This is a genomic window from Myxococcus sp. AM010, assembly GCF_013372585.1.
GTDB lineage: Bacteria > Myxococcota > Myxococcia > Myxococcales > Myxococcaceae > Myxococcus > Myxococcus vastator.
Window position 1 is genome coordinate 1 of record NZ_JABXEO010000072.1, and the last position, 46,491, is coordinate 46,491.

Annotated in this window: 36 protein-coding genes and 1 pseudogene; 29 read left to right on the plus strand and 8 right to left on the minus strand. The window is 68.1% G+C overall.

The window, feature by feature from the left end:
* Positions 1-167: 167 nt before the first annotated feature.
* The 3 genes and pseudogenes from HV826_RS27180 to HV826_RS27190 all read right to left on the minus strand — a co-directional run bounded on the left by HV826_RS27180 (position 168) and on the right by HV826_RS27190 (position 2,416).
* On the minus strand, positions 168-587 hold the full coding sequence (locus tag HV826_RS27180) for a hypothetical protein (protein WP_163786696.1): 420 nt from the start codon (positions 585-587) through the stop codon (positions 168-170).
* Between the two features lie 56 nt (positions 588-643).
* Positions 644-1,688, minus strand: a pseudogene (locus HV826_RS27185) (diguanylate cyclase).
* Between the two features lie 107 nt (positions 1,689-1,795).
* Entirely contained in the window at positions 1,796-2,416 is a 621-nt protein-coding gene (locus HV826_RS27190; RefSeq protein ID WP_176419887.1) for a tRNA (guanosine(46)-N(7))-methyltransferase TrmB, read from the minus strand.
* 75 nt (positions 2,417-2,491) lie between these two features.
* On the opposite strand from HV826_RS27190, the gene HV826_RS27195 reads away from it, so the two are divergent.
* The 29 genes from HV826_RS27195 to HV826_RS27335 all read left to right on the plus strand — a co-directional run bounded on the left by HV826_RS27195 (position 2,492) and on the right by HV826_RS27335 (position 41,230).
* On the plus strand, positions 2,492-3,418 hold the full coding sequence (locus HV826_RS27195; RefSeq protein WP_176419888.1) for a bifunctional riboflavin kinase/FAD synthetase: 927 nt from the start codon (positions 2,492-2,494) through the stop codon (positions 3,416-3,418).
* 204 nt (positions 3,419-3,622) lie between these two features.
* The gene (gene pilB, locus HV826_RS27200) at positions 3,623-5,323 is read left to right on the plus strand and encodes a type IV-A pilus assembly ATPase PilB (protein WP_176419889.1); all 1,701 of its coding nucleotides are present in this window, start codon (positions 3,623-3,625) and stop codon (positions 5,321-5,323) included.
* 42 nt (positions 5,324-5,365) lie between these two features.
* Entirely contained in the window at positions 5,366-6,481 is a 1,116-nt protein-coding gene (locus HV826_RS27205; protein WP_163784639.1) for a type IV pilus twitching motility protein PilT, read from the plus strand.
* Positions 6,482-6,538: 57 nt separating this feature from the next.
* On the plus strand, positions 6,539-7,792 hold the full coding sequence (locus HV826_RS27210) for a type II secretion system F family protein (protein ID WP_176410983.1): 1,254 nt from the start codon (positions 6,539-6,541) through the stop codon (positions 7,790-7,792).
* 64 nt (positions 7,793-7,856) lie between these two features.
* Entirely contained in the window at positions 7,857-9,386 is a 1,530-nt protein-coding gene (locus HV826_RS27215) for a nitrogen regulation protein NR(II) (RefSeq protein ID WP_368671000.1), read from the plus strand.
* Positions 9,383-10,819 (plus strand): sigma-54 dependent transcriptional regulator, encoded by a 1,437-nt coding sequence (locus tag HV826_RS27220; RefSeq protein WP_176410985.1) that lies wholly within the window; start codon positions 9,383-9,385, stop codon positions 10,817-10,819. The genes HV826_RS27215 and HV826_RS27220 overlap by 4 nt, the downstream gene beginning before the upstream one ends.
* A 186-nt stretch (positions 10,820-11,005) precedes the next feature.
* Positions 11,006-11,647 (plus strand): type IV pilin protein PilA, encoded by a 642-nt coding sequence (gene pilA / locus HV826_RS27225; RefSeq protein WP_176410986.1) that lies wholly within the window; start codon positions 11,006-11,008, stop codon positions 11,645-11,647.
* A gap of 93 nt (positions 11,648-11,740) precedes the next feature.
* The gene (locus tag HV826_RS27230; protein WP_255217441.1) at positions 11,741-12,661 is read left to right on the plus strand and encodes an ABC transporter; all 921 of its coding nucleotides are present in this window, start codon (positions 11,741-11,743) and stop codon (positions 12,659-12,661) included.
* The gene (locus HV826_RS27235; RefSeq protein WP_176410987.1) at positions 12,658-13,632 is read left to right on the plus strand and encodes an ABC transporter ATP-binding protein; all 975 of its coding nucleotides are present in this window, start codon (positions 12,658-12,660) and stop codon (positions 13,630-13,632) included. Before HV826_RS27230 ends, HV826_RS27235 begins: the two co-directional genes overlap by 4 nt.
* A complete protein-coding gene (locus tag HV826_RS27240; protein WP_176410988.1) occupies positions 13,632-14,399 on the plus strand; it encodes an ABC transporter permease in 768 nt (255 codons plus the stop codon). The genes HV826_RS27235 and HV826_RS27240 overlap by 1 nt, the downstream gene beginning before the upstream one ends.
* Positions 14,400-14,422: 23 nt before the next feature.
* Positions 14,423-15,430, plus strand: coding sequence for an A24 family peptidase (locus HV826_RS27245; RefSeq protein WP_176410989.1), 1,008 nt, complete (start codon positions 14,423-14,425; stop codon positions 15,428-15,430).
* A gap of 16 nt (positions 15,431-15,446) precedes the next feature.
* Complete coding sequence (locus HV826_RS27250; protein WP_176419890.1) at positions 15,447-16,568, plus strand: sensor histidine kinase; 1,122 nt, start codon at positions 15,447-15,449, stop codon at positions 16,566-16,568.
* A gap of 73 nt (positions 16,569-16,641) precedes the next feature.
* Positions 16,642-18,066 (plus strand): sigma-54 dependent transcriptional regulator, encoded by a 1,425-nt coding sequence (locus HV826_RS27255; RefSeq protein WP_176419891.1) that lies wholly within the window; start codon positions 16,642-16,644, stop codon positions 18,064-18,066.
* Positions 18,067-18,280: 214 nt separating this feature from the next.
* Positions 18,281-19,363: a type IV pilus assembly protein PilM gene (gene pilM / locus HV826_RS27260; protein WP_176410992.1), complete on the plus strand. Its 1,083-nt coding sequence runs from the start codon at positions 18,281-18,283 to the stop codon at positions 19,361-19,363.
* A gap of 26 nt (positions 19,364-19,389) precedes the next feature.
* Positions 19,390-20,067 (plus strand): PilN domain-containing protein, encoded by a 678-nt coding sequence (locus HV826_RS27265; protein ID WP_176410993.1) that lies wholly within the window; start codon positions 19,390-19,392, stop codon positions 20,065-20,067.
* A 15-nt stretch (positions 20,068-20,082) separates the two neighbouring features.
* On the plus strand, positions 20,083-20,709 hold the full coding sequence (locus tag HV826_RS27270; protein WP_176410994.1) for a type 4a pilus biogenesis protein PilO: 627 nt from the start codon (positions 20,083-20,085) through the stop codon (positions 20,707-20,709).
* A 44-nt stretch (positions 20,710-20,753) separates the two neighbouring features.
* A complete protein-coding gene (locus HV826_RS27275; protein WP_176410995.1) occupies positions 20,754-21,317 on the plus strand; it encodes a pilus assembly protein PilP in 564 nt (187 codons plus the stop codon).
* Positions 21,318-21,374: 57 nt separating this feature from the next.
* Complete coding sequence (gene pilQ, locus HV826_RS27280; protein ID WP_176410996.1) at positions 21,375-24,095, plus strand: type IV pilus secretin PilQ; 2,721 nt, start codon at positions 21,375-21,377, stop codon at positions 24,093-24,095.
* Positions 24,096-24,134: 39 nt separating this feature from the next.
* Positions 24,135-24,797 (plus strand): hypothetical protein, encoded by a 663-nt coding sequence (locus HV826_RS27285; protein ID WP_176410997.1) that lies wholly within the window; start codon positions 24,135-24,137, stop codon positions 24,795-24,797.
* Between the two features lie 64 nt (positions 24,798-24,861).
* Positions 24,862-25,224, plus strand: coding sequence for a hypothetical protein (locus HV826_RS27290; RefSeq protein WP_140794779.1), 363 nt, complete (start codon positions 24,862-24,864; stop codon positions 25,222-25,224).
* Between the two features lie 136 nt (positions 25,225-25,360).
* Entirely contained in the window at positions 25,361-25,939 is a 579-nt protein-coding gene (gene efp / locus HV826_RS27295; RefSeq protein WP_176410998.1) for an elongation factor P, read from the plus strand.
* A gap of 43 nt (positions 25,940-25,982) precedes the next feature.
* A complete protein-coding gene (accB, locus tag HV826_RS27300) occupies positions 25,983-26,576 on the plus strand; it encodes an acetyl-CoA carboxylase biotin carboxyl carrier protein (RefSeq protein WP_176419892.1) in 594 nt (197 codons plus the stop codon).
* A 73-nt stretch (positions 26,577-26,649) separates the two neighbouring features.
* Positions 26,650-28,035 (plus strand): acetyl-CoA carboxylase biotin carboxylase subunit, encoded by a 1,386-nt coding sequence (gene accC / locus HV826_RS27305; protein WP_176419893.1) that lies wholly within the window; start codon positions 26,650-26,652, stop codon positions 28,033-28,035.
* Between the two features lie 189 nt (positions 28,036-28,224).
* Positions 28,225-31,350 (plus strand): tetratricopeptide repeat protein, encoded by a 3,126-nt coding sequence (locus HV826_RS27310; protein ID WP_176419894.1) that lies wholly within the window; start codon positions 28,225-28,227, stop codon positions 31,348-31,350.
* Between the two features lie 27 nt (positions 31,351-31,377).
* A complete protein-coding gene (locus HV826_RS27315) occupies positions 31,378-32,322 on the plus strand; it encodes an ExeA family protein (protein WP_163783643.1) in 945 nt (314 codons plus the stop codon).
* A gap of 5 nt (positions 32,323-32,327) precedes the next feature.
* Complete coding sequence (locus HV826_RS27320) at positions 32,328-36,260, plus strand: translocation/assembly module TamB domain-containing protein (protein WP_176419895.1); 3,933 nt, start codon at positions 32,328-32,330, stop codon at positions 36,258-36,260.
* 41 nt (positions 36,261-36,301) lie between these two features.
* Positions 36,302-39,358 (plus strand): POTRA domain-containing protein, encoded by a 3,057-nt coding sequence (locus tag HV826_RS27325; RefSeq protein WP_217918800.1) that lies wholly within the window; start codon positions 36,302-36,304, stop codon positions 39,356-39,358.
* Between the two features lie 17 nt (positions 39,359-39,375).
* A complete protein-coding gene (locus HV826_RS27330; RefSeq protein ID WP_176419897.1) occupies positions 39,376-39,888 on the plus strand; it encodes a hypothetical protein in 513 nt (170 codons plus the stop codon).
* Between the two features lie 22 nt (positions 39,889-39,910).
* Positions 39,911-41,230 carry a lysophospholipid acyltransferase family protein gene (locus HV826_RS27335; protein WP_176419898.1) on the plus strand — a complete coding sequence of 440 codons (1,320 nt, stop codon included), beginning with the start codon at positions 39,911-39,913 and terminating at the stop codon, positions 41,228-41,230.
* Here HV826_RS27335 and HV826_RS27340 read toward each other — a convergent pair.
* The 5 genes from HV826_RS27340 to HV826_RS27360 all read right to left on the minus strand — a co-directional run.
* Positions 41,221-42,489 (minus strand): MFS transporter, encoded by a 1,269-nt coding sequence (locus tag HV826_RS27340; protein WP_176419899.1) that lies wholly within the window; start codon positions 42,487-42,489, stop codon positions 41,221-41,223. The genes HV826_RS27335 and HV826_RS27340 overlap by 10 nt on opposite strands.
* Complete coding sequence (locus HV826_RS27345; protein ID WP_176419900.1) at positions 42,486-43,421, minus strand: Ppx/GppA phosphatase family protein; 936 nt, start codon at positions 43,419-43,421, stop codon at positions 42,486-42,488. Before HV826_RS27345 ends, HV826_RS27340 begins: the two co-directional genes overlap by 4 nt.
* Before the next feature lie 14 nt (positions 43,422-43,435).
* The gene (locus HV826_RS27350; RefSeq protein WP_176419901.1) at positions 43,436-44,620 is read right to left on the minus strand and encodes an aminotransferase class V-fold PLP-dependent enzyme; all 1,185 of its coding nucleotides are present in this window, start codon (positions 44,618-44,620) and stop codon (positions 43,436-43,438) included.
* 97 nt (positions 44,621-44,717) lie between these two features.
* Entirely contained in the window at positions 44,718-46,010 is a 1,293-nt protein-coding gene (gene tolB / locus HV826_RS27355) for a Tol-Pal system beta propeller repeat protein TolB (protein WP_176419902.1), read from the minus strand.
* Positions 46,007-46,491: energy transducer TonB (locus HV826_RS27360; RefSeq protein WP_176419903.1), on the minus strand; the 485-nt coding region annotated here is incomplete at its 5' end. The genes HV826_RS27360 and tolB, both read right to left, overlap by 4 nt.

Consider the following 46,491-nt stretch of genomic DNA (forward strand, 5'->3'; position numbering starts at 1 on the left):
GGGTGGGCGTGGGGCGCGGCGTGGGCGCCGGAGTCGGGGTCGGAGCGGCAGTGCCGGGCGTCGATGCCGGGCGCCGGATGACTTCGACCGCGGGAATCACCCGCCGTGTCTTCCTGTCGTTCACAGTCGTACGTTACCTGGTGCGAGTTTTCCGGGCATGCCCGGCTTCACGGCTGGAGGGATGCTGAAAGGTCGACCTTCCATCCGGACGGTTCACGGACCATCCGGACCTCGTGAGAGTTGCCTCCCGCGCGCACGAGCACTGTCGCCACGTCTCCCTCCTCCCGGACCAGCGAGACCTCCGTAACATCCGGAGGCGGAGGGACATTCGCGAAGAAGAGGGCCAGGGGCTCCGGCTTTTCTTCACCACCGGAGGCTGCGCCTACCACCTGCGCCCGCTGCGCCAGCGCGTCCTGGGTGGGCTTGGACAGCGCGCCCCACGCCTGCTGCAGCTCCCCTCGCTTCACCAGCCGGTGGAAGGACGTGTAGGCGTCCTGCGGGGTGCCGAAGCGCGGCCGGTTGCAGCCACCCAGGCCCAGCACCAGGACCAGCGCTACCAGCCAGGGCATCGTCGCGGAGAGACGCATGGGGACAGGGGTTTAGGTCAAAGCGTCGCCGGGGGAAAGCCCGAGGTTCGGACATGTCACGCGGCGTGCTGATGGACGCGATTGCGGCCTGCTCCCTTGGCCGCATAGAGGCAGGCGTCCGCAGCCCGCAGCAGCGCCTCCACGCTCGGGAGGTCGCCCGAGGGCACCGTCGCCACGCCCAATGACGCGGTCAGCCGCACGCACTGCGGCTTGCCACTCCCCCCCCACATGCTCCAGCTCCAGGGCGGCGATGGCGTCGCGCATCCGCTCGCAGACCCGGAGCGCGTCCGCGGGGCCCGTCTCCGGGAGCAGGGCGATGAACTCCTCGCCGCCGTAGCGCGCCAGCAGGTCCACCTCCCGCAGCCGCGCCCGCGCCGTCTGGGCCACGGCCTTCAGTACGTGGTCCCCGAAGGGGTGCCCGAAGCTGTCGTTGATGCGCTTGAAGTGGTCGATGTCCAGCATCACCAGGGACAGGGGCGCCCCATAACGCCGAGAGCGGGCGAACTCGTCATTCAGCCGCTCCTCCAAGGCGCGCCGGTTCGACAGGCCGGTGAGGGCATCCGTGCGGGTGAGCGTCAGCAGCTCTTCGCGCCGCGCCGCCAACTCCTTGTTGGCGCGGTCCAGCTCCCGGTTCTTCTCCACCAGCGCGTCCTGCAGCGCCTTCAGCCGCAGCATGGACTTCACGCGGGCCGACAGCTCGAGCATGTCGAAGGGCTTCACGAGGTAGTCGTCCGCCCCCAGCTCCAGCCCCTCCACCTTCCCCGCGGCCTGCCGGGCCGTCATGAGAATCACGGGGATGAAGCCAAAGCCGTCCTCACCCGCGTTCGCCTTGACGATGCGGCACACCTCCACGCCGCCCAGCCCCGGCATCTCCACGTCCATGAGGATGAGGTCGGGGCGGGACTCCCGGATGGCGGACAGCGCCTGGGCACCGTCATGCGCCTCGGTGAAGACGTACCCGTGAGGGGCCAGGCCGTCGCGCACGTGCCGGACATGCACCGGGTCATCGTCCGCGATGAGCACCGTGCGGCCACTGAGTTCCCCTCCGAGCGGGGCACGGCGGGCGACCTCCAGCGTCCTCTTCCGTTCGCCATCCGCCATGAATGTCTCGCCCCCGGTGCGGTCATCCCGCGGTGCGGGGTTGCCCGCCATTCTCACGGCCCGTGCCTGGGATGCAAGCGGCTCGGCGAGCGCCCGTGGCGCCGACGTCAGGCAGGCTTCAATAGCCGCGCCCGGTACACAGGCTCGCCGCTGGCCAGGTAGCGGCGCTCACGCGTGGAGGGCACCTCCTCCGGGTCATAAGGATGGAAAACGCCTGAACCCAGGGGGTTCTTGAAACCAGCGGATTCCAGGATGGTGAGCATCGTCACGCCGCGGTCCTGGACATCGGTGCGCATGTCGAAGAGTCCGCCCGGTGCGAGCTTGCCGTACAGCAGCTCGGCGAACGCGGGCTGAATCACGGCGCGCTTGGCGTGGGAGCGCTTCCACCAGGGGTCGGGGAACTGGAGGTGGATGGCGGCGAGCGAGTCGGGCGCGAAGATGCGGGGCACGATGGAGCGGGCATCGGCTTCGATGACGCGCAGGTTGCGCAGGCCCGCCTTGTCGCCGCGGTCCTGGGTGTCGCGCGCGTACTTCTTGCGCCACTCGAAGGCGACGAAGCGCACCTCGGGGTGGCGGCGGCAGTACTCCAAGGCGTGGCCGCCGACGCCGGAGCCGATCTCCAGCTCGAGCGGTCCGCTGAAGCCGAACTCGGCGTCCCAGTCCGGCGGGGTCTCCAGCGTGACGAACTTGAGGCCGACGGGCTCGGGGAGCAGGCGAGGACGGGTCATGGGCGGGCGCCACCAACCATGGCGACGACGGGTTTGGCCAGGGAAAAACGCGAGGCCTGGAGTATACGGGAGCCCATGAAGGTCTTCCCTGCGGTGGCGGACGCGGGCCGAGCGCTGGCCGGACAGGCGCTCGCGCTGGGCAACTTCGACGGTGTGCACGTGGGCCATCAGGCCCTCTTCGCGGAGGCGCGTCGCCACGGGCGGGCCGCCGCCTTCACCTTCAATCCCCACCCGGGCAAGGTGCTCCAGCCGGAGCTGGCGCCGAAGCTCATCACCCTGCTGCCGCGCAAGCTGGAGCTGTTCGAGGCGTGCGGACTGGACGCGGCGGTGGTGCAGCCCTTCTCGCGCGAATACGCGCGCACGCCGCCCGCGGACTTCGAGGCCGCGCTCTTCGACGCGCTCGGCGTCGCGCACGTCGTGGTGGGCAGCGACTTCACCTACGGCGCGGCCCGGCGCGGCACCGTGGAGACGCTGCGCGAGGCGGCGGCTCGGCGCGGGGCGACGGTGCACGTGGTTCCGCCCGTCACGGTGGATGGCGTGGTGGCGTCGTCGTCACGCGTGCGCGAGTACATCCTGGAGGGGCGCGTGTCCGCGGCGCGGCGGCTGCTGGGGCGTCCCTTCGACCTGGACGGCACGGTGGTGACGGGCGCGGGGCGGGGACGGGGCATCGGCTTCCCCACGGCGAACGTGGACACGCAGAATGAGCTGCGCCCCGCACCGGGAGTCTACGCCATCCGCGTCCAACTGCCGGGCGAGTCAAAAGGCACCTGGCATGGCGGCGCGGCGAACATCGGTGTGAAGCCCACCTTTGGCGGCACGGAGGTGACGATCGAGGCGCACCTGCTCGACTTCACCGGCGACCTGTACGGCAAGGAGCTGCGCGTGCAGTTCCTTGAGCGCCTGCGCCCCGAGCAGCGGTTCGGCTCGGTGGTGGAGTTGACGGGGCAGATCAAGCGTGACGTGGAGGCCGCGCGCGCCGTGATTGCTCGCGCGGAGGGCTGAGCAATTTTCCCGTGTCCGTTCAATGGGTTGTGAGAGCAGGGGAGCAGGCGAGGGCGCCTTGACGCGCGCGCGCGGCTCCCCTCTAATTCGCAATCAGGAACCGTGCCATGGGGTGTGAGTCACCCGGGCACCGCTCCCGCGTCTTTGAGCTCGGAGGCGGGCCCCCGCCCGTTTCTTTCTTCTTCAAGGAAGAGGCATCAACGAATGTCCGGTCGACTCGGTGAACTGCTGGTTCGCGAGAACCTCATCTCCGTGCAGCAGCTGCGCAAGGCCCAGGAAGAGCAGCAGAAGAACGGCACGCGCATCGGCACCGCGCTCGTCAAGACGGGCGCCATCGAGGAGTCGAAGCTGACCGACTTCCTCTCCAAGCAGTACGGCGTGCCGGCCATCAACCTGAAGGACTTCGACGTCGAGCCGGACATCATCAAGCTGGTGCCGAAGGAGGTGGCGGAGAAGCACCTGGTGGTGCCCGTCAATCGCGCGGGGCCGTCGCTCATCGTGGCCATGTGCGACCCGTCCAACATCTTCGCGGTGGACGACCTGAAGTTCCTCACCGGCTACAACATCGAGACGGTGGTCGCCTCGGAGGTCTCCATCCGCGAGGCCATCGAGCGCTACTACGCGGAGAAGGGCCCGTCGCTGGAGGACATCGTCGGCGACGTCGATGACGACATCGAGGTCACCAAGGAGGAGACGGAGAACATCGATGAGATGGCCAAGGCCGCGGACGACGCGCCCGTGGTCAAGCTGGTGAACCTCATCCTCATGGACGCCATCAAGAAGCGCGCGTCCGACATCCACGTCGAGCCGTACGAGAAGGACTTCCGCGTCCGCTTCCGCATCGACGGTGTGATGTACGAGGTGATGCGCCCGCCGATGAAGCTGCGCAACGCGATTACGTCGCGTTTGAAGATCATGGCCTCGCTGGACATCTCCGAGCGGCGCCTGCCGCAGGACGGCCGCATCAAGATCAAGATGGGCGGCGGCAAGGAGATGGACTTCCGCGTGAGCGTGTGTCCCACGCTCTTCGGCGAGAAGGTCGTGATGCGTCTGCTCGACAAGAGCAACCTCCAGTTGGACATGACGAAGCTGGGCTTCGACGCGCAGCCGCTGGCCTGGTTCAAGGAGGCCATCGACCGGCCCTACGGCATGGTGCTGGTGACGGGCCCGACGGGCTCGGGCAAGACGACGACGCTGTACTCGGCGCTCGCAAGCCTCAACGGCCTGGACACCAACATCTGCACCGCGGAGGACCCGGTCGAGTTCAACTTCGCCGGCATCAACCAGGTGCAGATGCATGACGACATCGGCCTGAACTTCGCCGCGGCGCTGCGCTCCTTCCTCCGCCAGGACCCGGACATCATCATGATTGGTGAGATCCGTGACTTCGAGACGGCGGAGATTGGCGTGAAGGCGGCGCTCACGGGCCACCTGGTGCTCTCCACGCTGCACACCAACGACGCCCCGGGCACGGTGAGCCGCCTGCTGAACATGGGCATCGAGCCGTTCCTCGTGACGGCGTCGCTCAACCTCATCCTCGCCCAGCGTCTGGCGCGTCGGCTGTGCCCGGCGTGCAAGAAGCCGGCGGAGAACGTGGACGAGCAGGCGCTCATCGACGCGGGTGTGCCGCCGGACAAGATTGGCACCTTCACGATGTACGAGAAGGTCGGCTGCCGCGACTGCAACGACCGTGGCTACCGGGGCCGCGTGGCCATCTACGAGGTCATGCCCTTCTGGGACGGCCTCAAGGAGCTGGTCATCAACGGCGCCTCCGCCGCGGAGCTGAAGCAGGAGGCCATCCGCCTGGGCATGAGCAGCCTGCGCATGAGCGGTCTTCGCAAGATGATGGACGGCGCCACCACGTTGGAAGAGGTGGTGGGAAACACCGCCCCGGACCGCTTCTAATCAACCTCCCCCACCGCACTCCCGCTGAAGGACATCCCCCCCGTGGCCAACCTGCACCAGCTCCTCAAGGCGATGGTCGAGAAGGGCGCTTCCGACCTCCACATCACCACCGGCTCTCCGCCGCAGCTTCGCGTCGACGGCGAGCTCGTCCCCTTGAAGACGGCGCCGCTGACTCCGGTGGAGACGAAGCAGCTCTGCTACTCCATCCTCACGGACGCCCAGAAGCACAAGTTCGAAGAGGACAACGAGCTGGACCTGTCCTTCGGCGTGAAGGGCCTGTCACGCTTCCGCGCCAACATCTTCATGCAGCGTGGCGCGGTCGCCGCGGCGTTCCGGACCATTCCCTTCAAGATTCTGACGTTCCAGGAGCTGGGGTTGCCGCCGGTGGTGGCGGAGCTGGTGAAGAAGTCGCGCGGGCTCATCCTGGTGACGGGCCCCACGGGCTCGGGCAAGTCCACCACGCTGGCCTCGATGATCGACAAGATCAACACCGAGCGTCATGAGCACATCATGACCATCGAGGACCCCATCGAGTACCTGCACCCGCACAAGAACTGCCTCGTGAATCAGCGCGAGGTGGGGGCGGACACGCGGAACTTCAAGACGGCCCTCAAGTACATCCTTCGCCAGGACCCGGACGTGGTGCTCGTCGGTGAGCTCCGCGACCTGGAGACGATTGAGGCGGCGCTCACCATCGCGGAGACAGGCCACATCTGCTACGCGACGCTCCACACCAACAGCGCGGTGCAGACCATCAACCGCGTGCTGGACGTGTTCCCGCCGTACCAGCAGCCGCAGGTCCGCGCGCAGATGTCCTTCGTGCTGGAGGGGGTCATGAGCCAGGCGCTGGTGTCAAAGGCGGGCGGCCCTGGCCGCATCCTGGCGCTGGAGGTGATGGTGCCCAACCCCGCGATCCGGAACCTCATCCGCGAGGACAAGGTCCACCAGATTTATTCGTCCATGCAGGTCGGCCAGGCGAAGTTCGGCATGCAGACCTTCAACCAGGCCCTGGCGGCGCTGCTGCTGCGGCGGCTCATCACCCAGGACGAGGCCTTTGGGCGTTCTACGGATCCTGATGAGCTGCGCAACATCCTGGCCACGGGCGGTGGGACGCTGCCCGGGATGCAGCGGCCAGGCGGGGGAGCGGGTGGTCGTTAGTTCCGGGATTCGGAGATCAACGGTTAGAGTGGCGCGGCACCCGCGGAGGTCCAGCTCATGGCAGCCCCAGCAGTGAAGTCGGCATCAGCTCCCAAGAAGGTCACCGCCCAGTTCCTTTGGGAGGCGAAGACCAAGAGCGGGGAGTCCAAAAAGGGTGAGATGGAGGCGATGGACGTCGAGGCCGTCAACGCGCGCCTCAAGTCCCTGGGCCTGAACCCCGTCAAGGTGCGCAGGAAGGGCCTGCTGGATGGGGACATCTCCATCCCTGGCCTGGGCGGCGTCGAAGGCAAGGACATCCTCGTCTTCACCCGTCAGTTCGCCACGATGATCGACGCCGGCCTCCCGCTGGTGCAGTGCCTCGACATCCTCGCGAGCCAGATGGACAACCCTTCCTTCAAGAAGGTGCTGTTCGCCATCAAGGGCAAGGTGGAGCAGGGCAGCACCTTCGCGGACGCGCTGAAGGAGCACCCCAAGGTCTTCGACGAACTCTACGTCCAGCTCTGCGCCGCGGGCGAGGTGGGCGGTATCCTCGACGCCATCCTCAACCGGCTCGCGGCGTACCGGGAGAAGAACGAGAAGCTCAAGTCCAAGGTGAAGAGCGCGATGACCTATCCGGTCATCGTCATCCTGGTGGCCATTGGCGTGACGGGCGTGCTGCTGATGAAGGTGACGCCCGTCTTCGAGAAGATGTTCGCGGACTTCGGCTCGGAGCTGCCAGGCCCCACGCAGATGATCGTGAACTTCTCGCACATCGCGCAGGACTACTTCTTCCATGCGGCTGCGTCGATTACCGCGGTGGTGATGTCCTTCACGTGGAGCTACCGGCAGCCGCGTGGCCGGAAGTTCTGGGACAAGGTGTTCCTCTTCATGCCCGTCTTCGGGCCTGTGCTCCGCAAGGTGGCCGTGGCCCGGTTCACCCGCACGCTGGGGACCATGATCTCCTCCGGCGTGCCCATCCTGGACGCGCTGGACGTCACCGCGAAGACGGCAGGTAACCGGACGGTGGAAGACGCCATCATCTACGTCCGCGGGAAGATCGCCGAGGGCAAGAACATCGCGGGCCCCCTGGCGGAGACGAAGGTGTTCCCGTCCATGGTGGTGCAGATGATCGGCGTGGGTGAGGCGACGGGTGCCATGGACACCATGCTCAACAAGATCGCCGACTTCTACGACGACGAGGTGGACGCGGCCATCAACAGCCTCACGGCGATGATTGAGCCGGTGCTGATGGTGTTCCTCGGCGGCGTGGTCGGTGGCTTCCTCATCGGCATGTACCTGCCCATCTTCTCGCTTGCCGGCGCCATCCAGTAGCGCTGTTGTCGTAGTCGGGCGCCCCCAGGAGGGGGGCGCCTTCAGGTCGCGGCTCGTATGGCTCGTGCTGTTCCGCACGGTGGCCGCGAGCCTGTCGCTCGTCATCACCCTCGCGCGGCTGCTCCTGCAGCCCACTCAGGAGCTGAGCCGGGCTGATACCCTGTCGCTCGCGGTCATCGTCGTCGCGTACGTTTCGACGCTGGTGGTGGGGCTGAGGCTGCGGCGCGGGCGTGGAGGGCTGAGTGATGCCTGGGTCCAGGTCGCTGGCGACGTGGTCATCGCCACCGGGCTGGTCTACCTGAGTGGCGGCGCGGACTCGCCCCTGACTTTCCTCTACAGCCTGTCCGTCATTGGCGCGGCTGTCGTCTTGGACCGGCGCGGGGCGCTTTGGGCTGCCGCGGCGTCCACGCTGTGCTTCGCCGCGCTGGTCGTGGGAGCACGGTTCCTGGGAGATGCTCCTGGAGGACTGATGCCTCCGACCCGGGTGATGTTCGTCCTGGGAAGCAACTCGCTCGCATTGGGGCTCATCGCTGTCCTCGCGGGCTACCTTTCGCGTCAACTCTCCGTGGCTGGTGGCGCATTGTCCGCTCGAGAAGCGGACCTCCACCGATTGGGGCGGCTTCAGCAGCAGATCCTCACCTCCATGCCTTCGGGGCTTGCGACGTGTGATGCGGAGCGCCGCATCACGTACGTCAACCCCGCGGGCTGCACCATCCTTCAAGTGGAGACTGCCAGCGTCGTCGGGACAGAGGTCGAAACGCTCCTGCCTGGAGTATCGGGCCTGGCTCCGCGGTCTCCTCGCAGTGAGCTGGTCGTGGGGCAGGGGGCGAAGCGGCGCATTCTGGGGTTGTCGGTGACGCCGCTGGATGGCGAGCCGGGGGCCTTGTTGATGGTCTTTCAGGACCTCACGCAGCTTCGCCGGATGGAGAATGACCTGAAGCGGGCGGACCGGCTGGCGAGCCTGGGAGCGCTGTCCGCTCAACTGGCGCATGAGTTGCGCAATCCACTGGCCTCCATGCGCGGCTCGGCGCAGTTGCTGGCGCAGGATGCGCAGGACGGTGTCTCACAGAAGCTCACCAACATCCTGATGCGGGAGTCGGACCGGTTGGCGAGGCTCGTCGAGGAATTCCTGCGCTTCGCACGGCCTCCAATGCCCGTGTTGCAGGTGGTTCCCCTCGCGACGCTCGTGACGGAGACCGTGGACATGCTCCGCGTGGACCCGCTGGCACGTGATGTCCGGGTGGAGGTCAGCGCGCCTGATGCGGTGGCGGTCGCGGTTGACCCGGATCAGCTCCGGCAGGTCCTCATCAACCTGGTGCGAAACGGCTTCCAGGCAGCAGGTCCGCGAGGTCACGTAAAGGTCGCGCTGACGCGAGACGAGAATGAGGCGAGAATCCGCATCTGGGACTCGGGGGGAGGGATTTCGGAGGAGATGATGGGGCACTTGTTCGAGCCGTTCTTCACCACACGCGATGGCGGCACGGGGCTGGGGCTGTCCACCGCGCACTCCATCATCCGGGCCCATGGTGGCTCCATCCAGGTTCGCTCGAATCGCGACGAGGGCACTGAGTTCATGGTGGGGTTGCCGCTATGACGTCGGCCCCGGGAGGAGACCTGGGAGCGCGCGGCCACATCCTCGTGGTCGACGACGAGCTGTCCATGCGCGAGTACCTCGAGCTGTTGCTCCAGAGGGAGGGATACTCGGTGACGAGTGTCGCGGGCGTGAAGGGCGCGTGTGACGTGCTGGCCCAGGACGGGGTGGACCTGGTCATCTCCGATTTGAAGTTGGGCACGGGAAGTGGCCTGGATGTGCTGCGCGCCGCCCGGGCCCGTCCCGCATCTCCGGAAGTGGTGCTCATCACTGCCTATGGCACTCCTGCGGCAGCGGTGGAGGCGATGCGCGAAGGCGCCTACGACTACATCTGCAAGCCCTTCGACAACGAGGAGATGCGGCTGCTGGTCCAGAAGGCCCTGGAGAAGCGCTCGCTCCGGCAGGAGAACAGTGGCCTCAGAGCGCGCCTGTTTCCTGGCTTGGATGGGGCCGTGGGGCAGAGCGCCCGGATGCAAGCGGTCTGGGCCCTGGTGGAGAAGGTGGCTTCCGGGCGGAGCACCGTGCTGGTGATGGGCGAGAGCGGCACGGGCAAGGAACTGGTGGGGCGCGCCATCCACATGCGCGGCAGCCGGGCCGCGCGACCGTTCCTGCCCTTCAACTGCGCCGCGCTCAATGAAGGCACGCTGGAGAGCGAACTCTTCGGACATGTGAGGGGGGCCTTCACGGGGGCGACCTCGGACCGCTCGGGGCTCCTCGTGGCGGCGGGTGACGGCACCGTCATGCTGGATGAAGTAGGGGAGATGCCGCTCGCCACACAGGTGAAGCTGCTCCGGGTGCTCCAGGAGCGGAAGGTGAAGCCGGTGGGCAGCGCCGTGGAGATTCCGTTTCAGGCGCGCGTCATCGCGGCGACCAATCGGAGGCTCGAAGCCGAGGTGAAGGCCGGTCGCTTCCGTGAGGACCTCTTCTACCGGCTCAACGTGATTACAGTGGAACTGCCGCCACTGCGTGAGCGTGCTGGCGACATCTCGCTGTTGGCGAAGTACTTCCTGTCGCGAATGGCGGAGGAACTGGGGCGCCCCGCTCTGCGCTTCGCCCCCGAGACACTCGCGTTGCTGGAGCGCTACCCGTTTCCGGGCAACGTCCGGCAGTTGCAGAACATGGTGGAGCGGGCCGCGACCCTGTCCGATTCGGACCTCCTGAGCCCCTCGACGCTTCCCCCAGCCGTGCGGGGCGATTCAGACCCCGCCGTGCGGACCCTGGAAGGAGGCGAACCAGGGCTGGGCGCGGGCTTCAACCTGGAGCGACACCTCGATGAGAGCGAGCGTCGATACCTGATGGCGGCGATGAAGCAGGCCGGAGGGGTGAAGACCCGCGCCGCGGAACTCCTGGGCCTTTCATTCCGTTCCTTCCGCTATCGGCTGGCCAAGCACGGGCTCACCGATGACGTGGAGCCGGGGGGGCCGGCGGATGCGTAGGCTGATCGACAGTTCTCGTCAGCGTCACTGCCGAATTTTGTCAGCCCTGGACCCATCCGCCACGGGGGCTTCCTCCAAGCTTTGAAAATCTGGGGCCTTGGCGGCCTGAGGCCGGTTGGCATGCTCGGTGCTAGTGTTCACGGCGGGCGCAGTGCCCCCCGTTGCAACCTTCCTCGAGGATCCCCCATGCGCGTCTCGCGATTCAACCCCCGCAACCGTGGCTTCACGCTCATCGAGCTCATGATCGTGGTCGCCATCATCGGCATCCTGGCGGCCATCGCCATCCCGAACTTCATCAAGTTCCAGGCCCGCTCGAAGCAGTCCGAGGCGAAGACGAACCTCAAGGCGCTCTTCACCGCGCAGAAGTCGTTCTTCTCTGAGAAGGACCGTTACTCGAACTTCGCCAACGAGATCGGCTTCTCGCCGGAGCGCGGCAACCGCTACGGCTACATCCTCAGCGTGGGCTCTGGTGAGGCGGAGCTGCGCGCGGCTGCGGACATTGCTCCTGCTGCGGACGGCATCTCCTCCATCTCCTATGACGCCTTCCGCTTCGGCGGGACGGCGGCGGCGCCGACCTTCGCGGTCGCGAACTTCGCCGCGGTTGGCTCTGGTGGCTGGGATGGCACCACGTTCGGCGTGCAGCAGGATTGCCCGAACTGTAACTTCCTCGCTGGCGCGTCGGGCAACGCCGACAACGAGGCGGGCCTGGACAACTGGGTGATCGCTGGCTTCGAGGGTGATGGTTCGCTGTCGGCCTGCTCTGAGGATTCCACTGTGTCCTCCGGTACGCCGTACAACGACAATAACGACGTGGCCTGCGACGAGTAGTCTCGCCTGACGTGGAATGAGCAGTGGCCTGTCCACTGTTCTTCGGGCCGCCTTCCTGCGTAGGGAGGCGGCCTTTCGCTATTCTGGAACCCCATGTTACTCACGCGGCTCGTGGTGCTGGTGCTGGCGGTGTGCTCCATCGCCTTGATGGCGGAGAAGCCGGCCAGGCCTTTGCGGACCCAGGATGGTCCCATCCTTCCTCGCAGGGAGTTGCTGGAAGTCCTAGGCGCGGCGCAGAAGCCGCTGCTGGCGGACTTCTACTGGCTCCAGGCCATTCAGCAGGTGGGGCGCGCCAACACCGCCACCGAATACCGGGACGTCTATTTCTATTCGGACCTGGCGACGGACCTCGACGCGAAGTTCCGGTACGTCTACGAGTGGGGCGCCATCACCACCCCTTTCAACCTGGGGCGGGAGCAGTGGGTGAACGTGGACCTGTCGTCCCGGTTGCTCACCAAGGGGCTGGCCGCGTTCCCAGATGACCGCCGGTTCCTGTTCCAGCTTGCCTACAACAAGATGACGTACGACAGGGAGTACAAGGCCGCCGCCGACCTGCTCATGCGTTTGTCGAAGCTCCCTGATACGCCGCCCCATCTGCCCCAACTCGCGACGCGTCTCTACGCCCAGGCGGGTCACTTCGACATGGGCCTGCAGATGGCGCAGATGCTGCTAGACGGCGCGGAGGACGAGGAGTCGCGTGCGTTCTATGTGCACCGTATCAAGGAACTCCTGCGTGAGCGGGTCCTGACCCAGATTGACGCTGCCATCGAGGCGTATCAGAAGGAGCATGGGGAGCGCCCGAAGGCGGTCCCTGTCCTAGTCAGCACGGGGTTTCTGAAGCAGATGCCCATGGACCCTTTGGAGGGGCAGTTCTTTATCGACAGGCGTGGACGCGCACGCTCGACATCAGGGCTCTACAGGTTGGAGATGTATGACCACGCGAAGAAGCAAGAGTTGAGGGAAGACCTCGCGGCAGGGGGAATCCAGCTTGATGAGGCGGAGGATTCACCATGACGGCGGCACCTGCTTCGAGTCTCCCTGTATCTATCCGTGGGCTGTCCAAGACGTACCGGGTGGGCTTCTTCCTCAACAAGCACGTCAAGGCGCTTCAAGGGCTGGACCTGGAGATTGCGCCCGGGCAGGTCTACGGGTTGCTGGGGCCGAACGGCGCGGGGAAGTCCACCACGATCAAGATTCTCATGGGGCTGGTCCGGGCCTCCGAAGGACAGGCACTGCTCTTTGGCGAGCCGCCCGACCGGCCCCATGTCCGGCGACAGGTGGGCTTTCTTCCTGAGAACCCTTCGCTCTACGAGTATCTCACCGGGCGGGAGTTCGTAACGCTTGCCGGCCGCATCTTCGGTCTGAGCGGCCATGAGCTCGACCAGCGCGTGGATCGGGTGCTCGGCGAGGTGGGAATGGGCCGAGCCTCCGACCTGCAGATTCGCCGCTACTCCAAGGGCATGGTGCAGCGCACCGCGCTGGCCCAGGCGCTCATCAGCGGGCCGCGCCTGCTCGTGCTGGATGAGCCCACCTCCGGCTTGGATCCCCTGGGCCGCAGACAGATGCGCGACCTCATCCTGGCCGAGCGGGAGAAGGGGACGACCATCCTCTTCTGTACCCACATCATCTCCGACGTCGAGTCCCTCTGTGACCGCGTGGTGGTGCTGGTCGGCGGGCGGCGCGTTCAGGAAGGGAGCGTGCAGGAGCTGGTGTCCGCGAAGGCGCCCTCCGTGGAGATGGTCGTGCACGGGCTTCCTTTGGAACAGCTCCAGTCGCTGGGGTTCACGTACGAACAGGCGCAGCAGTTGGACAGCCGGGTCCTGCTGCGCGTACCGGACGCCGACTCGCACGGCCTGCTTCAGGCCGTGCTCAACAAGGGAGGGCGCGTGAGCCGGGTGCAGCCCGCGCGCTTCTCGCTGGAGGACCTCTTCCTGGACGCGATGAAGCAGGCCGGTGGGCAGACGGTGGGAGGGGAGATCCAGTGATGGGTGCCTTCGCCGCCATGGCGTGGAACGGGTTCCGCGAGGCGCGCCGCAATCGGGTGACGGTGCTTGTGGCTGCCTTCGCGCTCTTGCTGCTCTTCGCCACCACGCTCATCACCGAGGTCACCGTCAGCACCTTCGACAGGGTGGTGACCGACTTCGGACTCGGGGTGATGAGCCTGCTGCTCGTCTTCCTCTCCATCTACCTGTCGTCCGGCCTCATCAGCCGTGAAATCGAGCGGCGGACCATCTTCTTGATGGTGTCCAAGCCGCTGTCCCGGAGCCGGTTCCTGCTGGCACGGCTCGCGGGCAACATGCTCACCCTGGGGGTGTTGCTGGTGGCCATGACGCTGCTGTTCTGGGTGGAGCTTGTCCTGCACCGCTCGCCCATCACCCAGCCGCAAATGGCCGCCTTGTGGGGGCTCTACCTGGAGCTGTTCGTCCTCACCAGCGCGGGGTTCTTGATGTCCACGTTCTCCAGCCAGCTCGTCTCCGCGCTGGTGACGACGGGGCTCTACTTCGCGGGCCACCTCTGCTCGGACATCTACAACCTCGGCGTGAAGTCCAAGGTCGAGTTCGTCCAGTGGGTCAGCAAGGCCACCTATTACGCGCTGCCCAACCTGGAGCGGTTCAACTTCCGGCCACGTGCCACGTATGCCATCGATGTGACGGCCGTTGAGCTGGGGACCGCCACGCTCTATGCATTGGGCTGGGGGGCGTTCTTCTGCGTGCTGGCTTCAATCGTGTTCGAGCGGCGCGACTTCCGCTGAAGCTCGGGTAGGATGCGTCCTCTGTGACGCACTCCTCCCTCCCGGGATACTTCGGGCCCCTGTTCGCCGTGTTCCTGTTCGTGCTCGGCCTGTGCGTGGGCAGCTTCCTCAACGTCGTCATCGCGCGGGTGCCGCTGGACCAGAGCATCGTGCGTCCGGGCTCGCGGTGCCCCAAGTGCGGGCACGTCCTGGCCTGGTACGAGAACATCCCGCTGTTGTCCTGGCTGGCGCTGCGGGCGCGCTGCCGGGGGTGCCGCACCCCCATCTCCGTGCGGTACCCGTTGGTGGAGTTGCTGACGGGGCTCCTGTACTTCGCGTGCCTGCGACGCTTCGGTTGGACGTACGAGCTGGTGCCCGCGTTGGTGCTCGTGTCCTTCCTCGTCCCACTCGCCTTCATCGACCTGGACCACTGGATTCTGCCGCTGTCCATGACGGTGTCGGGCATGCTGGCGGGGCTCATCCTGGCCATCCCGCTGGGGACGGAGGCCTTCCGTGACGCGCTGATTGGCGCGACGGTGGGATTCCTGACCTTCCGGATGATGGAGTACATCGGCTGGAAGGTGTTCCAGCGCGAGGCGCTGGGGGCGGGGGACAAGTATCTCGTGGCCCTGCTCGGAGCGTTCCTGACCTGGCGCGCGCTCTTGGGCGTGTTGCTGTTCGCATCCATGCAGGGCGCCGTGGTGGGCATCCTGATGTTGCTTCTGACGGGCCGGGCGGGCCCTCGTGCGGAGGACGCGCCCGAGGAGCCCGAGGGCGAGCCGGCTCCGCTCACGATGACCTGGGAGTTCACTCAGCCAGGGCTTCCGCTCTGGAAGCGACTGTTGCTGGTGCCATTGTGCCTGTTGGTCCAGCCCATCCCCGACGCGCCCCTGGATGAAGAGGGACAGGAGGAGGACTGGGTCCCGGAGCGCACCAGCATTCCATTCGGGCCCTGGCTGGCGCTCGCGGGGCTGGAGCTGCTGCTCCTGGGGCCCTGGCTGTCACGGGTGTTGCCCGCGGACATCGCCATGATGCTGGGCGGCCTGCCGTGAGCACGGCGGGGATGCGATGAAGTGGCGGATTGCCAGCGTCGCGTTCCTGCTGGGCTCCGTGTCGACAGGCCTCACCTGGTTGTCCGTCCAGCCGGTGCTCCTCCGACTGCTGGACGCACTCCGCCGGTGGGTGCCCGAAGGAAGCACGGAGCACGAGGCGCTGATTCGCCTCCGGAGCATTCTTCCCTGGGTCCTGGGATTGGACCTCGTCGCGCTGACGGTGCTCGCCTACGTGGTCCTGGACCTGATGGTGGGACGTCCCTTGCGCCGTACCGAGGCGGTGGTCGAGCAGTTCGGTCGATTGGAGTTGGAGCCGCGCCTGGTGCCGACGTCGGGCGGAACATTGGTATCGCGCATCCAGCGCGCCCTGCAGCGCATGGCGGAGGCACTGCGTGAGGAGCAGGCGCTCACACGCGCGCAGATGGCATCCCTGCGTGAATCCAATGCCCAACTGGCGCGCACGCAGACGGAGCTGATTGCCTCGGAGCGGCTCGCCACGGTGGGCAGACTGGCCGCAGGCGTCGCGCACGAGGTGGGTAATCCGTTGGCGGGAATTCTCGGCTACGTGGCGCTGGCGCAGACCCAGGCGGACACGCCCGAGCTGAAGGACTTCCTGGAGCGCATCGACCACGAGGTCCAGCGCATCGACCGCATCATCCGGGGCCTGCTCGACCTGGGACGTCCTGGCACCACCTCGCTCGATCCGGTGGAAGTGGGCGCAGTGGTGGAGACTTGCGTGCGCCTGGTTCGTGCCGCACCCGAGCTGACTGGCGTGACGGTGGCGCTGGAGCTGGAGCCAGGGCTGCTCGCACGCGCGGACCCAGGTCCGCTCTCGCAAATCGTCATCAACCTGTTGCTGAACGCCGCCCAGGCCATGGGCGGGCAGGGGTGCGTGCGAGTCGCCACGCGACAGGTTTCGGACGAGGTTCGCCTGGTCGTCGAGGATGGTGGAACCGGCATCCCCGAGGACGTGATGCCTCGCCTGTTCGAGCCCTTCTTCACGACCAAGGGGCGCGAGGGAACTGGACTGGGACTGGCGGTGTCCCAGCGTCTGGCGCAGGTCATGGGGGGGCGGCTCGAAGCAGAGAATGTTCCGGAGGGCGGCGCCCGCTTCACGGTGCGTCTGCCCGTACCCTGAGGAAAACGCGCGTGACGTCAGGGCGGAAGCTATCGGCGCCCTCGCGGGTGCGCGATGATGTGTCAAGACGGCCATGCCCCTCTTCCGCACCATTCTCGTCGCCGATGATGAGCCCTCCATCCGGCACATCCTCACCTTGGTGCTGACCGGCCATGGCTATGAAGTGCGCGCGGTGGCCGACGGCGAGGACGCGCTGAAGGAGCTCAACGCGCGTGACTACGACGTGCTGCTCTGTGACGTTCGCATGCCGAAGAAGGACGGGCTCTCCGTGCTGCGCGAGGCCCTGGCGGCGCATCCCGCACTGACGGCCGTGGTGATGAGCGCCTACGGCTCGCAGGAGCAGGCACTCCAGGCCGTCGCCGCTGGCGCGTTCGACTACGTCCAGAAGCCCTTCAAGCCGGATGAAATCGTCTTCGTCCTTCGCAAGGCGGAGGAGCGTGAGCGGCTGCTCCGTGAGAACCGGCGCCTGAAGCAGGCGAGCCTGCCATCCACGCCCGAAGGCCACATCCTCGGAGAGAGCCCCGCCTTGCACGCGTTGCTGCGCCAGGTGGCCCGGCTCGCACCCGTCGACACGACCGTGCTCATCAGCGGCGAGAGCGGCACGGGCAAGGAGCTCATCGCGCGGGAGCTGCACGTGCGCAGCCCTCGCGCACCGATGTCCTTCGTGGCGCTCAACTGCGGCGCCATTCCCTCTGGGCTCATCGAGAGCGAGCTGTTCGGCCACGCGAAGGGCGCCTTCACGGACGCGCGCACCGCGAAGCGAGGCCTCTTCGCGGAGGCGGATGGCGGCACGCTCTTCCTGGACGAAGTGGGAGAGCTGCCACTGTCCGCCCAGGTGAAGTTGCTGCGCGTCCTCCAGGAGGGGGAAATCCGCCCGGTAGGGGAGAACCGCGTCGAGAAGGTGAACGTTCGCGTGGTGGCCGCCACTCTGCGGGACCTGTCCCGGCTGGTGGCGAAGGGAGAGTTCCGCGAGGACTTGTACTACCGCCTGAACGTCGTGAACCTCCGAGTCCCGCCGCTGCGGGAGCGGCGGGAAGACGTGCCGCTGTTGGCGCGGACGTTCATTGCTCGCTTCAACCGCGAGCTGAATCGGGAGCCTCCCGTCGCGGGGCTCTCCGCGGAGGCCGAGGCGCTCCTGACGGGCTATGCGTGGCCGGGAAACGTCCGCGAGTTGGAGAACGCCATGGAGCGTGCCGTCCTGCTGGCGGACGAGGCGCTCATCCTGCCGACGAACCTGCCCGAAAGGCTGTGGGCGGCCCCCCCACCCGGACAGCAAGGTGCGACGCCGCAGGGGGGGGCGGTGCTACAGGATGGTGGCGACCTGTCACTCAAGCGCGCCATCCGGGAGATGGAGGAGTCCTACATCCGAGCCGCCCTGAGGAAGACGAAGGGCAACCGCACGCGGGCGGCGGAGCTGCTGGACATCAGTCACCGGGCGCTCCTCTACAAAATCAAGGAGTACGGCATCGATCCGGATGCCGAGGCGGAGCGGGGCTGAGGTGCGGGATCGGTCCAGAAGTCGGACGGAGCGGCCGGCATTTGACGGAACGCGCCGGAGGCCGGAAAATCGGGCCTCCGCGACGGTGTTGAGGGGCCCGGCGCAGTAGGTGGTGCGCGGCTCCCGTCCGTCCGGAGGGCAGGCGGGCTCCAGGCACTTTTTAGGAGGGGTTGACGGCCAGTGCTACGCTGGCCGCCTCTCGACGGAGTCAAGCATGGCGAAGGGCAAACTGGTACTCGGCCTGGATATCGGATCGACGTCCATCAAGATGATTCTGCTCAAGGAGCAGCGCAAGCGCGGCGAGGTCATCTACGCGCTGCAGAGCTTCGGGATGAAGCCGCTGCCCCCAGAGGCCATCGTCGACGGCGCGCTGATGAACTCCACGGCCATCGTCCAGGCCGTGCAGGACCTGATGTCCGAGCTGAAGGTGAAGGGCAAGGACGTGGCCATCGGCGTCTCCGGCCACTCGGTCATCATCAAGAAGATTCAGATGCCTCGCATGTCCCAGGACGAGCTCGAGGAGAGCATCCAGTGGGAGGCGGAGCAGTACATCCCGTTCGATGTGAAGGACGTGAACATCGACACGCAGATCCTCGACGGCGGCGGCAACGACGCCACGGGGCAGATGGACGTGCTGCTGGTGGCGGCCAAGAAGGACATGATCAACGACTACACCACGGTGGTCTCCGAGGCCGGCCTGGCCCCGGTGGTCGTGGACGTGGACGCCTTCGCCGTCCAGAACATGTTCTCCGTCAATTACGACGTGCCGGACCGCGAGACGGTGGTGCTCATCAACGCGGGCGCGTCGGTGGTGAACATCAACATCATCTCCAACGGCGCGACGGTCTTCACCCGCGACGTCACCATCGGTGGCAACCAGTTCACCGAGGAGATTCAGAAGCAGCTGAACGTCTCCTACGAGGAGGCCGAGGCGCTGAAGATTGGTGGCAACGGGGTGGACGCGGACGCCGTCGTGCCGCAGGACGTCGAGCGGGTGCTCTCCAGCGTGGCCGAGCAGGTGGCCGGTGAAATCCAGCGCTCACTGGACTTCTACGCGGGCACCGCCGCCGACTCGAACTTCAGCAAGGTCTACCTGTCGGGTGGCACGGCGAAGATTCCCGCGCTGTTCAAGACCATTGAAGCGCGCACCGGCGTGCCGGTGGAGATCCTCAACCCCTTCCGCAAGATTGAAGTGGACAACCGGAAGTTCGACCCCGCGTTCATCATGGACGTGGCGCCCATGGCCGCGGTGGCCGTGGGACTGGCGCTGCGGCGCCCGGGCGACAAGCTGGCCTGACCGGACCCCCACTGGAGACGACGCACATGATGATTCGCATCAACCTGCTGCCCGTCCGGGCGGTGAAGAAGCGCGAGATGGGCCGGCAGGTGCTGGTCCTCTTCGCCGTGGTCCTGGTTGGCGCTGCCGTGGCCAACTACGCCTGGTACGACAATCGCGACACGGAGCTGGCGTCACACCGCCAGGGCGTCGCGACGGCCAAGGCCAAGATCGCCGAGTTGGAGAAGATCATCGGCGAGGTGAAGAACATCAACACCCGCAAGGCCGAGGTCGAGAAGAAGCTGGCCGTGCTGGACTCGCTGCGCAAGGGGCGCAACGGGCCCGTTCGGATGCTGGACGCGCTCGCCTCGGCCACACCCAAGAAGGTGTGGGTGAAGTCGTTCGTCGAGGCCAAGAACATCGTGTCCATCGATGGCTCCGCGGTGAGCCATGACGAGGTCGCGGAGTTCATGCGAGGGCTCAACAGCGTCGTCTGGACGCCCAAGGGAATGGGCCGGCTGGTGGACGAGCGGCGTGAGACCAAGACGTCCCGGGTGGAGTTGTTGACCGCGGAAGCGACCATCGAAGAGTTCCCCCAGACACAGGTCACTCCGTTCTTCACGGGCATCGACTTGAAGAACGCCACGCAGGGCAAGTCGACCGAGTCCGGTGCACCCGCGCTCGTCGACTTCAAGATCTCCCTGAAGTCCAACTACGCCATCTGAAGAAGGCCGTTCGCCATGGACAAGTACCTGGATCAATTCGTCAAGGCGCCACCGGCCATCAAGTTCGGTGGCCTGGCCGCCGTCGTGGTCGCGCTCACGGTCGCCAACTTCTTCATGTTCATCCAGCCTACGGAGGAAGCCATCAAGGCGCAGGTCGCGCAGCGCCGGAAGCTGGACATGGAACTGGCCGACAAGAGCGAGATCGCCCAGAACCTCAACGAGCGTCGACGTGAGATGGACGTCCTCGAGCAGAAGCTCTCCGAGGCGCTGACGGAGCTGCCCGAGCAGCGCGACATCGAAGAGCTGCTCGCGCAAATCAACGACATCGGCAAGAAGAGCGGCCTGCAAATCTCCAGCGTGACGCCCGACAAGGAGTCCGTGGGCGGGGGCGAGTTCTTCGCGCGCATCCCCATCAAGATGACGGTGAGCGGCAACTACCATGAGATCGCCATCTTCCTTCAGGAGATGGCGAACATGCGGCGCATCGTCAACGTCAACAACATCAAGCTCGATTCGGCCACGCTCAAGAACGAGAAGGTCGTTCTTCAGAGCAGCTTCCTCGCGACGACGTTCCGGTTCGTGGAGCAGAAGAACCTCCCCGCTGCGGACGCGAAGACCAAGAACGCCAAGGCGAAGAAATAAGAAACTTGATCCGCCCGAGAAGTAGGGCGACAAGGGGATTGAGGATGAAGACGTTCAAGGCCACCATGACCACCGCGATGCTCGCCTTGGCGCTCGCCGCGTGCGACGAGACGCCCAGCCCGGCGCCGAAGGCCGCGAAGCCCAAGGCGGCGGCGGCAGCGCCGGTGAAGGAGTCTCCCGTGGAGGCCGTGGCCCAGACCGCACCGGCCTACGCCTACACGTACAACCCGGTGGGCAAGCGCGACCCGTTCCGAAGCCCCATTGAAGACCTGGGGCCGGTGAACGCCAATCCGGTGTCCGCCTGCAGCGAGCCGCTCTGCGCGTTCGACCTGGACCAGCTGAAGCTGGTGGCGGTCGTCACGGGTGATGCGAGTCCAATGGCCATGGTTGAAGACCCGGCGGGCCGGGGACACATCGTGCGCCGCAACACCCGGATGGGGCGCCAGGGCGGCAAGGTGACGCAGATCCTTCGTGATTCCGTGACAGTCACTGAGGTGTTCTCGGGCAACGGCGAGATCATCAAGAATCCAGTGATGTTGCAGCTGAAGCCTGATGCGAAGAAGGACCCCGCCTACAACATGATGACGGGCAGGAATTTCGGAGAGTAGCGCCCTCCAAGGCGCTCCCGCGGGCGGTGGCCCGCTTCCAACTTGTTGAGGGGACGCATGCTCGAGGAGAGCGCTGTGACGAGGGGCAAGTGGATGTTGGCGGCCGCGTGGGCGGTCGTTCTTGTGGGCGCCAGGGTGCATGGCGCCGAGCTGAATACGCTGCGGGGACTGGATGTGTCCCGCACGGGCTCGGGCGCCCAGGTGGTGGTGACCGGCACCCGGCCACCGACCTTTACCGTGTTCCGCCTGAGTGGTCCGGAGCGCCTGGTGGTGGACCTCTCGTCGGCGGATGCGACGGGGATCAAGGGCCACCACGATGGCTCGGGCCCGGTCTCCGGTGTCGTCGCATCGCAGTTCTCGGACGAGCGCGCGAGCGTTGGCCGGGTGCTGCTGGCGCTCGACAAGGCGTCTCAATATGACGTCCGCGCGGATGGCAACCGGGTGGTCATCTCGGTGGACGGCGCGGGGCAGTCGGTTGCGTCCCCTCCGGAGACGGCACGCGCTGAGGCTTCGTCGAAGCCAGGCGCCGCTTCGGTCCAGAGTGATGCGAAGCCGAGCGCGCCGGTGGCGGTCGCCGTGCGCTCCACCGAACCCAAGAAGGCCGATTCCGGGCCTGCCAAGGCCGCGCTACCCGAGAACGTGGTGGCTGCCGAGGCAGACGAGCGCGAGGTCGCGAACCCTGCTCAGCGCATCACCGCTATGTCCTTCGCGAACGATACACTGCGCATCCGGGCCGACGGCGACATCGCCCGGTATGAGGTGCTGGAGCTCGCCGACCCGCCTCGGTTGGCAGTCGACCTGTTTGGGGTCGGGCTGGCGACTCGGGCGCCGCGGGTGGGATCGGGCGCGCTGCGCGAGGTGCGTGTGGGCGCGCACTCCGACAAGGTGCGGTTGGTTCTCGATGTGCGCGGAAAGATGCCCGCCTATCGCGTGGACCGTGCCAATCGCGGGTTGGAGGTCGTGCTCGGTGGTGCCGTGGCCCGCAAGGCCGCGCCGGCGCCTGAAGCGCAGGAAGTCGTTGCGTCCGTGACGGAGGTCGAGCCGCTTCGCCAGGCCCCCGCGAAGGCGGAGACTTCCTCGGTGGTGGAGGTGAAGGACGTACGCTTCGAGGAGAACAGCGCGGGTGGCAGCATCGTGATGAAGCTGTCCGGGACGGCGACGTGGAAGGTCGACCGGCCGGATCCCCGCAGCGCGGTGCTGACCCTGGATGCCGCGCGGCTTCCGAAGAAGCTGGAGCGGAGCCTCGACACCAGCGCACTGGAGACGCCGGTGAAGATGATCAGCGCCTTCAGCGTGCCAGGGAATGGCGGCAAGGTCCGTCTGGTGGTGGCCGCTGATGGGGCCATCGCGGAGAAGGTGTCCCAGAGCGGCAGCACGCTGACGTGGCGCCTGGACGTCAAGGGCGTGAAGACGGAAGAGGTCGCCGTCGCTCAGCGGACCGCCGGCTTCACCACCGAAGCGCCTGCCTACGCGGCCGAGGGCGCGCCGCAGCAGGCCCGCTATCGTGGGAAGCGGGTGTCCTTCGAGTTCAAGGACATCGACATTCAGAACCTCCTCCGCGTCATCGCGGAGATCTCCAAGAAGAACATCGTGGTGGCGGATGACGTGAGTGGTCGCGTGACCATTCGGCTGCGGAACGTTCCCTGGGACCAGGCGCTGGACCTCGTGCTGCGCACGAAGGCGCTGGGCAAGGAGGAGTTCGGGAACATCATCCGGATCGCGCCGCTGAAGACGTTGGAGGAGGAGGCCCGTCTGCGCCAGGAGCGCAAGAAGTCGCTCCAGCAGCAAGAAGACCTGATGGTCAACCTCATCCCGGTGAACTACGCCGTGGCGTCGGAGATGGCCGCCCGCGTGAAGGATGTACTGAGCGAGCGGGGCTCGGTGACGGTGGATCAACGGACGAACGTCCTCATCGTCAAGGACGTGCGCTCCAACACCGAGCGGGCGCGTTCATTGGTTCGCAGCCTGGATACGCAGACGCCGCAGGTGCTCATTGAGAGCCGCATCGTGGAAGCCAACACCACCTTCAGCCGCTCGCTCGGCGTTCAGTGGGGCGGCCAGGCGCGTGCCGGGCAGGCGACGGGCAATGCGACGGGCTTGATCTTCCCGAACAACGTTGCCGTGACGGGCGGTGTGACAGGCGCGGCCCCGGGCCTCCCGGACAACCCGAACTTCGCGGTGAACCTCCCGGTGGGCACGGGACAGGGCGTCGGTGGCGCCATGGGCTTCACCTTCGGTTCGGCGGGTGGCGCGCTGCAGCTCAACTTGCGCCTCTCCGCGGCGGAGAACGAAGGCACCGTGAAGACCATCTCCGCTCCCAAGGTGACGACGCTCGACAACAACACGGCGCGCATCAGCCAGGGTGTGTCGATTCCCTTCAGCCAGACGTCCGCCCAGGGCGTGAACACGACGTTCGTGGAAGCGCGTCTGTCTCTTGAGGTGACGCCGCACATCACCCAGGATGGCAGCGTGTTGATGTCCATCAACGCGTCCAACAACCAGCCCGACCCGTCCAGCACGGGTGCCAACGGTCAGCCTTCCATTCAGCGCAAGGAAGCCAACACCCAGGTGCTTGTGAAGGATGGAGACACGACGGTGATTGGTGGCATCTACGTTCGCCGAGGCGCCTCGCAAGTCAACGCGGTGCCGTTCCTGTCGAGGATCCCGGTCCTGGGGTTGCTATTCAAGAACAACACTGAGTCCGATACCCGGCAGGAACTCCTCATCTTCATCACGCCCCGCATTCTCAACCGGCAGACCATCGCGCAGACCCTGTAAGGGTTTCCCTTGCGTCCTTGTGCAGGAGAACGTTCGCAAATGAAGAACTTCTATCTTGCGGTGCCGCTCGCTCTGGTCATGTCCGGCTGCGTCGACAATCCGCCAGCAATCCAGATTTTCAATGCCTACATCCCGGATGATTCGTGTGTGGTGAATCAGGCGGGAGCTGCCAGCGGCGGTGGTTCACTGGATCTCGCGACCGCCAACCGCTACCTGGCGGGCCTCTCTCTGAGAAATGGCATTGCATTGACCGAGGTGGAGGTCAACGACAGCCCTGTCACGGGTGAGGGTGACGCCACTGCGGTCTATGTCACTCACATCGAGCTGACGTACGAAACTCAGGGTGGGGGACCGACGCTGGAGAGTGAAGTGTATTCCACGCACTTCGCGATTCCTTCGAATGCCACGTCCAACAGCACGCTCGTCATTGACCTGCTGGGGGGCAATGCGCGTGAGACCCTGCTGACGCAGGTGGGCCCCGGCAGCTCAGTCTCGTTCAATGTCCGGATCCGGCTGGTTGGAGAGACTGTGACTGGCGCGAAGGCGGAGTCCAATGAGATTGCCTATCCCGTGACGGTCTACCACTCCGGTTTCTCCTGCCCGCCGGGGACGAGGCTCGAGTTCAATGGCCCGTGCGGTGGTCCTGGTGGCCAAGATGGCTTCCCTCCGACGTGCGAAGAAGTCGAGCCTGTTGTGCCGTGATTTGTAACCAAGCCCGCCGGGGCCCTTGACCGGGCCCCGGCCGTCTTTCTAAGAGCCTCTACCCATGTCCTTCCGCACGCACCTCGAGTCGGTGGTCAACCAGGTCGATGGAGCCCTCGCGTGCAGCGTGATGGGCTTCGACGGCATCTCCGTCGACACCTTCCAGAAGGACGAGAGCGCCGAGCTGGACCTCAACGGCGCCTGGGTGGAGTACGCCAACCTCCTCACCCAGCTGCGCAACGCCGCGGAGACCCTCAAGACGGGCACCGTGAGCGAGGTCAGCGTCAACAGTGAGAAGGTGCTGACCGTGATGCGGCTGGTGTCACCGGACTACTTCCTGGTGCTCGCCCTTCACGCGGACGGCAACTTCGGCAAGGGCCGCTACGTGCTGCGCGTCACCGCACCCAAGGTGCGCGCCGAGCTCTAGTCGGACGCCCCGGCCAGCAGTCATCCAGGCGACGCTTCCGCCGCTGCTTTCCCCTTCCCATGGAAGGGGCGCATGGGCTAGACACCCCAGACTTTTCAAGCTTTCGCTGCTGCGAGTCTGTAAGGAGTCGGTCCCCATGGCCGGTGTCATCGATACGTCCGAGTTCCGCAAGGGTCTGAAGATTGAAATCGACGGTGAGCCGTTTGAAATCGTCGATTTCCAGCACGTCAAGCCCGGCAAGGGTTCCGCGTTCGTGCGCACCACGATTCGCAGCCTCCTGACGGCCCGCGTGCTCCAGCCCACGCTGAAGTCCGGTGAGAAGGTGGGCAAGCCCGACATCGAGGAGAAGGACATGCAGTACCTCTATGTCCAGGGCGACGAGTTCTACTTCATGGACACCCGCAACTACGAGCAGACCTTCCTCGGTGAGAAGGTGCTCGGAGAGGCGAAGAACTTCCTGAAGGAGAACATCAACGTCAGCGTCCTCTTCTACAATGGCAAGGCCATTGGTGTGACGCTGCCGAACTCCGTGGATCTCAAGGTCACCCAGTGTGACCCGGGCATCCGCGGTGACACCGTCTCCGGCGCGCTGAAGCCCGCCGTCCTGGAGACCGGCTACTCCGTCAACGTCCCGCTCTTCATCGAAGAGGGTGACGTGCTGAAGATTGATACGCGCGACGGCAAGTACCTGACGCGCGTGGCCACCAGGGGTTAGTTCGCAGCTCGGCAGCGACGCCGGAGGGAAGGGGACGCGAGTTATGGCAACGAAGCGCAAGTCGACCCGGGCCCAGGCGCCCACGCGGACGGGAGCCGCCTCGAGCGGTCCCGCTGACACGGGTGGCACGTCCCTGGACGTGGAGGCCCTGCGGCAGATCGTGGAGATTCTCGAGTCCTCGGACGTCACGAGGCTGGTCTGGAAGCGCGGCGAGGAGAAGCTCTTCATCCGCCGCGGCCAGGGGCCCGAGACGACCATCGTCCACCACGCCGCGCCGCCTCCCGTCGCCGCGAGCGCCGGGGTGGAGTACACCGCGCCGGCCGCTCCGCGCCTTGCCGCGCCGGCCGCTGCTCCCACGGCGCCGGCTCCGGCCGCGGAGAAGCCGGCGGAGAAGCCTGGCCACCAGGTGACGAGCCCCTTCGTGGGGACGTTCTACCGGACCCCGGCGCCGGACCAGCCTCCCTTCGTCGACGTGGGCACCCTGGTGAAGAAGGGCCAGGTGCTCTGCATCATCGAAGCAATGAAGCTGATGAACGAGATTGAGTCCGAGGTCTCCGGCCGGGTGGCGGAGATCCTCGTAGAGAACGGCCGGCCGGTGGAGTTCGGCCAGGCGCTGTTCCGCATCGAAGTGGCCTGACGAAGAGGCTGGCGCGCCGCCCGTGTCCCACGGGCGAGCCGCTCCTCATGACGGCCCTGACGGAGACACCCACGTGTTCAAGAAGGTGCTGATCGCCAACCGCGGGGAGATTGCCCTGCGGGTCATCCGCGCCTGCCGGGAGTTGGGCATCGCCACGGTCGCGGTGCACTCCACGGCGGACGCCAACGCGCTCCATGTCCGCTTCGCGGACGAGGCGGTGTGCATCGGTCCGCCAGCCTCCAAGGAGAGCTACCTCAACGTCCCGCAGTTGCTGTCCGCCGCCGAAATCACCCGCGCGGACGCCATCCACCCGGGTTACGGCTTCCTGTCGGAGAACGCCGAGTTCGCGGAGGTCTGCGAGAACTGCAAGATCCGCTTCATTGGCCCCCGGCCGGAGATGCTCCGGATGATGGGCAACAAGGTGCGCGCCCGCCAGGCCGCGCGCGAGGCGGGCCTCCCGCTGCTTCCGGGCAGCCCCGGCACCGTAAAGGACCCGCGTGAGGCGGAGGCCTTTGCTCGCGAGATTGGCTTCCCCGTCATCCTCAAGGCGGCCGCGGGTGGCGGCGGCAAGGGGATGAAGATCGTCCGCGAGCCGGCCGCGCTGGCGCAGGCCTTCTCCACCGCCCAGGCGGAGGCCGTGGCGTCGTTCTCCAACGGCGACCTCTACATCGAGCGTTACGTGGAGAAGCCGCGCCACATCGAAATCCAGATTGTGGCGGACGAGCACGGCAACATCGTCCACCTCAACGAGCGTGAGTGCTCGGTGCAGCGCCGGCACCAGAAGCTCATTGAAGAGAGCCCGTCCCCAGCGCTCACGCCGGAGCTGCGCGAGCGCATGGGCGAGGTGTCCGTGAACGCCATGCGCAAGCTCGCGTACAACAACGTGGGCACCATCGAGTACCTGCTCGATGAGCGCGGCGAGTTCTACTTCATGGAGATGAACACGCGCATCCAGGTGGAGCACCCGGTGACGGAGCTCGTCACGGGCGTGGACCTGGTGAGCGAGCAGATCCGCCTGGCCTATGGGGAACCCCTGCGCTTCAAGCAGGAGGACATCCAGATTCGCGGCCACGCCATCGAGTGCCGGGTGAACGCCGAAGACCCGATTACCTTCGCTCCCTGGCCCGGGAAGATTACCGGCTACAGCGTGCCGGGCGGCTATGGGGTTCGCGTGGACTCGGGCGCCTACGAGAACTACACGGTGCTGCCGTACTACGACAGCTTGCTGTCGAAGCTCATCGTCCACGCGGAGGACCGCGCCACGGCCATCCGCCGCATGCAGCGCGCCCTGGGCGAGTACGTCGTCGAGGGCATCCGCACCAACATCCCGTTCCACCGGGCCGCGCTCGCGGAAGAGTCCTTCCAGGAGGGCAATTACGACACCCGGTTCGTGGAGCGCTTGCTCGCGAGCGAGACGGGCTCCCGACGGCTGAAGAAGGCCGTCGAGGAGACGCCGTAGCACCCATACACCTGGTGTGGATCCCCGCTTGTCGGGCCGCCACGCGAGCAGGTGATCCGGCCCCGGGGGGAGCCGGGCCGTTTCTTGACCCGCGTCGGAGCTTTCCGTTAGCCTCCGACACTCCCCCTTGCTGAGGATGGAAACCCGCGAAGTTCAAGGGGTTTCGGCCTGCTGGAAGCCCACCGCTCGATGGACAAGAACAAGATCATCGAAGCCGCCGCGAAGCTCGTCGCGAAGGGCGCCTACGACAAAGCCATCAAGGAGTACCAGAAGGTCCTGGAGGTCGACCCGAAGGACATCCGGGTCCTCCAGAAGATGGGGGAGCTGTACCAGAAGAAGAACGACAACCCGCAGGCCGCCCACTTCTTCACCAAGGTCGCGGAGAGCTACTCGTCGGACGGCTTCTTCCTCAAGGCCGTCGCGCTCTACAAGCAGGTCCTCAAGCTCAATCCGAACCTGCTGGAGGTGAACCTCAAGCTGGCGGAGCTTCATCAGCAGCTCGGGCTGATGTCCGAGGCGATGGCGTACTTCCAGATTGTCGCCAACCACTACGACAAGGCGGGCGACACGAAGTCGTCGCTCGATACCTTGAAGAAGATGGTGGATCTCGACCCGGAGAACGTGGCGTCGAAGATCAAGCTGGCGGAGCTGTACGCGCGGGAGAACATGGCGCGCGAGGCGGCCCAGGAGTTCAAGCGCGCCGCCGAGTACCTCAAGCGCAACAGCCGCGCGGATGATTGGCTCCGGGTGGCCGAGCGGCTGTCCGCGCTGGAGCCGGACAACCTTCCGCTGTCGAAGGAGCTGGCCACGTCGTACCTGCAGCGCGGCGACCAGAAGCGCGCGCTGGCGAAGCTGCAGGTGTGCTTCAAGGCCGATGGCCGCGACGTGGAGACGCTCACGCTGCTGGCGCAGGCGTTCCAGGGCCTGGGCCAGACGTCGAAGACCATCTCCGTCTACAAGGAGCTGGCCAAGATTCATCAGGAGCGCGGCCGCGTCACCGAGGCCGAGGCCATCTGGACGCAGATTGAAGTGCTGGACCCGGAGGACCCGGACCTGGTCGCGCGCCGCGCCCCCGAGCCCGCGCCAGCGGCGCCCGTGGCACCTCCCGCTCCGGCGGGGATGGGGCGCGAGCAGCTCGCCAAGCTGCTCACCGAGACGGACGTCTACGTCAAGTACGGGCTCCACGACAAAGCGCTGGAGCACCTGCGCAAGGTCTTCTCCGTCGAGCCGGAGAACCTCGACGCCCACGAGAAGGCGTATCAAATCTACGTCGCGTCCGGGAACATGGCCCAGGCGTCGGAGCAGCTGCTGAACGTGCTCCGCCTGTGCACGCGCACGGCGGACGTGCAGCGCGCGCAGCCGTACCTGGCCACCATCCTCCAGGAGAACCCCGCCCATCCCGAGGTGCCCGCGTTCCTGTCCGTGCTGCGCACGACGGGGCCCGTGGTCGCCGCGCCGCCGGTGTCCGTGGTGGAGTCGGTGGGCGAGGACGCCATCCTGGTGGACTCCAGCGATGACGAGATTCTCGTCGCGCCGCCGCCGGAAGACGCGCTCCTGCACCCGCCGGGTGACGAGCTGGCGCTGACCACGCTGCCCGCGAGCGACTCCGACGAGGTCATCGAGGAGGACAGCGACTCCACCGTCATCAGCGAGGAAGCGCTGGTGGGCGAGGCCATCACCTCGGGCGAGTTCGAGGTGTACGGCGCGCCAGACCCAGAGGACCTCGCGGCGGCGTCCGTGGACGAGACGCTGGTGACGGATGACGACCGGTTCGCGCTGACCGACGAGCCGGGCCTCAGCGTCACCGACGACGAGCCGCTCGTCGCCTCCAGCGAGGATGACCTGGCGGCAGCGGCGGCGTACTCGCTCGACGACGAGTCGCTGGTGGACGACGGCGAAGCCACGTCCATGGAGGCGCTGTCGCTTGGGGACGACGACGAGCCGTCGCCCACGCAGATGCACGCGCCCACGCAGGCGCTGCTCGACGAGGCCTCGCCGGACACGCTCCAGGTTCCCACGCTCGACTCTCTGGACGTGCCCTCGCTGGACGACGAGGCGCCTGCGCCACTGGACGTGGAGGACGTGCCCACGCGCGTGGGGGCCGCGCCGTTGACGGCCGCCGACCTGGACGACGACTCGTTCGGGGCCCCGGCGCTGGGCGACCCGATGGAGTTCGAGGAGCCCACGGCCTCGCACGCCGTCGTGGCCGTGGACGACGAGCCCTTCGTGGAGGACGTGCCGGACCTGGCCGCGGACGAGCTGGCCGAGCCGGTCGCCTACGAGGAGCCCGCGGACGCGCTGTCCGAGCCGGTCACCTACGAAGAGCCCGCGGCCGAGCCCGAGCCCGAAGTCGAGGCCGCCGCCGATGAAGAAGAAGAGCCCGCGGCGGAGGAGTGCGACGAGGCGTCGTTCTTCCTCGACCAGGGCCTGCTGGAAGAGGCGCGCGAGATTCTCGAGACGGTGATGATTGCCTTCCCGGGCCACGCGCGCGCAGCCGAGCTGATGGAGCGGCTGGAAGCGGCGGAGGCGGGAGGCGGCGCGGAGCATGAGGAAGCGTCCGCGGAGCCGGCGCACATCCCGAGCGTGCAGCCTGTCACGGACGGCTACGAGGAAGCCGAGGCGACCACGGGCGAGCGCGACGCGTTCGACCTCGCGGCGGAGCTGGCCGGGGAAATCGACAACCTCGGCGACGACGCCGGGGCCACCTCGCTGCCGGCGGAAGAGGACTTCCAGTACTCGGTGGAGGAGGTCTTCTCCGAGTTCAAGAAGAGCCTGGCCAAGGTGGTGAAGCCCGAGGACGTGGACACGCACTACGACCTGGGCATCGCGTACAAGGAAATGGGCCTGCTCGACGACGCGCTCCACGAGTTCGACGTGGCCCGCCAGGGCAGCGCGGGCGGCAAGCGCGAGCTGGACTGCATCACCATGATGGGCATGCTCCAGCTGCTGCGCGGCGACGCGGCGGCGGCCGTGGAGGTCTTCCGCGAGGGCCTGGCCAATCCCCACGCCACCGGCGAGGCGGCCAAGGCGCTCGGCTTCGAGCTGGCGACGGCCTATGAGGCGCAGGGTGACGCGGGCAAGGCGCTCTTCCACTACCAGCGCGTGGCCGCGATGGACGGGAAGTACCGAGAGGTCGCCGGGCATGTGTCCCGGCTTGCGGCTTCCGTGGAGCCGGTGGAGGATCCGCTCCCGACGCCTTCTGGCAATGGGGCCAAGGCCACCAGCAGCCCGCCCGCACCCGCGGGAGCCGCGGCGCCCACCACTCCGATACCAGCGGCTGGCGCGTCCAAGGCGCGCAAGGTCGGCTACCTGTAGTTGCACCCCGCGAGGTCCGGCGAGCCCATGACTACGTACCTGGACTTCTTCGAGCTGACCCAGGAGCCCTTCTCCAACGCTCCCGTCAGCCGCTTCTATTACAACTCGGCGCAGCACTCGCAGGCGCTCACCCGGCTGATGCACGCGGTGAGCTACATGAAGGGCCTGTCCATCCTCGTCGGTGACATTGGCGCGGGAAAGACGACGCTGGCCCGACGCATGCTCGACTCGCTTCCGGAGTCCGAGTACGAGGCCGCGCTGCTCGTCATCATCCACTCCGGCATCACCGCCAACTGGCTGCTGCGCCGAATCGCCCTGCAGCTGGGCGTGGAGAATCCGGCGCAGGAGAAGCTGGCGCTGCTGTCGCAGCTCTACCAGCGGCTGCTCCAAATCTACGAGTCCGGCAAGAAGGCCGTCGTCCTCATCGACGAGGCGCAGATGCTGGAGACGCGCGAGCTGATGGAGGAGTTCCGGGGGCTGCTCAACCTGGAGGTGCCGGAGCGCAAGCTCATCTCCTTCGTCTTCTTCGGCCTGCCGGAGATCGAAAAGAACCTGAAGCTGGACGCGCCGCTCGCGCAGCGCGTGGCCATGCGCTACCGGCTGGAGCCCTTCACCGCCGAGTCGACCGAGGCCTACGTCAAGCACCGCCTCCGGCTCGCGGGCTGCCCGCGCATGCCCTTCAGCCCGGAGGCGCTGCTGGCCGTGCACGAGCACTCGTCTGGCTCGCCCCGCGTCATCAACACCCTGTGCGACAACGCGCTCTTCGAGGCCTTCCTCGCGCGCGAGCAGACGGTGTCCGCGGAGCTGGTGCATCGCATCGGGAAGAACCTGGGCCTGCTCGGGGTGAACACGCCCGCCGGGCAAGCAGCCGAGCGGCCGAGCGCTCCGGCGTCGGCGCTCCCCAGGACGGCGAGCAGCAAGGTGGACCTCGCGGAGATCGACCGCTACCTCGAAGGGCTGGGTAAGCTGTAGCGGCTTTGTCTTCTCAGAGCCGCCACGGTGCGCGCAGGGCGCTGCTGTTGGTGCTCCTCGTCTTGTCGGGGAGCGTGCTCCTGTTGCGCATGCCGGAGTCCTGGGAGGTGGCGTGTACGCTGGGACGCCGACACCTGCCGGATGTGCTGGGCCTGGATGTGGGGCTCGGCCGTTGCGAGTTGGATCCGCTGGGCTCGCGCGTGGTGGTGCACGGCTTCTCGCTGTTCCTTCCCGGCACGGACTCTCCGCTGGTGGCCGTGGACAGGGCGGAGGTGCAGCTCGGCTTCTTCCAGCCTTTTCAGGGACGGCTGACGCTGGCCCAGGTGAAGGCGACACGGCCCCGCGTGGCGCTGGATTTGTCGCAGCCCTCCGCACCATCCGAGCCCAAGTCCGACTTCTGCTTCCTGGAGCCGCTCGAGCACCTGCGCGTGGCGAAGCTCGACATCTCCGGCGCGGAGCTGCGCCTGGCGCTGCCCGAGGGCCGCCGCGTGGAGGTGGACGAGCTGGACGTCCGCTGGGACGAGCAGTGGGGCGTCATCGAGCTGGACGTGGAGGCCCGGCGTGGCCGGGTGCGCCTGGGCCCGGACGGACGCGAGCTGGCGCTGGGGCAGCTCGTGGTCGCGGGCGCGTTGGACCCGGACGAAGCCCTGCTGGAGCTGGAGCGCGCCGAGGTGTCGCTGGACGACATCACCACCACGGTGTCCGGCCGCGTGGATTCGCTGTGCGCGCCGCGGCTGGCCCTGGACGCACAGGTGTTCCTCCCGCTGCGCGCGCTGTACCAGGCGCGGCTGATTCCCAGCCCGGCGACGGGGCACCTCTGGTCGCGTGTGTCCATCGCTGGGAAGGTGGCGTCCCCCGCGGTGTCGCTGGAGCTGTCGGGCAACAGCCTGGGGTACGGGAACTTCGGCCCGACGAACCTCCACGCGCGCTTGTCGTACTCGGGTGACGACGTCCGGCTGGAAGAGCTCACGCTGCCGGTGGGCGTGGGCAGGGTGCGCGCGACGGGGCGGCTGGGCCTCACGCCGAACCTCCCGCTGGAGGTGTCGCTGACGACGGAGGACGCGTCGTTGGGCCACATCCTGGACCGGGCGGGCGTGAAGGGCTCCTGGGTGGACTTCCCGGCCACGCTGGACGCCCGGCTGTCCGGTAACCTGTTGCCGCGCTTCTCCCTGTCGGGCCCGTTGGACCTGCGGACCGGGAAGTTCGTGCTGGCCACGCATGCGTTCGACACGCAGCCGAAGGACGGGCTCACGATTCTGGAGTTCGACAAGGCCCGCGCGCAGGCGCAGGTGAAGCTCCAGTCGGACCGCGTGGCCTTCAGCCACGTCAACGCGGAGGTGGGCCACTCGCGCGTGACGGGGGACGTCGTGCTGCTGCTGGCGGGCGGCCTGGGCCTGGACATCCACGGGCAGGGCGACGTGGACCTGGCGGACTTCGGCCACATCGCGGGCCTGCCCTGGGCCGGGCGGGGCCACGCCACGTACGCGGTGACGGGCCCCGCGGCGGACGTGAAGGTGGAGGCCGGCCTGTCCTTCCGCGACTTCGAGTTCTGGAACCTGTCGCTGGGGGTGATGCAGGGGAAGCTGGCCTACAAGGACCAGGTGCTCACGTTCCCCGCCTTCTCCGGCCAGAAGGGGCGCACGCAGTACTACGGCAAGGCGGGCGTGTCCTTCGGGCGGCTGCTCAACCTGCGCCTGGAGGTGAACGTCCCGCAGGGCCGCAACGAGGACCTGGTGGACGTGGTGGCGGGCCTGAGTCCGTCGCTCGCGGTGATGCAGGGCACGCTGGGTGGAACGGCCACCGGCCGCGTGGAGGTGGACAGCCCCGTGGAGAAGCTGGAGGGGCTGGTGGCGTTCGACGTCAAGGACACCACCTACCTGGGGCGGCGCATGGGCGACGGCGCGGCGCGGCTGCGCTTCGTGGATGGCAAGGCGATGGTGCTGGAGCGCACCACCCTCATGGGGCCGCTGGGCCGCACCTGGGCGGAGGGCACCTTCACGTTCGAGGGGGGGCTGGACTACCGCTTCGGCGGAGACGGCCTGTCGCTGGCCGAGGCGGTGGACCCGGAGCTCGCCGAGCGCATGGGCATGCAGGGCACCATGGTGATGGACGGCGTCGTGTCGGGCACCGCCGACGTGCCGGTGGTGGACGTCACGCTGCGCGCGCCGCGCGTCACCTTCGCCGAGCGGGACCTGGGCGCCATGGACCTCACCGGGCGCATGGTGGGGAAGAACTTCGAGGTGTGGGGCCACCCCTTCCGGGACGCCACCGGCCGCATCCGCATGAAGGTGCAGGAGAACTGGCCCTATGAAGCCCAGGGCTCGTTCTCGCTGCCGGAGATTCGCCCGCTGCTGCCGGACGCGCCGCTGTGGGCGGGCGTCAGCGGGGCCCTGTCGGGCACGATGAGCGCCAAGGGCCAGCTCCTGGAGCCCGCGGGCTCGCAGGTGAACGCCACCGTGGAGCGGCTGGTCCTCTCCCGCGACGACCTGCGCGGGGAGAACGCGGGCCCCATCGCGCTGGCGTACGCGGCCGGGCGGACGGACGTGCAGCCCTTCCGCTTCACGGGGCAGCACGTGGACCTGTCGCTGGGGGGATGGATGAGCCCGCGCGGACTGAACGTGACGCTGCGGGGCGGGTTGGATTTGCGCCTGCTGGAGTCGTTGATGCCCGCCATGGTGGAGCGCGCCTCCGGGCGCGTCACCGTGGACGCCGAGGCCTCCGGGACGCTGGAGAAGCCCTCCGTGGTGGGCTCCGCCGAGCTGTTCGACATGCGGCTGGCGCTGCGGGACTGGCCCGTCCAGGTGCGCAACATGGCCGGACGCGTGGAGCTGACGGGCCAGCGCGTGCTGGTGGAGCACCTGCAGGGCCAGCTCAATGAAGGCCGCGTGTCCGCGCGCGGCGACGTGCGGCTGGAGCGCTTCCTGCCGCAGCGGCTGGGGCTCACCATCCAGTTGGACGAGGTGCCCTACCGGCTCACGGAGGACCTGCCCGCGACCTTCTCCGGCCTGCTCCAGGTGATTGGTCCGCCCAAGGGCTTCACCGTCACCGGTGGCATGGACATCGTGAAGTTGCGTTACCAGAAGGCGCTGGACGTGGATGCGCTGCTGAAGACGATGCAGAAGCGCACCACCCACCTGGCGGCGGGCACGTCCTCCTCCTCGTCCGGTGAGCCTCCGAAGCCCTGGGTCATCTGGGACGTGAATGTCCACTTCGGCGACGTCCGCGTGGACAACAACCTGGCGAAGGCCCGCCTGCTGGGGGACGTGCGGCTGACGGGGACCGATTTGCGGCCGGGGCTGCTGGGCCGGGTGGAGCTGGCCGAGGGCAGCCAGGCCTTCTTCCGCAACAACCCCTTCACCATCAGTCAGGGGCAGCTCGAGTTCCAGGACGCCACGCAAATCGACCCTGTCTTCGAGGTCCAGGCGCAGACGCAGGTGCGTGAGTTCGTGGTGAAGCTGCACGCCTTCGGCAAACCGGCGGACCCCCAGATTCTGCTCTCCTCGGAGCCCGCGCTGGTGGAGGGCGACATCGTCTCGCTGCTCACCCTGGGGTTTACCTCGTCAGACCAGGATACCGCGGCCTCGGCGAGCGCCGGCCTGGCGGCCGAGGCCCTCTTCAACGTGTCGGGCCTGGACCGGCAGCTCCAGCGCTTCCTTCCCAGCAATCCGGTGTTGAGGGATTTGTCCCTGCAGATTTCGACCACCTACAACGACGCCACCCGGCAAGCGGAGCCCACCGCGCAACTGGAGTCGAAGTTCCTGAGCGAGCAGCTTAAAATCGGTATGACGCAACCCGTGAGCGGGCGCGGCACGCGGGCGCGGGCCGAGTACCGTTTCGATGACCGACTCTCCGCGCAGGCCCAGTGGGACAACGAGAACAACGAAGCCTCGTTTGGAAACCTCGGGCTCGAGCTGAAGCTGAGCTGGGAGGTCGAGTAGTCCGGGCCCTCGCGGTGCTGGCGCTGGTGCTCTGCGTCCTCATGCCGGGCGCGGCGCGCGCGCAGGCGGACGCCGGCACTGGCTTCGGCGCCGAAGTCATCGCCGTGGAGCTGCACCTGCCCGGAGGCGCCGACGCGCAGGGACTGAGCGACCTGGTGGCGGTGCGCAAGGGGCAGACGCTGACGCCGGGCGCGGTGCGGCGCTCGGTGGAGCGGCTGTGGGCCACGGGCCGCTTCACGGACGTGGTGGCGCGCACGGAGCCGGTGCGTGGCGGGGTGCGGCTGATGTTCCAGCTCACGCCCGTGGCGCGGCTGGCGCGGCTGCGCTTCGAAGGCAACGCCGTGCTGTCGGACGGGGAGCTGCTGGAGGCCAGCAGCTTGCTGGAGGGCGGGCCGCTGGACGCGGAGGAGCTGCAGGGCGCGGTGTCGTCCGTGCTCCAGGCGTATCAGCGCAAGGGGTACGACTCGACGAGAGTCTCCGTGACGCAGGAGCCGGTGACGGATGGCATCGCGGTGGTGCTCGCCGTGGACGAAGGGCTGCCCACGCGGGTGCGGCAGGTGACCTTCTCCGGCAGCCCCGGCCTCCCGCTGTCCCGGCTGCTGGAGGTGCTGGCGCTGCGGCCGGGGCAGGTGTTCGACCGGGCGCGCCTGTCCAGCTCGCTGGAGGAGCTGCGCGCGCTGCTGCGCGGCGAGGGCTACTGGCGCGCGCAGGTAGGAGCGCCCGCGGTGCTGGTGGAGGGCAGCTTCGCGTCGGTGGCGGTGCCCCTGATGGCGGGGCCTCGCTACGTGGTGCGCTTCCACGGCAACCGCCACTTCCCGCCGGGCGTGCTGGAGCGCGTGCTGGCGCACGATGTCTCGGAGCCCATGGACGAGGTCGTCGCCGGCCGGCTCGCGCGGCGCATGGAGGTCTTCTACCGCTACCGCGGCTTCCACGACGTGCGCGTGCGTCCCCGCGAGGTGCTGCGCCCGGATGCGGAGGTGGCGGCGCTGGTGTTCGATGTGGAGGAGGGGCACCCGCTGCGCGTGGCCGACGTGCGCTTCCATGGCAACCACGGGCTGCCGGTGGAGACGCTGCGCGCGCTGCTCGCGGAGCGGGTGCAGGCGGGCATGACGCGGCCGGAGCTGGACCTGCGGCTGCTCGACGACCCGCTGAACACCGAGGGACGCCACGGCCCGGAGCTCCCGGGCGTCGCGCCGCCGCCGCCTGCGTCCACCGTTTACGTGGAGGACGCGTGGCTGGAGGCCGTGGAGGCCATGAACGAGGCGTACCGCGAGCAGGGCTTCCTCTCCGCGGTGGTGACGTTCCGGGGCCTGACGGTGGACGTGGTGGGACGCACGGCGGTCGCGGACTTCGACGTGGAGGAGGGGCCGCAGGCGCGCCTGGTGAAGGTGGACTTCGAGGGTGTGCCGCCGGGCCTGACGGCCTGGGTCATGGGACGGCGCATGCGCGAGGGCGCGCCGCTGAGCTTCGACACGGTGGAGTCCTCGCGTCAGGCGCTGGAGCAGGAGCTGGGGCGGCAGGGTTACCTCTTCGCGCGCGTCACCACGGAGACGGGCGTGGGCGAGGACGGGACGCGGGCGACCGTCATCTTCCGCGCGGACGCGGGTCCGCAGGTGAAGGTCGGGAAGATTCTGGTGCAGGGCCTGACGCGCACGGACCCGGACCTGGTGCTGGCCAACCTCGCGGTGGAGGAGGGCAAGCCCGTCGCGCTGGATGAGCTGACGGAGGGCCAGCGCCGGCTCGCGCGCCTGGGCGTGTTCCGGCAGGTGGACATCGCGCTGGCGGACCCCACCCGGCGCGAGGACACCAAGGACGTGCTGGTGACGGTCCAGGAGCGGCCCCGGCTGGATGGCCAGGTGTCCGGCGGCTACTTCCTGGTGGATGGTCCCCGCATCACGCTGGACACGGCCTACCGCAACCTGGACGGGCTGGGGCTCAGCCTGCTGGCGCGCGGGAAGATCAACTACGCGGGCTGGGGCGCGGAGGCGCTGTCTCGCGACAGGCGCATCGCCTGTCAGCAGACGGTGACCGGCGGCGGCCCCGCGCCGGGCTGTGACGTGGAGCTCCAGGGGCTCAATGGCTTTGGGGGCCGGGGCAACCTCGCGCTGGCGCAGCCCCGGCTGTTCTTCCTGCTGCCGCTGCAGGTGGGGGCCCGGCTGGACCTCATTGGCGAGCGCGTGCACCGGCCTTCCTACGTGTCCTCGCGGTTCGCGGCGGCGGCCGCCATGGACTGGGCCGCGGCGACGTGGCTCAACCTGTCGCTGTCCTACGAAGTGGAGAACAACCGGCTGCGCTCGCGCGCGGGCGTGCTGGAGCTGCTCAACCGCGCGGACCGGGAGCGGCTGCGCTACCCGTTCGGCGACTTCGCGCTGCACTCGCTGCGGCCCTCCGCAACGCTCGACTTCCGGGACGACCCGGCCAACCCGCGCCGGGGCGTGGTGTTCGTCTCCAGCGCGGAGTTCACCCGCGGCTTGAGCGTGCGGCCCACGGACGTGGCGGGCAACCGCGTGGAGGCGTACCCCATCGACGGCGTGAAGCTGTCGGGCAGCCTCAGTGGCTACATCCCCCTGGGACGCCGGGCGAGCGTGGCGCTGTCCGCGCGCGCGGGCACCATCATCCCGCTGGAGGAGCAGGCGCAGGCCATTGGCTCGAAGCTGTTCTACCTGGGCGGCTCGTCCAGTCTGCGCGGCTTCCGTGAGGACGGGGTGCTGCCGGAGGACGTCCGCGGCGCGTTGCAGCAGCGGCTGCGCGACTGCCGCGCGCTGATTTCGCCGTCGGGGTGCTCCGCCGAGCTGAAGGCCGTGCTCGCCGGACAGGTCCCCGCGAGCCAGGGCGGCGAGCTCTTCACCCTGGGCAAGGCGGAGCTTCGCCTGCCGGCCCTGTCCTCCGTGGACCTGGGGCTCTTCTTCGAGGCGGGCAACCTGTGGCTGGACCGGACGCAGTTCGACCCGGGCCGGCTGCGCTACACGGCGGGCGCGGGCCTGCGCTACGTGACGCCCGTGGGCCCGCTGGCCTTCGACGTGGGCTTCAACCTGGACCCCGACGAGTCGGTGAACGAGGCCACCACGCAGTTCCACTTCAGCATCGGGACGTTCTGAGGGAGGCGAGGGTGCGCATGCGCTGGCCGCGGTGGATGGTGGGGCTGGGGCTCCTGCTCCTGGCGGGCTGCCGGACCACGTCGGAGTCCGCTCAGGGGCCGGCGCGGCCCAAGTGGATGCCGCCGGAGGGGACGTGCCCCCGGGGCGCCTTGCTGCAGATGGAGCGCCTGGGCCTGAAGCCGGGGGACAAGGTCCCCGTCATCGTGGATGCCATCCAGGACCACCCGGGGCCGGCGCGCTACAACTACAGCTTCGTGATTGCGCTGCCGCGCGAGCAGGGAGAGCAGCAGCTCCCCGGCGCCCGCATCGGCGGCCGTCTATACGTGACGAAGCACCGCGTCTTCGGCCGGTATGACCGCATCTTCCTGCCGGAGTCCGGGGCGATGTCGGTGCCCTTCTGCGGCATCCTCCTGGACTCGCGCTGGGACAAGGACGGCGAGGGCCTGATTGCCTACCCGAGCCCGATGAAGGGCTTCTCCGTGGTGCAGGACAACACCGGCGTCATCCAGGTGGTGGACCGGTATCCCTGAGACGTGGAGTACAGTCTCCGCCGTGTTCTACGCGTGCGTGCGTGCGGTGGTGGCGCTGTGTCTCCGACTCTTCTACCGGGTGAGGGTGAATGCCCCGGCGCTGGAGCCGGACGGCCCGGTGCTCTTCGTGGGCAATCATCCCAACGGGCTCATCGACCCGGCGCTGGTGTTCATCCTCACGCGGCGCAAGGTGACGTTCCTGGCGAAGGCGCCGCTGTTCCGGATGCCCGTCATCGGCTGGCTGCTGAAGGGGTTGGACGCGCTGCCGGTGTACCGGAAGCAGGATGACCCGGCGAAGATGGGCGGCAACGAGGGCACGCTGGACGCCGCGAAGGGCGCGCTGGTGCAGGGGCGCGCCATCACCATCTTCCCCGAGGGAAAGAGCCACTCCGAGCCCGGGCTCGCCGAGCTGAAGACGGGCGCGGCGCGCATCGCCCTGAGCGCGGCGAAGGCGGGGGCTCCGGTGCGCATCGTCCCCGTGGGGCTCACCTATGCGGAGAAGCACGTGTTCCGCAGTGAGGTGCTCATCGACGTGGGGCCCGCCATCGACGTGCAGGCCTTCCTGCCCGCGGACGCCGCGGCGGAGCCCGACGCCGTCCGCGCCCTCACCGAGCGCATCGCCAGCGGGCTGCGCGCGGTGACGCTCAACCTGGAGCAGTGGGCGGACCTCCCGCTGGCGCAGCTGGCCGAGCAGCTCTTCGCCTTCAAGCAGGGTGGGGCGCTCGACGCGGAGCGCCTGCGCTTGTGGGCGCGCGGCGTCCAGATGTTCCGCGTCCAGGAGCCGGAGCGCTTCGAGTCCCTGCGCGCGCAGCTCGCCGCCTTCCGGCACCGCATGGCGCTGGTGCGGGCGGCGGGGCCGGAGGACCTGGCGCTCGTGTACCGCCCGGGGAACGTGGTGCCCTTCGTGGTGAAGAACGTGCTGGCGCTGGTGCTGGGCCTGCCGCTGTTCGCCCTGGGGCTGGGCCTGTTCTGGCTGCCCTACCAACTGCCCCGGCTCGCCAGCCGCAACGCCGAGCTGGACGTGCAGGCCACGGTGAAGTTCCTCACCGCCTTCGTGGTGGCGCTGGCGTGGTGGGGCGCGCTGACGGCCGCGGCGGCGGTGTGGGGGAGCTCGCTGCTGGCCGTGGCAGTCTTCCTCGCCGTGCCGCCGCTGGCGCTGTTCACCCTCTACTTCGCCGAGCGCTGGGAGTCGCTCCAGCGAGACATCCGCGTGTTCTTCACGCTGGGCAGCCGCGCGCGCCTCAAGGGACTGCTGCTCGCGGAGGGCGAGCGGCTGGCCTTGGAGCTGGAGCGCCTGGCCGACGAATACCGGCCGAGGCTGGACGCCGCCGCTCAGCCCTGACGCGCGAGGGGCACCGCTTCACGGAACAGCCGGGCGCCCAGCAGCAGCGCGAAGCCGCCGAGGAGCACGGGCAGGGCGTTCACCGCGATGGCGGTGTGCAGGCTGGACGCGTCCGCGATGTTGCCGATGAGCGCGGGCGAAATCGCGTCACCCAGCAGGTGGATGCACAGCACATTCAGGCCCATGGCGAAGGCGCGGAACGCGGGCGGCACGCAGTTGACGATGGCCGCGTTGATGGGGCCGCTGTTGAGGAAGATGAGGAACTGCGCCAGGGCAATCGCGGCGAAGGTGGGGCCCACGGCCTCCAGGTTCACCGCCAGGTACATGCACGGGGCCGCCAGCATCAGGCCAATGCCGGACATCCATAGGCCGCCGCCCTCGCGCTTGCGGTCCAGCTTGTCGCCGAGCCAGCCGCCGGCCACCGTCCCCAGCAGGCCCGCCACCGCCGTAATCGCGCCGAAGATGAAGCCCGAGCTGTCTTGCGCCATGCCGCGCTCGCGCACCAGGTACGTGGGCATCCAGAAGCCCAGGCCGCCAATGGAGAACGTCATCAGCGTGTAGCCGGCCGTCACCGCCCAGAAGGCCGAGTTCCGCGCCAGCCCCTTCAGGCCCACCATGAAGGGCATCTTCGTCTGCGCGTCCGGCCCGTCCATGGCGCCGCGCTGGGGCTCCGGCATGAAGAAGGCCATGGCGCCCAGAATCAGCCCGGGCACGCCCCCCGCGAAGAAGGCGACGTGCCACGAGTACGCCTGCGTCAGCCACCCGCCCAGGCCGTAGCCCGCGGCGGCGCCCACGGGGATGGCGATGTAGAAGAACGCCAGCATCCGCGTGCGCTGCGTGCGCGGGTACAAGTCGGAGATGATGCTGGGCGCCACCGCGCCGTAGCCGGCCTCGCCGATGCCAATCACCGCGCGAGCCAGGAGCAGCGCGCCGAACGAGGTGGCCAGCCCGCTGGCCCCGGTGGCCAGGCTCCAGAGAATCACTCCGCCCGCCACCAGCAGCCGCCGCGGGTAGCGGTCCCCGAGGAACCCGCCCAGCGGCGAGGCCAGCATGAACACCACGATGAACATGGTGCCCAGCAGGCCGGACTGGGTGTCGTTGATGCCGAACTCCTGCTGGATGCCCGGCAGCGCCACCGCGACGATGTAGCGGTCGAGGTAGTTGACCAGGTTGATGAGGGTGAGGATGAACAGCGCATAACCCGCGTTGCTGGCGGGCACGGCGGACGCGGCCGGTGAGGCCACGGGTTGGGCGTTCATGAAGAGGTGGCTCCAGCTCCAAAGCGATGCGCGAGCAGGCCCCAGCGCAGGCCCTTGTCACTGACTCGGCAGGCCTCCAGTCCCAGCGCCTTCACTGACTCCAGCAGGATGAGGGCGCCCGCGGGGATGACGTCCGCGCGCTTGGGCTGCATGCCGGGCAGGGCGCGCCGCGCTTCCAGCGGCATGGCGCACAGCCGGTCCGTCAGGGCGGACAGCTCGTCCACGGACAGCGTGCCGCCGTGGACCTGCGCCGCGACGTAGGGGTGGATGGCGTGCTGCACGGCGTACAGCGTCGTCACCGTGCCCGCCACGCCCACCAGGGCCGCGCCGGACGGCGGGGCGGGGAGGGCGCGGAAGGTGTCGCGCAGGTGGGCTTCGACGCGCGCGCGGTCCTCCGACGTCATCGGGTCCGAGCCGACGAAGCGCTCCGTCATGCGCACCGCGCCCACGTCGAAGCTGTGGCGGAAGTCCACGTGGCCGCCGTGGTTGCCGTAGATGAACTCCGTGGAGCCGCCGCCAATATCGAGCACCAGCAGGGGGCCCGCCGCGTCCGCCGCGAAGTCCGCGTGCACCGCGGCGAAGGAGAGCTCCGCCTCCATGGCGCCGGAGATGATTTCCACCGTCACATCCGCCCGCGCCTTCGCCGCCGCGAGGAACTCCGCGCCGTTCTCCGCGTCACGCGCGGCGCTGGTGGCGGACACGGCGAGGCCCTCCGCGCCCAGCTCGCGCGCCTCGCGGGCGAAGGACTCCAGCACCTGGAGCGTCGCCTCCAGGCCTTCGGCGGAGAGCTTGCGCGTCGCGTCCACGCCCCGGCCCAGGCGCGTGATCTCCGCGCGCTCCCGCACGGCCTCGAAGCGGCCCTCCGGGGTGCGCTCCGCGACGAGCAGGAGGACGGAGTTGCTTCCAACGTCGATGGTGGCGAAGCGCGACATGCGCGGCAGCCTACTCAACGCAGCAGCGCTTCCAAAGCGTCACCCAGGGCCTGGTAGTCAGCGGGGGTGTTGTAGAGCTGCGCGGACAGGCGCACATGCCGGTGCGGCGGCCGGGGCCAGGGGGTGATTTGCGCCTCGATGCGGTACTCGTCGAACAGGCGCAGGTGGAGCGGGTCCACGTAGAGCGGGGGCGGGGGGACTTCAGGGAAGCCGTCCGGCAGCGTCACCGTGGCCATGCTGCCCACCATGTCCTCGGGGCAGGCGGGCTGGGTGCCCAGCCGCGCGCACAGCAGGCGCCGCGCCGCCAGCACCTTGGCCCGGTTCGACGCCATGACCTCCGGCCAGCCGCCGGGGAGCAGCCCGCCCACGAAGCGAATCGCGTCGGGCACGCAGAGCATGGGCGACGGGTCGTGTGTCCCCGTCCAGTCGAAGTCCAGCCGGAAGCGCGAACGGTCCGTCCGCCGGGAGTTGTGCCCGTGGCTCACGGACAGGGGTTTGATGGCGGGCTGGAGGTCACGCCGGACGTGCAGGAACGCGGCGCCCTTGGGGGCGCACAGCCACTTGTGACAGTTGCCCGTGTAGTAGCCGGCGCCCAGCGCGCGCAGTGTCAGCGGCAGCATGCCCGGCCCGTGCGCGCCATCCACCAGCGTCTCCACGCCGCGCTCGCGCAGGACGGTGACGAGCTGTGCTAGCGGCAGCACCAGGGCCGTCTGGCTGGAGACGTGGTCCACCAGGAACAGGCGCGTGCGTGGGGTGACGTGGGGCAGCACCGCGTCCACCACCGACTGTGCGGACGGCACCGGCCAGGGCAGCTTCGCCACCACCACCTTGGCGCCCCACTGCGAGGCCACGAAGTCCAGCGCGTTGCGGCTGGCGTTGTACTCGTGGTCGGTGGTGAGCAGCTCGTCGCCGGGGGCGAAGCGCAGCGAGCGCAGCACCGTGTTCACCCCCGCCGTCGCGTTGGGGACGAAGCCCAGGTCGTCCGCGTCCGCGTCGAGGAACGTGGCGAGCGCGGCGCGGGCGTCATCCAGCAGCGGCTCGATTTCGCGGTGGAGGAAGCGCACCGGCTCGGCCTCCAGGCGCGCGCGCAGCTCGGACTGTCGCTGGAGGACGGCTGTCGGGCAGGCGCCGAACGAGCCGTGGTTCAGGAAGACGACCTCGGGGTCCAGGCTCCAGTGGCTGCGGAAGGGCGCGCTCATGCGGGTGGACTCGACCCGAGCGCGCCCCGCCTGTCAACGTGACGTCCTGGTGCCGGGCGTGGGGCGCCTGCTTGCGTCCCACGGGCCCAGGGGACGGCTACTGCGCCTGCGGCAGCGGCGACCAGTCCGGCGTCTGGTAGACGCCCTTCTCGGCGCGCAGCGGCAGCTGGTTGTTGCCGTCCGCCGTCATGACGTAGAGCCGCGAGCCGCCGTTGCGCGTGGACGTGAAGACGATGAGCCGCCCGTTGGGAGAGAAGGCGGGCTCCTCGTTGCTGCCCTGGTCCTGCGTGAGGCGCGTCACCTTGCCCGTCTCGACGCTGACGGTGAAGAGGTCGAAGGCGTTGCGCTCGTCGCGAGCGGTGAAGACGATGAGGTCCCCGCGCGGCGACCAGTCCGGGGTCTGGTTGTAGTTGCCCTGGAAGGTGAGCCGGCGCACGCCCGTGCCGTCCGCGTTCATGATGTAGACCTGCGGGCTGCCGCCCCGGTTGGACACGAAGGCGATGCGCTTGCCGTCCGGCGACCAGGTGGGGCTGGTGTTGAGGCCATAGGGCGTGTCGGTGATGGCGCGCGCGCCGCTGCCGTCCGCGTTGGCCACGTACACCTGGGCGCTCTCTCCTTCGGCCAGCGAGTACGCGATGCGCTTGCCGTCCGGAGAGAAGGCCGCGCCGGTGGCCATCTGCCCGCCGGAGACGACGGCCTTCGCCTCACCGCCAGGGGACTGCACGTAGATGTCCGGGCGATTCTTGCGGTACGTGGTGAAGGCGACCCGCGAGCCGTCCTGGCTCAGCGCGGGCAGGATGTTGATGCCGCCCTTGGTGAGCGCCTGGGCATTGCCGCCGTCCCAGTCCGCCACGTACACGTCGCGGTTGGAGCCCGCCTTGCGCACGTAGGTGATGCGGGACAGGAAGGGACTGGGCTCCTTGGTGAAGTGCCGGTACAGCGCGTCCGCCAGCCGGTGCGCCAGCAACGAGGCGTTGTCGCCAGGCGCGTCCTTGGACACCTTCAGGTCCTCGCGGCCGGTGCCCACGTTGAACAGGCGCAGCTCCCCGCGCAGCACGCCGCCATCCTGCGCCAACGACACCTTCACGAGGGCCTCCGCGCCCACGTCCGCCCAGCGGCTGAAGTTGATGCTGGCCGCGGCCATGCCTTCCTTCGCGTCCGCCGTGAAGCCCTTGCGGTCCAGCACCTGGAGGATGCCGGAGGCGGCCAGGTCGAAGCTGAAGGCCGCGTCGAAGGGGGCCACCAGCGCCTTCGCGCCGTCGTTCTGCGTCAGCGGCGCGGGCACCGCCACCGGCAGCGGGCGGAAGTTGGCGCCGGAGATTTCGATGGTGGGCGCCTGCGCGAGCGCGACGACGGGGAGGAGCAGCAGGGAGAGGAGCAGGGCTTTCATAGGGCGTTGAACACCAGGTTGACGCCGCTCTTCTGCAGGGCGTCCCGGAGATGGTCCGGCGGAGGAGAAAAGGGCGCGGCCTTGCGCACGGCCGTGACGACGGCCGAGTCGAAGAGGTCGTTCCCACTGGCCTTGGTGAGATTCACGTCCAGCACTTCACCCGTGCGGCCCAGGCGCACCGCCACCGTGGCCTTGAGGTGCAGCCGCTCGGATTCGGGGATGGTGTCCGCCACGCTGTAGTGGCGGCGGACCTGCGACTGGAGCAGGCCGAAGTAGCGCTCGCCTTCCGCGGTGGCCGAGTCGCCGTCCGGGTCGCCGTCCTCGGCGCCCTCCGCCTCTTCGGGCTCGGCCGCCTTGGCCGTCTTGTCGAAGGCGCCGAAGAGCCGCTTGCGCCGGTCCTCGCCCGTCGTCTCGCCCTTTTGCGGCGTGGGCTTGGACGTGGAGGGCTCCGGCTTCACGCCGGGGATGGGCACCGCCACCT

What these genes read in the sequence shown, in the direction of transcription:
- HV826_RS27345 (WP_176419900.1), bottom strand. Translation starts at nt 43,421, where the DNA reads ATGTCGCGCTTCGCCACCATCGACGTTGGAAGCAACTCCGTCCTCCTG.
- accB (WP_176419892.1), top strand. Translation starts at nt 25,983, where the DNA reads ATGGCAACGAAGCGCAAGTCGACCCGGGCCCAGGCGCCCACGCGGACG.
- HV826_RS27265 (WP_176410993.1), top strand. Translation starts at nt 19,390, where the DNA reads ATGATGATTCGCATCAACCTGCTGCCCGTCCGGGCGGTGAAGAAGCGC.
- HV826_RS27285 (WP_176410997.1), top strand. Translation starts at nt 24,135, where the DNA reads ATGAAGAACTTCTATCTTGCGGTGCCGCTCGCTCTGGTCATGTCCGGC.
- HV826_RS27350 (WP_176419901.1), bottom strand. Translation starts at nt 44,620, where the DNA reads ATGAGCGCGCCCTTCCGCAGCCACTGGAGCCTGGACCCCGAGGTCGTC.
- tolB (WP_176419902.1), bottom strand. Translation starts at nt 46,010, where the DNA reads ATGAAAGCCCTGCTCCTCTCCCTGCTGCTCCTCCCCGTCGTCGCGCTC.
- HV826_RS27315 (WP_163783643.1), top strand. Translation starts at nt 31,378, where the DNA reads ATGACTACGTACCTGGACTTCTTCGAGCTGACCCAGGAGCCCTTCTCC.
- HV826_RS27330 (WP_176419897.1), top strand. Translation starts at nt 39,376, where the DNA reads ATGCGCTGGCCGCGGTGGATGGTGGGGCTGGGGCTCCTGCTCCTGGCG.
- HV826_RS27290 (WP_140794779.1), top strand. Translation starts at nt 24,862, where the DNA reads ATGTCCTTCCGCACGCACCTCGAGTCGGTGGTCAACCAGGTCGATGGA.
- HV826_RS27310 (WP_176419894.1), top strand. Translation starts at nt 28,225, where the DNA reads ATGGACAAGAACAAGATCATCGAAGCCGCCGCGAAGCTCGTCGCGAAG.
- HV826_RS27340 (WP_176419899.1), bottom strand. Translation starts at nt 42,489, where the DNA reads ATGAACGCCCAACCCGTGGCCTCACCGGCCGCGTCCGCCGTGCCCGCC.
- HV826_RS27255 (WP_176419891.1), top strand. Translation starts at nt 16,642, where the DNA reads ATGCCCCTCTTCCGCACCATTCTCGTCGCCGATGATGAGCCCTCCATC.
- HV826_RS27240 (WP_176410988.1), top strand. Translation starts at nt 13,632, where the DNA reads ATGGGTGCCTTCGCCGCCATGGCGTGGAACGGGTTCCGCGAGGCGCGC.
- pilQ (WP_176410996.1), top strand. Translation starts at nt 21,375, where the DNA reads ATGCTCGAGGAGAGCGCTGTGACGAGGGGCAAGTGGATGTTGGCGGCC.
- pilM (WP_176410992.1), top strand. Translation starts at nt 18,281, where the DNA reads ATGGCGAAGGGCAAACTGGTACTCGGCCTGGATATCGGATCGACGTCC.
- HV826_RS27210 (WP_176410983.1), top strand. Translation starts at nt 6,539, where the DNA reads ATGGCAGCCCCAGCAGTGAAGTCGGCATCAGCTCCCAAGAAGGTCACC.
- HV826_RS27195 (WP_176419888.1), top strand. Translation starts at nt 2,492, where the DNA reads ATGAAGGTCTTCCCTGCGGTGGCGGACGCGGGCCGAGCGCTGGCCGGA.
- HV826_RS27270 (WP_176410994.1), top strand. Translation starts at nt 20,083, where the DNA reads ATGGACAAGTACCTGGATCAATTCGTCAAGGCGCCACCGGCCATCAAG.
- HV826_RS27325 (WP_217918800.1), top strand. Translation starts at nt 36,302, where the DNA reads ATGCCGGGCGCGGCGCGCGCGCAGGCGGACGCCGGCACTGGCTTCGGC.
- HV826_RS27190 (WP_176419887.1), bottom strand. Translation starts at nt 2,416, where the DNA reads ATGACCCGTCCTCGCCTGCTCCCCGAGCCCGTCGGCCTCAAGTTCGTC.
- HV826_RS27220 (WP_176410985.1), top strand. Translation starts at nt 9,383, where the DNA reads ATGACGTCGGCCCCGGGAGGAGACCTGGGAGCGCGCGGCCACATCCTC.
- HV826_RS27250 (WP_176419890.1), top strand. Translation starts at nt 15,447, where the DNA reads ATGAAGTGGCGGATTGCCAGCGTCGCGTTCCTGCTGGGCTCCGTGTCG.
- HV826_RS27180 (WP_163786696.1), bottom strand. Translation starts at nt 587, where the DNA reads ATGCGTCTCTCCGCGACGATGCCCTGGCTGGTAGCGCTGGTCCTGGTG.
- pilA (WP_176410986.1), top strand. Translation starts at nt 11,006, where the DNA reads ATGCGCGTCTCGCGATTCAACCCCCGCAACCGTGGCTTCACGCTCATC.
- HV826_RS27275 (WP_176410995.1), top strand. Translation starts at nt 20,754, where the DNA reads ATGAAGACGTTCAAGGCCACCATGACCACCGCGATGCTCGCCTTGGCG.
- pilB (WP_176419889.1), top strand. Translation starts at nt 3,623, where the DNA reads ATGTCCGGTCGACTCGGTGAACTGCTGGTTCGCGAGAACCTCATCTCC.
- HV826_RS27230 (WP_255217441.1), top strand. Translation starts at nt 11,741, where the DNA reads ATGTTACTCACGCGGCTCGTGGTGCTGGTGCTGGCGGTGTGCTCCATC.
- HV826_RS27235 (WP_176410987.1), top strand. Translation starts at nt 12,658, where the DNA reads ATGACGGCGGCACCTGCTTCGAGTCTCCCTGTATCTATCCGTGGGCTG.
- efp (WP_176410998.1), top strand. Translation starts at nt 25,361, where the DNA reads ATGGCCGGTGTCATCGATACGTCCGAGTTCCGCAAGGGTCTGAAGATT.